Here is a 57,671-nt window from a genome sequence, read left to right as displayed (position 1 = left end):
AAAGGTGCTCTGTGGCTTTGTAAAGGAAGATTCAGGAAAGATCATCTACAAAAACGAGATTTTGAACAATATGACGATAAAAGAGCGAGCTCAGTTCATAGGTTTTGTGATGCAGAATCCTAACCAGATGATAACAAAACCTATCGTGTACGATGAGATAGCGCTCGGGCTGAGGCTCAGAAAAGTTCCGGAGGATGTGATTGAGAGAAAAGTGGACGAAGTTGCCCAAATATGCGGACTTAAGCCGTTTATTAAGTGGCCCATTTCTGCACTCAGCTATGGACAAAAGAAGAGAGTTACAATCGCTTCGATTCTTGCGTTAGATCCGAAGATAATCATTTTGGACGAGCCAACTGCTGGGCAAGATTTCAGCCACTATTCCGAAATTATGGAGTTCCTCGCCGAGCTCAATTCGAACGGGATAACAATCATACTTATAACCCACGACATGCACTTGATAATGGAATACACGCACAGAGCTGTCGTTTTTGCAGATGGTGAAATCGTGGCAAACGATGAACCGTCGAAGATACTTACGAATTTTGAAGTTATCGAAAAGGCGAATTTGAAAGAGACTTCGCTGTACTCTTTAGCAAACATCGTCGGAATAAACGAGACTTCAGAGTTCGTCCAGCACTTCATAGATTACGACAGGACGGTGAGAAAGAGCCATGCAAGAAAAGCTGATAATGTACACATCTGAAGAAACTTTTATACACAGGCTATCTGGATTGACGAAACTCATATCCTTTTTGGTTCTCACCTCGGCAGTTATGTACACGTACGATATTAGAGTAATCGTCGGCATACTGATATTCTCGTTTGCACTGATGAAGGTAGCAAAGATAAAGTTCTCAAAGGTAAAGACAATGTTCTTGTATGTTTTCATCTTCTTGCTCTTGAACGAATTTATAACTTTTCTTTTCGCACCTACTGAAGGAGTTAAGATATTCGGAACGAGCCATGTTCTTTTTGAGCTATCTTCAAGATACGTCGTCACGCTCGAGCAGATATTCTACCAGACAACGAAGTTTCTGAAATACATTTCGGTCATACCGCTCGGTATGATATTCCTTTTCACAACAAACCCGAGCGAGCTTGCTTCATCGCTTAACCGGATAGGCGTTCACTATAAGGTAGCGTACGCATTCGCACTAACTTTGAGGTATTTCCCAGATGTTCAGAGGGTATACACAGATATAAGCCTTTCACAGCAAGCCCGAGGCGTTGACCTATCATATAAAGCGAAGTTCAAGGATAGATTTAAGCATTCTCTCTTGATTTTGATACCTCTCATATTTTCAAGCCTCGAAAGAGTTGAAAAAATAAGCAATGCAATGGATTTGAGAGGTTTTGGAAAGCACAAAAAAAGAACATGGTATACGACGAAGAAATTAAGAAAGGAAGATTACGTAGCCCTCGTCATATCTGGAATGGTATTATTGATTTCGGTACTTATCGGCATGTTCGTAAACCATGGTAGGTTCTATAATCCCTTTATTTAAACTGAAAGGAGTAAATTATGAAACTTCAAAAGTTCCTTCAGTCGAAGGGTTATTCGCGAAGAATGGCTGATAAGCTTGTATTTAATGGTGAAGTCTCTGTAAATGAAAAACAAGTTTTTGAGCCTTGGTACGAGGTTAATTTTGGTGATAAAGTGCAAGTGGAAAATAAGAATTACACGTTCGATGATAGAAATCAAGATTACTCGTACTATGTACTCCACAAGCCTAAAGGATACTCAACAACACTTTCCGACCCAAAACAAAAGCACACAGTAGCAACGCTCTTGCAGGAAAAGAATCTACAGCATTTGAACCATCTCAAGCCAGTTGGAAGGTTGGACAAGGATGTAGAAGGAGTGGTTATATTAACTGATGATGGAGATCTAATAAACATACTCACGAGTGCAAGGTACGGCGTGGAAAAGGTTTACGTTGCCAAAGTGCGAGGAAAGGTTAAGAAAGAAGATTTGGAAAAGTTGAGGAATGGGATTGAAGACAACGGAGACTTCTTAAAGTGTGAAAATGCTGTTGTAATTGAGATGCATAAAGATTATTCGATTGTAAAGGTAACAATGATAAAGGGCAGAAAACATGAAGTCAAAAGATTGTTCTCATCAATTGGTAATCCTGTGGTCAATCTGATACGGATAAGTCATGGACCTGTTGATATCACCCTTGTTCCAAACCCTGGCGATATAGTGGAGATTCGAGCGAATGTTTTAGACAAGCTCTTAGAGATTAAAAAGAAGAATCAAAACAAAGTCCGTTCATGATATAATTCAAAAGTGAACATCAAACATTAGAAGAAGGAGGTTGAGAGTGAGATGAAAAGGATAAACCGCGTTGTTAAGTTGGTACTCTTTGTGGCGCTCTTCGTGTTGGTGGTTTTTGTTTTAAACGCGTGCAACAGACAGTCGACACTTCGCATATACAACTGGGCAGATTATATTCCTCAAGAAGTTATTGAGCAGTTTGAAAAAGAGTACAACTGTAAAGTCATATACGATACCTACGCATCAAACGAAGAGATGTTTGCAAAAATAAAATCCGGTGGTTCTGGATACGATATAGTTTTCCCGTCCGGAGACCACGTTAAGATGATGATAAATGAAGGATTGCTCGAAAAGCTCGATTTGAACAAAATCCCGAACTTCAAAAATTTGTCCGAAGTTGTCCTTTCAAAGACAACGTACGATCCTAACCACGAATACTCTGTTCCTTACATGATGGGAACGACGGGTTTAATTGTTAATAAGAATTACTTAAAAGAATACGAAAAATCTTGGAGTATATACGAAAGGGAAGATTTAAAAGACAAAATTACACTCCTCGACGACATGCGCGAAGTTTTCGGTGCTGCGTTGAAATACTTAGGATATTCTGTAAACACAACAAATCCTGAAGAGATAGAAAAAGCTAAGGAAGTAATATTGAACTGGAAGAAGAATATCGTGAAATTCGACGCTACAACTTACGCACAAGGCGTTGTGAACGGTGAGTTCTGGGTTGTACACGGTTATCCTGAAAATGTCTTCCAGCTAATTCCGGAAGAAGGAATGGAGAATTTTGAGTTCTTCGTTCCAAAAGAAGGTGGAACGCTCTGGATAGACAGTATGGTTATATTAAAGGATGCCAAGAACAAAGAGCTTGCGTATAAGTTCATCGACTTCATACTGAGACCTGAGGTAGCTGCAAAAATCGCCGACTTCCTCATGATTCCATCACCTGTTGCTGATGCTGTAAATTACCAAGAGGTTGAACCACTTTACACAGTCGAAGAACTGGCAAATTGCGAGATTATAGACTACATAGGTGAAGCAATCGACCTTTACAACAAAGCTTGGGAAGAGATAATTAAGTGAGTATTCTAAAATGATTTATGGCAAAGCGGGGTATTTCGCCCCGCTTTTTATTTGTATATTCATCTAAAATTTTTGGCACTAATTGAACGTTTTTGGTATAAAATTGCATTAGAAACTTCAAGAGGTGATAAGTGTGGTTCAGGTGCTGAAAGAACAAGTTGAATCGGCAGTGAAGTTGTATGAAAGTGTTGAGGATTTCCAAAACATTGATAAAGCTCTGAAGAAAATTCGAAACACATTTCCAGATTTCTCATTGCAGTCAAGTTTGGTAAAAGTGGCTGTTGTAAATTCTTTGTACAACACGAATATCTTTCGAACGCTCGATGTCGCTAAGCACATTTCAGAAGTCGTCGCAAGCGATGGCATAAATTTGGAACCTGATTTTGTTGATAAATTATCTTTAATAGTCCTAAAAAGCAATGGAGACGATGGCAAATCAAAACACTACATCAGCTTCACATCTATATTCGCACACAACTTCTTGAGCGAGAAGTTTCCAATATATAATTCCTTTGTGACTAAAATGGTAGCGTACCATCTTCATGAAGAAGCAAAGAAATACGGTTCGTATGCAGATTTTTATCACGATTTCTACATGCTCCTTCATTCACTGGACTTCAAAACTACCGTTTCTGATATGCACAAGTACTTGTGGATATCCGGCGAGTACAGAAAATTCTGTGGCCTGAAGCCTTGGGAAAATCCGAGCCAAGAAATAAATCCGGATCTGAAAAGGATTTTCCTCAAGAAAGATGATTCTACCAAAAATCTCTTAGATGATACAGTTAAAGATTTGTACGGTCCTCTCTTTAGAGAATAAACCTAATAAAGCTCACCAGTTGCAAATGTTCTTATTAGATATCCCACCTCTCTTGGTTTCTCAACCACCACCGCATGTCCTGAGTTTGGAATCGTTATGTGCAAAGATTTCTTTATGTTTTGATATATCTCCTCACTGAATCTTTTTGGCTTTATGCCATCGTATTCAGCCGAAACTATGAGCACGGAAAATTGAAATTCCCTCACCTTTTCAAGCAAATCATACTTGTTCAGCTCAAAGAAAGCTTCGAGTAGCCTAACTGCGCCCCTGTAGTTGAAACCTTGGAGTCTTGATGAGATGATATTAGCTAAGTTTTCAAATGAACTTATGTACGTTTCGCTGTACACATCCGTTAACCAGTTTCTCACAAATATTTGGGGGTCTTCGCTTGCAGCACCATCTTTCCATCTGAGAGCCTTAACTTCCATAACAGAATCTGTTCGAGCGGTGGAGGTTATTATCATCATTGAATCAACGTACTCAGGGAACATATAACCAAATAGCATTCCTACTTCCCCGCCATATGAAGTGCCAACAATCTTCGCTTTCTTTATTCCAAGAAAATCAAGAAGTTCTTTTAAATCTAAAGTGTGTCTTTCAAAAGAACACTTTTTTGTATCGTTGCATCCAGAACCCCACTGGCATCGAAAGTTATGGAAAAGCACCGGAACTTTCTCGTTCATACCTTTAGTCAAAATCTTCCAACTCTCATAATGCATGAATATGCCATTTAAAAACACCAACGGAATTTCTGAGTGCGTATCTTGATTTATTATCCCGGTATATTCGTACTCAATTCTTGTCCCATCGGAAGTCTCAAACAGATTTTTCATGGTTAGTTCCTCCTCCTTGGCACATAACAGCATTGAAATAGCTTTGAAAGAAAAAGGGGGATTTTCATCCCCCTGATATAAATCTTTGCGTGCGTATCAGTGCTTTGCCTTCCTTGCCCTCCATCCGTGCATTGCAAGTGCGAATGCGATAACTGCATATGCCACGAATTCTCTGAAGAATTCTCCAATCTGAGGCTGACCGAAGAGCTTGTTTCCAGCGCTCGGTGCGACAACGAAGAGTGCGTGGAAAAGTATAACACCGATTATTGCGTTCCATATGCTCGCTTTTCTCACCGAAGCACCGCCAACTAACAGCGCTGCAATTGAGAACAGTCCTATCTGCTCATGACTGTTGTACGTGTTTATCGTTCCTATGTCCTGAAGATAGATAACCTGCCCGATAGCTGCTAATACGGTTGAAATGATTACCGCTATTATACGCGTCTTATCAACGTCTATACCAGATGTCCTCGCAATGTGCATGTCCTGTCCAACTGCTTTGAAATCCTGACCGAGCTTTGTTTTTAGCAAGAATGTTATAAACAAACACAGACCAACGACTATGAGCAGTGGAACCATGTAGAAATTGATAAATTTGATGTTAACAACCCATATGTTGTTAAGCGCCCCATCTAATACACCATACAAATCAACTGTGTTGCGCAACCCAACGCCTTGCGGAAGGAGTATATCTGTCTTTGAGAATGGAATCAGAGAGCCGATGAAGAACAAGAATATGAGCTGGTAAACACCATTTGCAAAAAAGCCGAGAATCATCGATGTTATCATTTCTCTTCCCTTGGCTCTGTTAAGTGTTTTACCCACGAGCCAACCTAAGAATACCGATAGAACACCTGCTATGAGCATTGAAAGGAGAACACCTTTTAGGCCCGTGATGTTCCAGTCCACGACAAAGAACATAGCAGCTTGCGCAGCCATCGCTCCGAGCACGATTGCGAAGTTGAGACCAAGACCAGCTACGACGGGTATAATCAGCGCAAGGACCAAGAATGTGTTTCTGCTGAGTCGTCTAGCTATCTCAGAAAGTAAAAATAGTGGTGGAATTTTCGCGACAAGCACAGCACCGAGTGTTAGTAAGAAGAAGACTATCGGAACTATATTGCTTATTAAAATTGATTTTACAACTTTTCCTGCGTTCTTTTCCATGTCAGTTCGCCTCCTTTGGAGCTCTTGTCAGCGCGTAGAGTATCATACCATTACTCACTATCAACCTCATTACCTCGGTGATGTCACCTCTGGTAACTTGGCTGAGTACAGGAAGCGAAACGGTAAGCAGTGTTTGGAAGACAATAGTTCCTAAGACAACATTAGTAATTGATGCACGCCTTATAGAAGCTCCACCTATAAGGATTGAGGCAACTGCTGGAAATGTCATGAATAGAGGTGCTTGATACAGCTGGACAAATCCGTAGCTCTGAGCGTAAACTATAATACCTATACCTGCTAAGACTGTTGAAAGTATTACAGCATTTCTCCGAGCCTTTTTCGGTTTTACACCGGAACTAATCGCGTAAAGTTCGTTCTGACCAACCAAATCTATCCCAAGACCGGACTTTGTTTTGAAAAATAGATATACCACAAAACACATAAACGCAAAGAAGAGTATCAAACCGGTTGGAAAGTAGAATTCTCCAAAGACTTTGAAGCGCCAGAAGTTGTTCAAAACTTTGTCAAAGTAGTTCTGCAGGGTAAGCGTATACCTTAAACCCTTTCCTCCTATAGCCCATACCATCTCTGGGCTCGAAAATGGTAGGACTAACCACATGATTGACATAAACGCAACTATTGAGTATCCAACATACGTCTCAACCATCATCTCTTGACCGCGAACCTTATCGAGCAACCATGCGTATATCAAACCAAAACCTAAGTTGAACGCTATAGAAATTGCAATAGCTATGAAGAACCCAGCTGGGCCTGTTATTTGATTTTCCATCACTATAAGCATACCAAGTAATCCACCAATTATCCCAACAGGTAAACCGAAATTCGGACCTATTCCAGCTCTTATAGTTGGCAACATTGCGAGCACTAATACACCATTCATTCCTATCCTCACAAGTGAGTCGTTTAAAAGCGATGATATAGAAACCTTCGTGATGCCAGCCAAAACAAATAAGGACAATAGGAAGATTACGATAACAATTATTGGCAAATCAAGTTTTTTCAAGCTCGTGAATATGTTCTTAATACTTGCTCTTGTATCGCTCATTTTACATTTACCTCCTTTACCTCTCCAGCCATTGCAAGACCGAATTCAACATCGGATGCTGTTGGTGGAAGGATAGCGGAAACTTTTCCTTCTGCCACGATGGCAATTCTGTCACATATCGATTTGAGCTCTGCTAATTCACTCGATGTGAGAACTATTGTAATTCCATGCTCGCGGTTCAATTTGACAAGGTAATCCAAAACGAGTTTCTTCGCACCAACGTCAATACCGCGCGTTGGCTCAGAAACGAAGAGCAATTTCGGATTAAGGGTGAATGCTCTTGCCAGACAGACTTTTTGCTGGTTACCACCGCTCAACCTCCTCACAGGTTGCGTTGGTCCTTTACAGCGTATGTCAAGCTCATGAATGAGTTTTACAGCATGTTCGCGAATAGCCTTTCTATCGTAAATTGTTAATCCGAGAAACTTCTTTGTGAACATATTGAATGCAGAAATTGCCGTCGCAACTATGTTCATCTCCACAGATTCATCTAAGAGCAATCCTACACCCCTTCTGTCTTCTGAAACGTAAACTATTCCATTTCTCAAAGAATACAACGGGGAGTTAAGCTGGAACTCTTTCCCATTGTAAGTTACTTCCCCTTCGGCTGGATACAATCCAAATATTCCGTTTGCAACACCAAGCTTACCTTGACCGGCGAGACCACCTATTCCAAGTATCTCACCTTCGCGAATATCTATTGAAAAGTCGCGGACTTCTTCACCAGGCATATGGACTTTCAGGTGCTTTATTGACATTATGACATTTTTTTCATCTATTTCTTTTTTTCTTGGCGGAAGTTCTACGTTCTCGATTTTCCTTCCAACCATCTTTTCTGCAATTTGATAAATAGTAAATTCTTCCTTCTTCCCTTCTGCTACTAACATACCATCACGCAGTATAACAATTCTGTGCGCTACCTCCAAAATTTCGTGTAATCGGTGCGATATAAATATTATTGCGATTCCCTTCTCAGAAAGCAACCTTATTACATTCAACAAGTTTTCTGCTTCCGATTCAGTCAAAACAGCAGTAGGTTCATCAAGCACGAGTAGCTTCAAACTTTTCTTATCGATTTCACGAGCAATCTCAACGAACTGCTTGTGTGCAACGGGAAGTCTTGCTATTAGCTCAAGTTCGTCAATTGAGTGCATTTTTATAGTATCCAAAGCATTTCGTGCTTCTTGCCTCATTGTGGGCATATCTAACGTCTCTAACCTTTTACCGAACATTTGGCTTACAAAATTCGGTTTTGTTATCTCTCTGTTGAGCTTGATATTCTCTGTTACTGTAAAACCGGGCAAGAGCATGAATTCCTGGTGGACCATACCTATTCCAAGTTCCATCGCTTTCAAGGGAGAATCGATGTTCACCTTCTGACCGTTGAAAATTATCTCCCCTTCGAAACCACCCGTTGAATGTATGACAGGCATCCCGAACAAGATATTCATCAATGTCGACTTACCAGCACCGTTTTCGCCGACTAAGCCGAGCACTTCACCTTCGCCAACTGATATGGAAACGTTTTTAAGAACTTGGTTGCCGTAATAAGACTTAGAAATCCCCTTCATCTCAAGCACATAACTCATCCGGTATCTTACCTCCCCGCTTCGGAATGGTTAAACTAATGCACGGTTATTAATATAAGGTGTCGGCAAAATGCCGACACCTATTTAGGTTTAAATATGGATCACCGAATTAGAATTTGTCAACCCCAAATATTACTGACTTGTGGATGAACATGTAGTAGTTCTTGTATGGGCTGAGTGTTCTTGCCTCAAGTGCTGCTTTTGGATACTTTGTCTTTGCGGCTTCTGTAACGATGAGTTTTATACCATTTAAGTTTGTTGGGCTGACTTTCTTCTGGACCAAGTTCTTAGCAATTTCCACGCCTGCTTCAACAAAGAGCATGTTCATTGGAACTGGCCATGTTGCAAATCTTCCTGCACCGCCCATTTCAACGATCTTTTGGTTGACTACTTTCAATATGTATGTCATATCGCCTTTCTTGTCTTCAGGAATGGATATACCAAGAGTTCCAGGGAATCCGTGCGTTGGTGATGGACAGCATGGTTCGAGGTAGTAACCGCCATGTTTAAGTATAGCTTTCTGGAGAGGTTCTTGCATACCGCAGTTTGTTGAGAAGAAACCTGTCTTTGGACCGTATTTTGCGAGTTGTCTTGGAACGTCTTCAAGAATGAATTGTTGTGCACCTGTTAAACCCTGTTCTCCAAGTGGGTCTGGAGCGGAAACAAATACGAAGTTTATGCCCATTTCCTTAGCTGTCTTTTCCATTATGTCTCTTCTTTCAGCTAAGAGTTTGTAGCTCATGTGTCTTGGGAAAGAATAGTGAATTATCGTTTCGACACCCATCTTCTTTGCAAGCTCGACTATCGTCTTTCCACGACCTGGGGTATCAACCTCAAGAATCACATCTGCTGCTGGTGAGATGACACCTGGATCTTCGTGTGGCACTCCGACAACAAAGACAATATCTTTTCTCATTTCTTTAACTCTTCTTATTGCCGCTGTTGTTCCTGGTACTCCTTGGCATATGACGATAGCCTTTACCTGTGGGTCGTACGCAAGTTCCACAATTCTTGCTATCGTTGTTTCTTGCTCTTGCATGAATTTGTCTGGATATGTCACGTGGATGATCTCTTTACCGTACTTCTTAACTACAGCCTCAGCTCCGCGGTACTCATCTTCACCTTGAGAAACCGTTCCCGTAACAACTCCGATCTTGAATCCAAGAGCTGCGTAAAGCGATGAAACAAGAAGAACAGCTACAAGCAAAACAAGAAGTTTCTTCATATCCTACCCCTCCCTCGGTATAGTGTGGAACACTCAAATTATATCATATCATTGTGGAACGTTCCAAATTCTCTATGTAACATATATTACTGCTCTCGGCCGTTTTAAATGTCAGATTCCAAAGCACTGATAGAATAATGTTTTCAACAACTTTATTTGCTATTTCTCTTCTTGTTATACCCCCACAATCCTTTGTTATTTTCTCTCGCTTCGCGTTGGTATTCTATAAAATAATCCACATATTTAACATTAGGTTGAACTGTCATTACTTGCGCATACCCTTCGAGCAACAATATGGCATTGAACATTTTCTTTCTAATTTCTTCATTTGTTCTATCTTTCGGTTTCTCGAGCCAGACATACGCAAGAAGTCTTCCGTACCTATCCTTTTCTCCAACATCAAATTCAAGATATACAGTTCTGCCCGTTAAGAACTTTTTTGTAAAAGCCTTCGCTTCCGGACCGTAATATTCCACTTTCTTCACCGGGTGTTTCGTTTCAGGTGTGTTAACACCTATAAGCCGGACTTTGTACTCTTCCCCGGCTATACTGACTTTGATTGTATCTCCGTCTATAACTTCTAATACTGTTGCTTTTTTGAATTCACCCTGTTGCTGTAAGAAAAGAACAATCAGCACAATTATCGCTGTAACTAAGCTTCCGAGAGATATGGTTTGCTTTCTCCTTCTTGCCACACGCATTACCCCTTTTCAAATTTTCAGCTCCAAAAGATGTTTTATTCTCTCTTCTGGAGCCGGATGCGAGTAATGCCATGCTTTGTATAGAGGCATAGGGTTCGGGTTGGACAGATTCTCTTTTACAAGCCTTTTCAAAGATGAGATCAAAGGCTCGGATGTTCCTAAGAGCTTTGCGGAATATTCATCCGCTTCGTACTCCATTTTTCGAGAGAAGAAGTTAACCAAAGGCTCAATGAAGAACATCAAAGAAGAGATGAATATGAAAGCGTAGGCAAAGTTTGTGTATGGTTGTGATGCTCCAAAAATTTTGGCACTGTTTATAAAGTTGTACGTCCAGTTTGTGAGATATAAGACGAAAGCTATGAATAAAGCGTTGAGAATTATTAGCTTAGGCAAGTGCCTTCTCACATGATGTCCGAGCTCATGTGCTACAACTGCTAATATTTCGTCATGCGAATAGCTCAGGATTGTATCGAACAACACAAGTCTTCTCGATTTTCCTATGCCTGTAACATATGCATTTTGCTTCTTAGTTCTTCTTGATGCATCCATTTTGAAGATATTTGGAACTTTGATTTTTGCTCTATTGAGTATCTGATTTATCTTCTCTTCAAGCTCTTCATCTTCAAGTTTTGAGAACTTATAGAACAGCGGAGCTATAAGTATGGGCTGTATGAAAGAGAAGAATAAAATGAAAAGAATTGCGAATAGTGATAGCTGCCACCACCACACCGTATATTTGATAACCATCATAATTACAGCAATTATCGGAAAGCCTATTGCAGCTGCCAACAATGTGCTTATTATTTCATCTCTCGCGAATAGTTTCGGCGTAGTGGTGTTGAATCCGTATTTCTGTTCTATCACGAAAGTTGAGTAAACCTTGAATGGCAATTCGACAATTTTCTCGATCAAATAATACAAAGCAAAGAACAATATGGCTTGAAGTATCACTGAACTTTTTGCTGATACAACATTCTCTAACAGCGGGAAAATTTTCAAGATAAGAACCAAATCAACAGCAAGGCTCACAAGTTTGCTAAGAATTCCGAAGTAGGTCCTGTCTTTTAAATAGCTCTTCGCCTTTGCAAAATCTTCCATTGTCAATTTGTCTTTCAAAACTTCAGGAATAATCGAAGCTGGACTTAAAGTATACCTGAGATTTAACCAATCGAGCAAGATATCCCAAACAGCTCTTACTACAATTACGGCTACGAAAATAAGAGCGAAAGTGTTCATAAAACTCCCCCTTAGATGATTTATATATTTTCTTGACCTCTCTCAAGAATTTCAAAAATACTTCTCGGTGTTCTATCTAAAACCCTGCTCAATCTTATTATCCAAGGTGTTTCAAGATGCGACTTTTGGATTATTTCGTCATCGCCCAATACTTTCTCGGTCTCACCATCTGAGACTATAATCCCTTCGTTAAATACTATTGTTCTTTCAAAATTCTCAAGGACAAAATCCATATCGTGCGTGATAGTTATAACACTCTTTCCGTTCTTTATAAGCTCTTGGATAATTTCACCCAATCTCTTTACAGAATACCTATCCTGAGCGATCGTTGGCTCGTCTAAGATCAGAATGTCTGGCTCCATAGCAAGCACCGATGCAAGACAGAGGAGTTTTCTCTCAGATAGTGTCAAATCGTACGGATGGTCATGCTCACGGCCATTTAGCCCGACAATTTCAAGAGCTTTGATAGACTTTTTGTAAGCCTCCTGCTTATCTTTTAAAATGTTTAGTGGTCCAAACATAACTTCATCTATCACTTTGCTTTTGAATATCTGGTCTGATGGATTTTGGAAGACGAGCCCTATGACTTTTGAAAGTTCTGCCACTGTCTTATCCTTTGTGTTCATACCGCAGACAAAAATATCGCCCTTAGAGGGTGTCAGAAGACCTTTTAAAAGCTTGACGAATGTTGTCTTACCCGCTCCGTTTTGCCCTACGATTGCAGTAGGCCTGCTGTCGATTTCAACGGATATATTTTTTAATACATACTCTTCATCTTTGTAGGTGAAGTACAGATTCTGAACGGTTATCAGTGATTTTTCAAATTTAGATTCTAAACTGCTCGTAATGTTCACCTCTTGAAATCTAAGTCTATGCTATACCATTCAGCGACCTTATCAGTTGAACGGTTTCATCAAACTTCACCGGATAATATCCGCTTTGATTTCTAATATTCAGCTTTTTGCAAAAAGACGTGTAAATTGGCATACCTACTCCATAAGTCTCAACCTCTTCCATTGAGAATACCTTCTCCGGCTCATCGTATGCTATTAATTTTCCATCATTTAAGAATAATATTCTGTCTGCATATTCCACGAGTTTTTCCAATTTGTGCTCAACCAAAATGATTGTGAAACCGCTTTTTCTCAGCTCGGTTAATATCTCGAAGACTTCGACAGTTCCCTGTGGGTCGAGTTGAGATGTAGGTTCGTCCAAAATTATCACTTCAGGCTCAAGCACCAACATACTCGCTATTGCCAACCTCTGCAATTGCCCGCCAGAGAGTTCAAATGGATTTTCGAATTTTTTCTCCCAAAGCCCCACTCTTTTCAAAATGGCTTCAACTTTCTCAATCATCTCATCTCTCTCGATCCCAAGGTTTTCAAGACCGAAAGCAACTTCTTCGAACACCGTCATTTTTGCCCCACTTATCTGTGAAAAAGGATTTTGAAGCACTAAACCTACCTTTTTAATAACATCTCGCCTTGACATTTCAAGCACGTCTACACCATCGATAAGAACAGAACCAAGGCGCTTACCACGGAAAAGCTTTGGTGCGAGCCCTGATATAGAGAGGCATAATGTCGATTTTCCAGAACCATTTCGCCCGATGACTCCAACAAATTCACCTTTTGAAACGCTAAACGAGATATTCTCTATGGCAAACCTCTGCGCAGTTGGATAGCGATAGCTCAAGTTATCAACAACTATCTTTGGATTATCCACAACAAGCCCCTCCATGCAATTGCAAATATAACCAATGTCTTTGTAAACATTTTTATCCATCTATCAGCATGGCTCTCAACAACAGGGTTTACAAATGTTCTTGTCCCTTCAATGCTGAAGCCTCTCAGTTCGATAGCTACCGCCCTCTCACGTGCCTCCACAAGCGAACTCAAAACGAGAGGTCCTATGAGTGCGAAGAACGCTCTCAATTTTTTTAAAACACTACCTTCTGTATCGAGTCCCCTTGATTTCTGCGCATCTATTATCGTGTAGGATGTTGAAATCATCTGGGGTATGACTTGAAGAACAGAAGACAAGACGTATCCAAATCTCGGTGAAAGTCCGTTTTGAACAAGATCCGTAACCAAATCAGAAGGTTTGGTTGTGAGAATCAATATTCCAAACGAAACTATCATGTTGAAAACCCTGAGTATCAATAATAAAGCGTGAATCAGACCCTCTTTGTAAAAATGAAACTTCCAAAGCGAAAAAACGAGTGTTTCATTGCCTTGATAGTACATGCCTTGTATGAAGAGCATTGTAAGAGAAACGATAAGCACAGCACCGATTAGCTTTAACATATGTCGAAATACCTTTGCTACTAAAGATAGTAATAAAGATATGGATAGGAGCACTGCTCCTATCCACAATGAACTAAATAAGAATGCTATTATAACTGATGAAAAAGCGTACCAGAGCTTCGTGGAAGGTGCAAGCTTATGAACTGGCGTATCATTTTCAACATAAAGACTCAGTACCTTCAACTTTTAATCTCCCCAAGTTTATGATTATTCTTCTCTGAACGAGCTTACCAACGATTTCGGAAGCGCTTTGAATATTCCAAATGCTATGTAGACGGTGAGTACCTTATCGACAAGGTCAACAACAAGCTCATCGAAGAACGAAGCAGGCCATATACCCACATTCTTTGATCTCAGAAACGCAAAGAGTGCATCTCCCCAAACATTGCCTGTCTGTCCTTCCCAGAATATCACGTTGATTGGAACAGATATAACCGTCGCAACGAGTGCAATAATTAGACCGCTTATGAGCGCCCTGAGAGCGTTCTCAAACATCTTGCCCTTATAGAGCAAACCAGCTGCTACACCTATACCTATGCTCGTGAGCGCGTAGATGAAGGAAACGGGTCCCATCGTCAAGCCGTATATTATGTTGTTGATAGCACCGCTTATTCCGCCGACAACTGGACCGGCAAGCATCGCCGCAAGAACTGTACCTATCGAATCAAGCCAAAGTGGTAACTTGAGCAATTCGGCAAAGAACTTACCCGCATAGTTTATACCCACCGCAACTGGTATAAGTACAAGAACCATCGTGTTGAACTTTGAAGACTTTTCCATACCCTTCCCCTCCTTAAAATCAGGTAGTCTTTTCTATATCAATATTATACCATTTTCTGCTTTCTATTCAAAATTTGTACGTTATCTACTTTACAACTCTGAATGGTGTGGTATAATAAATTAGGAAAACCTAAGTAACTAATAAAATTGAATATACGGAGGTGCTTTTATGCTTCTGCAAGTAAAGGATTTAGTGGCGAAGTTGAGCGAATCGGATAAGGTAATTCTCAAAGGTGTGAATCTTGAAATTAATCCCGGTGAAGTGCACGCAATAATGGGACCGAACGGTTCTGGAAAGTCTACTCTGGCAAATGTGATAATGGGAAATCCGAAATATGAGGTTGTCTCTGGAGACATATTTTTTGAGGGCGAATCAATACTCGAGCTGAGAACGGACGAGCGCGCTCAGAGAGGTATAATGATGACATTCCAGAATCCATACGAAATAGAGGGCGTTAAACTTGACCAGCTCCTGCTCATAGCTTACAGAAAACTCCACGGAGAAGATAAGACTTTCTTCCAGCTCGATAAGGAGATGAAGTCCATATTAAACGATGTTTCTCTTCCTTCTGAGTTCCTTGAAAGGTTCGTAAATCTTGGATTTTCTGGTGGGGAAAGGAAGAAGGGCGAAATTCTCCAAGCAAGGTTCTTAAAACCAAAGCTCTTAATATTGGACGAAATAGATTCTGGACTTGATGTCGATGCGTTGAGAATAGTCGCTTCTCAGATTAACAAGCTAAAAGAAGAGGGAACTTCTCTGCTCATAATAACCCACTACGCGAGGATTCTTAATTACTTAGACGTTGATAAAGTGCACGTTTACGTCGACGGTAAGGTTGCTCTCACGGGCGACAAGTCGTTAGCTTATGAAGTTGAAGAGACTGGCTATGCAATAGTCAACGGCTCTTCGCAAAATGCATAATGAGGGGGCGAAAATATGAGTGACCTCCATGAACTTCTGTACGAATTAAAGAGAAAAGAGAATTTCGAGCTGAAAGTCAATGTACCCGCAGCGTTGAGACTTCCTGCAGGGCTCAACAAGAAGTTGGTGTATGAAATATCCGAGGCTAAAAATGAGCCAAGCTGGATGTTAGAACACAGGCTTAAATCATTCGATATATTCGAAAAGTGGCACGAACCGGACTGGGGCGTTACAAGAGACGAACTCGATCTTTCAAAAATAGTTCCGTACGTTAAACCGAATGCCAATAAGACAACGACGTGGGAGGAAGTTCCTGAAGAAATCAAACAAGCGTTCGATAAACTGGGAATTCCAGAAGCAGAACGCAAGTACTTAGCTGGCGTCGGCGCTCAGTTCGATTCCGAAATGATATACAAGAACATAAAAGAAGAGCTGAAAAAGCTCGGAGTAATATTCATAGATATAGAAACAGCGGTTAAAGAGTATCCTGATCTTCTGAAAGAGTATTTCATGAAGCTTGTTCCACCAACGGATAACAAATACGCTGCACTGCACGGTGCTCTGTGGAGCGGTGGAACGTTCTTGTACGTTCCGAAGGGCGTGAAAGTTCCTCTACCGCTGCAGTCATACTTCCTTTTTGGAAATCCCGGCGGTGGACAATTCGAACATACCGTAATAATAGCCGACGAAGGTAGCGAGGTAACTTACATCGAAGGTTGTACTGCTCCAAAGTACGATGTTGTGAACCTGCACGTCGGAACAGTTGAAGTGTACGTCAAAAAGGGCGCAAAGCTCAAATACCTGACGATGCAAAACTGGAGCAAGAATATGTTCAATTTGGAGATTAAGAGAGCGATAGCTGAAGATGATGCCGTAATGACCTGGGTGTCAGGTTCGTTTGGAAGTTACAAAACGATGGTCTATCCAGCAACGATACTCAAAGGTGACAATTCTGTCTCTGAGAACGTGTCTATATCGTTCGCAGGACCGGGTCAGCATATAGATACTGGCTCAAAGGTTATACACATAGGTAAGAACACCCGCTCTACAGTTGATGCAAGGAGCATAAGCATCGGCGGTGGATGGTCTTTCTACCGAGGACTGTTAAAGATCATGGAGAACGCAAAGCACTCAAAAGCGAGCGTCAGCTGTACAGGTTTAATGATAGATAATAAGTCTAAGAGCGATACAGTACCAATAATCGAGATACACAACACCGACTCAGATGTAGGGCACGAAGCGAAGATCGGCAGGATAAAAGACGAGCAGATATTCTACCTGATGAGCAGAGGATTGAGCGAGCTTGAGGCAAAGGGGCTCATTGTAAAAGGATTCATACAGCCAGTCGTGCAGGAACTTCCATTTGAATATGCAATCGAGTTGAATAGGCTCGTCGATATGGAAATAGAATCGTCCATAGGCTGATGGATCATAAGGATGGTGAAGATAATGGAGAAAGTTGAAAGAATAGAAAAGACATTAAGGTTGAGTCATCAGAATCTCAGAGCAATAGTGCCTCAAAGGAAGACGATGGACATTGCTGATTATCCTGTCGATGATTTTAAACCGAGCGGGAACAACCTCTTGGACGAATGGAGAATAAAAAGGCTATCTGAATATCTGACATACAAGTTTCCTGTATGGAAGAGAACTGGCTTAAAGAATCTTACACTTCCAAATATTCTTCCTTATAAGGGACTTGAGACAATAGACGAAGAAGCTCTTGAATTGCTCGAGAGTATGGATTTCGAAGGTAGCGATAGGAAATTTGTTCTTCTTGCAGATGTTTTCTCTTCAAGCGGAGATTACATTGTAGTCGAAGAAGACACCAAGCTTATCATAAACGACATTAGCCAGTACGATAACACTTTAATCGATGTCAGAAAAGGAAAATTAGAACTCGTTAGACTCGTACAAAATCCGTTCCATATAGGCAATTTAAGGATTAAAATCAGAGAAGGAACAGAAGTAAATCTATATAACTTGTACATTGGACCATCGAATGGAGAATTGATCGTCTCGAACGTTTTCATAGATGTTGAAGATAACTCAAAATTGATAGTGAAAGATTTCTATTTTGGTGGTAAAATAAATGCTGGATACTTCGGTGTCAGGTTGAACGGCGAGAATTCTTACGCAGATGTGAAACCTTACTATCTTGGGAGCACAAAGACGGTCATTGATATTCTCTATCTAATGAGATTTTACAAACCGAACAGTTACGGCAATGTAGATGCGAAAGGTGTCTTGGCTGAGGAATCAAAGGTCGTATTCAGAGGCATAATGGACATACTCAGCGGTGCAAAGGAAGTTGAAGCACACCAAAGCAACCACGCAACTCTTATTTCTGAAAAGGCAAAAGTCGATGCAATACCGAGCCTTATGGTCGACGAAAACGACGTCGTAGCTTCACACGCTGCAAGCAGTTCACCAATAGACGAAAGTATGGTGTTTTACTTGATGACAAGAGGAATACCTATGAAAGATGCGCAGAATTTGATAGTTAGGGGTGTATTTGAAACACTAAAAGAAGAACTAACAGCTTACAATCTGGAAGGGGTTGTTGAGAATGCACTCAACAGTGTGGTCAGATGAAGATTTTTGTAAAATATTGTCTGATTTTCCTTCATTGAGCAGAGAAATAAATGGAAAGAGATTAGTTTATCTTGATAATGCAGCAAGTACTTTGAAAAGTAAATCCGTCATCGAGAAGATGGCGGATTTTTACCTTTACCACTATTCAAATATCCACAGAGCTGTCCACACACTGGCAAGCGAAGCTACCGTCGAATACGAAAACGCTCGAGAAAAGGTTGCCAAGTTTCTGAATGCAGAAAGCACTGAAGTCATCTTCACAAGCGGGACAACTATGGGAATTAATTTTTTGGTGAATTCTCTTGTTAAAAGTGGATTGTTAAGCTCTGGCGATACTGTATTACTTTCACAAGTTGAGCACCACGCAAATCTCGTTCCTTGGGTCAGGCTTTCGAAATTCTATGGCTTCAAGGTTGAATATATCGAAGCTGACGAGAAAGGGGTAATAACAACCGAAGCTATACGAGAGGCAAAGAAGCACAAGCCGAAAATCGTATCTATCACAGGCCAGTCGAACGTAACAGGTCAACAGATGCCTCTGGAACTCATCAGGGAAACTTTTAACGATTCGATTTTAATAATAGACGGGGCACAGTTAGTCCCGCACAAGAAAATCGATGTTAAAAAGTTGAACATAGACTTTCTCGTTTTTTCAGGGCACAAGATGATCGCTCCAACCGGTATTGGTGTGCTCTATGGTAAGAAGGAGCTCCTTGAAAGGCTTGAACCTTTCTTTTATGGCGGAGAGATGATAGATAAAGTAACTTTCAAAGATGTTTCTTTTAACGTCCTGCCTTACAAATTCGAAGCAGGCACTCAACATATAGCTGGAGCTGTTGGGCTTGGCTATACTTTAGATTATCTTGAAAATCTTGGTTTTGAAAAGATTGAAAAACACATTGAAGATCTTTCATCTTATTTGCTCTCTGAGCTTATGAAACTTAATTTTGTGGAAATCTATGGTCCTATTGATAATTCGCACAAATCTTTGGTATCATTTAATATGATTGGTGTGCATCCGCACGATGTTGCACATATCCTCGATGAAAACTTTGGCGTTGCAACAAGGAGCGGACATCATTGTGCACAACCGTTGATGAGTGTGCTTAAAAAAGGTTCAAAAATCGACTTTCCGAATTCGACCGTAAGGGCGAGTGTGTATTTCTACAACACGAAGGAAGATATCGACATTCTAGTTGAAGGATTAAAAAATGTAAAGAGGTGGTTTGAATGATATATTCTGAATTCATCATGGATTACTCAAAGCTTAAGAAGTTCCACGGGAAGATAGAAAATGCACATAAGATTGAGGAAGGTAAGAACCTATCTTGCGGGGATGAAGTAACATTGTACTTTTTGTTTGACGGAGATAAGATAGTCGATGTAAAGTTCGAAGGGCATGGATGTGCAATAAGCCAAGCCTCAACAAATGTTATGATTGAGCAACTCATAGGGAAGACAAAACAACAAGCGATTGAAATAATGAAAAACGCTGAAAACATGATGCTTGGTAAAGAATTCGATGAAAATGTACTCGGTCCTATTGTGAACTTCTACGATGTGAAGAACTATCCAATGCGTGTAAAGTGCTTTTTACTTCCTTGGAAAACGCTTGAACTTGCTTTGAATGAGGAGAAATAGGATATTTTATAGAGAGGGGGATGGAGTATGAAAAAGATCATTAAAGAATTCTCTGACTTTTTGAAGCAGTACAACGTCATAGGTTTAGCTGTTGCGATTATCATCGGTGGAAAGTTGAACCAGCTCGTTACTTCTTTCGTTAACGATCTACTCATGCCTGCGATATTCCAACCAGTTTTAACAAGGGCACGCATTGGGAAAATAGAAGACTTACAGTGGCACGGCATTTTCTGGGGTAAAGTTGTATCGGCTGCGATCGATTTTCTGATCGTTGCATTTCTTGTTTTCATACTTGTGAGAGCGCTTAATAAAGCTGCAGAGAGAGCGAAAATAGCTGCTGAATTAGCCGCAAAAAAGATAGAAGAAAAGGTAAAGAAATAAAACAGACCTGGGGAGTACCCAGGTTTGTTTTTGTCGCATAAAGTCACCAAAGAACGAAAGAGGCATAGCCAACTGTGTACGAATAGTCTTGAGAAAACTCTGCACTTGTTGTATGGTAAACAAGCCTTATATTTTCAAATAAACTCCTCACAACACTCACAGGTCCCGGTCCACACATGGTTATATCGTATTTTTTCAAATCGCTGTAAAGTCCTTCCAAATCGCCATTTAGAATTCTGTTTATAGCGATCTCGTCTTTTTGAATCGTCAAATCGTGGGAGTCATAGTGGTTGAAATCGGAAGAGGCAACCACCAAGGTTTCCGGATATTCTTTAAGTATTTCTCTAATCTTTCCTGCTACAATCTTGACTGTTGAAAGACGCTGTTCCATCATACATATTGGCACCAAAGAAAATTCGCCAAATGCATGCAAAAGTAATGGTAGTTGAACTTCTATGGAATGTTCATACATATGAGCCATTTCATCTGAATATATCACTTCTTCATCCACAAGCTTCTTTGCCATCTCCTCGTTTACCTTGACACTTCCGATGGGTGTATTCCATGAGCCGCTCGTCCAAACGGAGACGGACATACCATAACCAGTGTGATTGGGTCCAAGAATTATAACGTTTTTCGGTCTGCCAAAATTTAAGGCTTCTTTTATACCGAGCCCTGCCGTCTTTCCGCTGTAAACGTAACCCGCGTGTGGCAATATCAATCCGACCGGGTGTTTTAAGAAATCGACGTCTTTCTTTTCCCCTATGAACGCTTGGCACATGCTCAAAAGTTGGTTAGGAGTACCTGGATAAAACTTACCAGCAACAACTGGCTTTCTATCCATAACTCTCCTTCCCTTCATTAAGGAATTCTTGTTAAATTATAGCACAGATAGTATTATAAAACAAAAGTCTCCCACACTTCAGTGGGAGACTTATGACTATTCAGCGAAATATCTTCATTGTTCCACTATCTTTGCCGTCAAGAATATTACAATATTTCTCTGCTCTGTGCTTTCCTTAACACCTCTGAAAAGCCAACCGATTATCGGTAAATCACCCAAAATTGGAATTTTCCATTCTGATTTGCTCATCTCTTCCCTTGCAAGGCCACCGATGATTAAAGTCTGTCCGTCTTTCAGCGTTATCTTCGTTTCCACTTCTCTTTTATTGCTCTTCGGCAAGCCGCCGATTACAACGGAATAGTCAAAATTACCAACAGCTGTTTTCAGGTTGATATCAATGGTGTTATCTGGGTTCACAAACGGTACGATATTTAATTCAATACCGGTTTCGAGGTTCATTATTTCTTCGGTAGTTCCCTGCTCTGTTCTTTTTGTCAATTTTACTGGTATGGAATCACCTATAAATATCCGCGCATTATCACCGCTTTTTGCCATAATGTTGGGGCTTGCCAAAAGTTTTCCCCTGCCAGATGTCGCTTTAGGTGTAACGATTTCGGCACCGGAAGTTTCAAAAGAAATCTCGGCGTTATCCAAAATCTTGTTCCATAGTTCTTGAATATCCATAAAGTCTGTGATTTTGAACTTTAGGCTCAGGCCGCCTGTTCCTATAGATATGTAATCAGCAGATTTTAAGAGGAGTGACATGTCGAAGCCTAAGCTGCTCAAAAGTGACTCGTCCACAACTTTTGCTTCAATTGAAACTGCCTTAACCTTTGAAACTTTGTCTATCACTCTGTTAATGTCGTCAACATTTTTTGGATCAAGATCATACGCGATTATTAAACCTGCATCAGTATTAACAAGAGCCTTTCCGCCGTAAAATTCTATCAGTTCCTTAACCTTATCTGCACCGCGAGTAACGTTGAAAGTGTATGTCGTCCTTACTTTCGTCGCCTCCGGAGTCGTGTCGACAACATAGATATTTCCTGTTCTCTTAATCGATATACCATAATTCAGTATAATCGAGGTGAAAGATTCAAAATCAACATCAGCAATTGACATTGTAGCATTCACATTGATTGGTTTGGAAAATACAACGGAATAACCTAAACTTTCAAAAACGTTTCTTATAACATTGGCAATCGGTTCATTCTCCACTTTCACACTAATTCGTCCATCTTTTACAAATACCTTTTCATCGATAACTTTCTTTACGGGCGACACGTAAATGATATTCCCAAACTCTTTTATATCAGCAAACTCCGAGAATACTCTTTTAAATGTCTCATAGTCTACATCTTTAAGATAAATAGAATAGACCATTGTCTGTACATTCTCCATTTTGTAAGATTTTCCAAGTTTTGATAACACTTGCGATATAATTTCGCCGACGTTCTTATTCGTTGCATTTATGCTTATCAAACCATTGTTCACAGAAACTTCTTCCTGCTGGATTGCTGTTGGAGTACCAGCCTGAGTACCTGCTGGAATAACAGACTGCCTATGAATCGCTACAGAGATTATGTATACTCCATCTTTGAGTTCGTAATCAATCCCATACTCTTTCAATCTTTCAAAAAGCACATCGATGCTCGGTATTAAGATTCTTAATGATACTGATGTTTGGATATCATCTTTAAGCAGTACTTGCTCTGAGAGCAATTTTGAAACTTCTAAAATTAGATCAGACATCTTCTTGGTTTTAACGTCAACAAGCAAATTGTCGCCAACGAAGTTGTACTCTCCATCCTTTTTGAATTGCGTTATCTCTGAGGTTATTTTCTCTAAGCTTTCCTCTTTTCCTACAAGGTACAATTTCTCACCAACTCTGAAATATTTTACATTTGGATCAAAGACCGAAATTACCGTTTCTATATCTTTCGACTCAAGCTGAGTATAAAGACTTCGTAACGCTCTCTTTTCTTCGGAGAATTGAGAAACGAAATTTCTGACATCGTTAATCTGATTTGCAGAGCCTATAACGAAGTATCCGAGAGCAGTTTTCATCGTTTGAACACCGTAAAGTGTCTTTATGAGAGAATCTAACTCATCGGCATAATTCAAAAGTGCGTATCTTTTTTGAGTATCCGCAAAGTTTGAGATGAATGATTTGACAGAGTTAATTTGTTCGTCCGTACCATAAATAACGTATCCCTGTGGAACTTTGTAAGTATCTACTTTATACAGTGTTTTTACAACACTATCTAATTCGTCTGCGTAAGCTAAAACTTCATACCTCAGCGCAGGTGTTATCATAAGCTTCTGAATCTCATTTTTCAATCTCTTAATATCACTTTCTTGACCTTTTAAGTAAACAGTATCGCCTATTTGTTCAGTCTCAATGGTTAAACCTATAATCCTCGCCAATTTTTCTATGTCTTCCTTCTTCATATTATTTTGAACCTTGACTGAATCAACGAAAGTTGTGTAATTGAGGGATTTCAAATACGCAGCTGCGCGAAGAACGTTATCGCTTGAACCAACAACGTAAGCTTTATTTATGTCTCCGAAATATTCAATGTTTACGTTATAAACTTTCTTGATGTAGTCTATGTGAGTTTGAGTAAGTTTTGCAATAGGTTCTACAACTGTGCTGCTAAGTGTCTGAATGTACTGCTGAGCTTTTAGTACATCACTTTCTCTACCTACTACATATGATGTATCGCCAACATTGTAGATTTTGACGTTAAATAGCTCCTCTACCATGCTCTTTGCGTTAGATTCAACCTGAGCAACTCTCACTATCTGTTGCTGACTTGAAAATTTCTCAAGAAAACCCTTTGCAGCACTTGCTTGAGGACCATATAGTACCAGTTGACCATCTATTCCGAACGTTCTTACTCCATATATCTCTTCAACCAATTTTTTCGCATCTGGACTGTACTGATCTTGAACTACGACTATTTCTTTTCCGTATAATTTTCTTATGTTATCAATGCTTTTCTTTACGCTGTCCTCTTCGAATTTGTTCACTGTGACGATCAAATAACCGTCTGATATGGTTGTCGGATAGCCTGTTATCTTTGTTAGTACTTCTGCAGACGGATCTTCTGGAGTTATCTTAATGACAAGGTTAACAATATTCTCAGCAATAGCTTTCTTCAACCTTTGAATCTCATCAATTCTACCGCTCACAAGTTTCGTACCATCAGAGAAGGTTTGAAGAACAGTAACGTTGAATTTTTTCAAAAATTCATTATCTACTCTAACAATATCTCTTGCATCACCAGCAAGATCAACAAATTGCATAAACCTCTTGTAGATCGTTTCGTTAACGAAGATAGTTATGAAAACTCTCCCGTCCGAAGACTGGAGTGAATAATCTTCATCCTTTATCTCGAAGTATGAAATTGCTCTTCTTACTACATCTTCGGGAACATCGTCAAAGACCAGTCTCCAGGGATTCCCTATTGTAGGGTCAGCCGACAGAGTTTGGATGGTTTTTTCATATCCCGCAGGAACATAAACGAAACTTCCCACGACTTTGGGTTCAAACTCAGGATAAAGCATTTTGAATGCGTTTGCAACTCTTATTGGATAATTAACCTGAACGGGTACGTAATTTACCTTTTCCTCTTTCACAACAGGCTTGTATGATCTTACAAGTTCCTCAACTTGTTTAACATCGGCTCCATAAACTGCTACGCTTTTCTGACTTGGTAGAATGACGTATTTTATATCGTATATCTGAGACAGCCTTTTCATATAATCATCTATTTCCTGATCGCTTGCAGTGTATGGAATGTAGTACCAACTTATCTTCGTGGTCGGTATTAAAGCCTCTGTCAATAACCTGTACTCACGCACACCGCCGTATACAAATAGCTTTGACTTGTCTTTTGAATATGCAGCATAAGCACCTGTACCGAGTACAGCTCGCAGTTTCTCAGAATCAACTTGTCCATCGTAAATTTGCCAGAAGGCGGCAAAGTTTTTTGAGATTTCTTCTGAAGAACCGAAATACAGCGTCCCTTCTGACGAATATGCGTAAGATAAACCTGTCGTAGTAAGTATTCCTCTTATAGCATCTTCAACTGTTGAATTATTGAATTTCATATTTAAATCTTTGCCTTTTGCACTATCATAGACAACAGTTTTCAGGCCGAAGAAGTCTGCGAATTCTTTAAAAAAGAGCTCCGTTTTTAACCCGATGAAGCTTCCGCTGATTCTTTTACTTGACATGCTTATAGGAAATCTAATGTAAATTTTTGTGCCAGATGTGTCTACACTCGAGTTTACTGGACTAAGTGTATAAATAAAAAGATTGAGCTTTCCATCAATAGGTATCACATGGACACCTTCAACACTTCCAGAAGAAACTGGGAGATAAGCAGAGGAGTATACAGCTTCATCTATCAAAAAATAATGAACGGTCTTACTCTCGTTCTTTCCAAAATATACAATCTTAGGTGATTTATTAAATGTAAGTGTAACCACAACCTGATTTGCGGTTGTAGTGAAATTAATATCAATTAATGAACCAAATAAAAATTCTGAGATGAAAATTAAGAAAAACACCAAAGCCATAGTGTTCAACTTTTTCACCTTTATCCCCCCATTTTAATAGGCCGTATCACTGGCTACCTATATATTTCAACATCTTTATCTTTCCGTCCTGAGTATCCAAAACAACAAGGATTGTTGGTTTTACAACTATCGATTTGTATCTTTCTTCTATCAACTCATTCTCGTCGTAGCTCTTAATTACACTCCCTGCTCGAATGAATAATTTTTTAATCTCCTTCTTGCCTGTATTGAAACTCATATAACCGTGGTATTGAAATTCTGGCGATGAAATATCTTCGACATAGTTAGTTTCCAGTATTGAGGCATCAATCTTAACTAAGTACGGAGAGAATAAATTCTTTTTCGAATCCTCTTCAATTCTAATGTCTGAAAGCTTAGATAACTGATTTTCGATTTCCATTACCGTGAGACTCAATGACGCAGTTGCGCCTTGCTGCCGTTGAGGAGCAGAAGCTGGTGCAGAGGCTGGCACAGTCTGAGCAGTCTGATTTGAAACAGGACTTACAACGGCTGCCGGTTTTGGTGAATTCATCCTAATTAAAACAAGTATAGCAACCGCCCAGACTACAACAAGTATGATAATTAATATAACCATGCGCTTATTGATTGCCAACGTATTCACCCCCACCCGCAATTATCTTAACTTGATAAACGGTAGGGGTTTCAACAAAAATAAGTGGCGATTGAAGATCAGAACTGACATAAAGATAATCTATTCTCAAAATCTTCCTGTTAAACAATTCGGACAAGATTTTAAGAAGCTCAGAATCTGTAACATACTTTTCAACAATAATCGAAGGAACGTTCTCTACTTCCTTCTTGAAACTCGCAAGAATTTCTGATTCTTTATTCAGCATACTTAACTTCTGATAGACACTATTAGTGCTTTCTATCTCGCCTTTCAAGTTATCTACATAAGATTTAACTGACCTTTGGAAATTCAAAAAGCTTAGTGCGACCGAAACAACAAGTATGAGCAGAACCACAACTTCTGCTATTCTTTTATCTATAACTACTTTATTCATTTCATCCCTCCCAAACTGTAACGATAATATTTGATATTGGAAATGAAATTCCTCTCTTCAACAAGATTTACCGACACATTGTTGTAAAACTTTGAAAGTTCATTATAAATTGTTGATGTAGAAACCTTCGTTTCGATACCATACTCATAAAAATCCACATAAAAAGTCGTGCCGTCGTATATTATTTTGGTTACGTATACTTGGTTTGGATTGTTAATGAGCTGCGTTAGTATGTATTTCACAAAGAAAAAACTCTTGAAACTATCAGTGACATATGTACGTATTGAGTTATTTGCAATCTCTAAATCTGTGGCTTTTTTCTGAAAAGAAAGCTTGAGCATCTGAACTTGGTTTGGGAGGCTTTCATAATCAAAATTGGTAATATTATTAAAAACTATTGGGTTATTCTTCAGTAGCTTCTCGGCTTGCATTACTTTCCACTGATTTGAGAATAGAAAGATAGAAATTGATGGTAAGAGACTAATCATTAATACAATTAAAAAAGTTTCAAGTTTGAGTACCTTTCTCCTACCAGGTGATAGATTTAACCTTTCCAAGCTCTATACCTCCTCTGTAAAGAAGCCCGTATTCCGAAAGTCTAATGGGGCTTTTTGGATGAACATTAAATACCGGTTCAACGTACTTAATTGTTTCGCTCTGTGAATGAACTACCAAACTCTTAACTATTGATGAATCACATAAAATACTAAAACCTGTAATTCTATCCAATGTGATTTTCTCAATCTCGGTTGTATTCACAGATATTGTAATTTCTCTTTCTAAAATTCCCATTATATCGTCACTTATCGCCTCAACTATTTTTCTTGCGCTCTCCAACAATTCTTCGTTTCCGCTACTCTCTATTTCGTACAGTTCAAAACCAGTCTCTTCTTTAACTATATGGCTCACTTCACTCACAGTAATATCTATCATTCTCATATTCAGTATCGAATTACCATTCATCACCACTATCCCCGAAGATGTCTCACCTATAACTATATAAACCCAATAACCAGGTAATTTTTTTATAAGCAGAAGCTCAGCAAGTATATTCGGATATGCTACGTCAGGGACAAAGCCAATGCTGTTTAAATCCAAAAACCTCTTAAAATCAGCGTTCTTAACAAACACAACAAAGCTCTTTGCAAAATAAGGACATACGCAACCGACAGTAATATCTTCTTCTATTCCTGTTGCTCTTCTGACCTCATACTCAGCTGCTCTTATCATATCATTAGTTTTTTTGACAGGTGGCAATTCCAAAAATAGAGTTTGAATTATATCCCATGGAATATTCATTACTATAAGATCTTCAGGATCTGGTGGCACAATTCCTTGGTGATAACCTCTTATTTTGATTTTTCCATAACGTACGAAACCTAAAATTGTTCTTTTCGAATTCTCACTTATGTTGTACGCAACTACTCGTTTTCGGAACAGTCCCACTATTTCACCCCCGAAGAGTTACTTGAGATACTCAAAAATATGGGCTCTACTGCAATAGAGTTGTAAGTATCTGACCTTACCCACTTGAAAGACATAACTATGAGGTTCGAAAGAGTTGGTTCGGTAGGTCGCATAAAAGAAAACATGCTCGTGGAGATAACCAAGCATTCATTAGATTTATATGTTTTCTGCAATTCTCCCTTCCATAATCCAGAGTAGACAGCTGTTTCGACATATTGGTTCGATAAATCAATGTCTGCTGCATTAAGAAATGTTGTTACGAAAAAAGTAAAAAGCATCCCCAATATGAGAATGACCACGCTTAGTTCGACTATATTCACTATGGTCACCCACCACTTGTGTTATTACATCATTGCGAACTATTCTCATCTTCCATTCATCTTCCAAACTGTCCTTGCATTTGGAAAATTGTTGAGTACATAGTAAAGGCGATAAAAGCAATAAAAAGACCAACGAATGCAATCATCATCGGTTCTATAAGGCTGACCAACTTTTTTGTGTCAGATAGTATCTCTTCTTCATAGAAATCGGCAACCTTCTCCATCACAGTGTCGAGCTGACCAGTTTGCTCACCTGTTCCAACCATTTCATAAACTATCTGTGGAAAAATATTAGTCTTCCTTAAAGCTTCTTTAAGGCCACTTCCTGCCTTAACTTCATCAGTAACCTTAGATATTATCGCTATAAACCTCGGGTTATTGGAAGCCTTAGCGGCCATGTCAAGAGCATTTACCATTGCAACACCACTTCCTATTAAGACTCCGAGTGTCCTCGTGAATCTCTCATTTGCCATCTTCTGTCTCAGTTTTCGAATAGGAGGTATCATGTTGCCAACAAAATCTTTAACGTAAGTACCGTATACCGTGTCCATGAAGAATTTCAAACCTATACCCAAAACAATAACTATTGGAAGCAAAATGTACCAGTAATTTGTGAAAATGTGATTCAACTTCACAAGCATCCCAAGAACTCCACCTTGAGGGGTTGTGCCAAAGACTGAGATAAGTCTAGGCAGAATAAATACTGATATAACAATCACAACTGCAACCGCAAATCCAAGAATGAACATCGGGTAAGCCATGGATGATTTCACTTGCTCTCTCAGCCTGTTAACACCTTCGTAGTAGTTTGCAACTTTTTTCATTGTAACATCTAAAACTCCACCTTCTTCACCAGCACGTACCATGTTTATAAATATAGAGTCAAAGATACCTTGACGTTCTAGTGCGTCTGAAAATGACATGCCGCCCTTCATATCCGAAGCTATTTCTCTTAGGGCATTTCTAAATTTTTTAGAAAAGACTTCCTGCTCTGACAGTGTCATTATAGCGTCAACAAGTCTCAAGCCAGCTGACACCATCGTCTCAAGCTGTCTTGCAAAGAGCACAACATCCTTTATTTTGGCTTGAAAAACTCGCTTCTTTCCACCACTTTTGCGCGCGACACTAATTGCTGCTGCTTTTTGACTTTTCTCGACAATGTCAGTAACAAGCACACCTTGTGCTTTTAATCTATCAAGTGCCTCTTTAAAGCTATCTGCCTGAATTACACCTTTGAGCTTTTTACCACTCCTGTCTATTCCTCTATATTCGAATACCAAATGTATACCTCCCTAAAGCTATCTAACAACTCGAAGTTTTAGATTTTGATGCATTATTCTGCCGTTGTCTAACACTATTGTCCTTTCACACAAATCAGTGAAAAGCTCAGGTTCGTGAGTGGTAATTAAAAAACCTCTACCTTGCTTTTTGAACTTCTCGAGAATATCACGAACGGCTAACACTCCAAACAAATCGAGTCCTGCTGTAGGTTCATCGAAGATTAAGAACTCAGGTTCATGTAACAATATAGAAGCTATTGCGACTTTTCTTTGCTCACCGCCTGAGAGTTTGAAGGGTGATTGTTTAAGTATAGATTCTGGTAGACCGACTACGCTTAGTAGTTCTATAATCTTGTGTCTGTCATAAGGAGTGTTAAAGTTCTTCGCTGCAAATGTAATTTCATCTTCGACGGTTTCGCTGAAAAACTGCCTTTCAGGAATTTGAAATGAAACACCGAATTTCTTGCGGTACTTATATGGGTTTTCAAAAGGGTCAGAGCCATCGTAACGCATTATTCCAGTAGTAGGTTTAATAAGCAAATCCAAAAGATATATAAGGGTCGTTTTTCCTGAACCTGTATTTCCAACCAAAAGAATAGTCTCATTTGTGTCAAAGTCTAAATTAATGTCTACCAAAGCTGCCTTTTCAACATCAGTTCCCTTTTCGAATACAACAGATATATTCTTAAGTTCTACATGCACTTAAATCACTCCGCATTTGATCAAAAGAGTTGGTATCTAAAAAAATTACTGATTCCTTTTCGAAATGTATATCCTTATTCCTCCTTCTTTCCAGATGTCTTCAGCATTGCCGAAGATTTCGTTCATGTACTTCTTTATCCGTTCTCCACCTTTATTGTGATAAGCCACAAGTTGGAGAGTCCCGCCTGCATTCAAATGTTCAAACGCACCTTCAATAAGCTTCATCCAAACTTCCTTACCTGCAACTATAGGTGGATTAGAAATAATATGATCAAACTTCATATCATTCCAAGGTTCGTACAAATTACCTTGCCGTATGTCGGCTTCAATATTGTTATCTTTTGCATTTATCTTTGCGAACTCAACTGCTCTCCTATTTATATCGGACATAAACAGTTCTATTTTTGGTTCCTCTTTTTTTATGATTATACCAATGACACCGTACCCGCAACCTATATCTAAAACTTTTCCAAAGACAGGTGCATGGTGATTTATGAGTATTTCAGTTGCTTTATCAAGCGCGCCAAAAGAGTAGACACCAGACGGACTTTTAAATATGTATAGATGCCCATTCCTTAGCTTTACTTGTACTTCTTTAACTTTCAATACGGTGCTTGGCTCTTCTGTGTAATAATGCTCGAAAGAATTATTTCTATTTTCTGATGAACTACTATACATTCTTTACCCCTCCAAGTGTTGAAAACTCAAACAGTATGAGTTGTTTCTTTTATTTCTATAACTTTTTTGTAAGCTCTCTCCTGCGCTTTTGTAAGTAAAGAATCGAAATCTTTTCCATCTATTCCGTACTCGACAATTCCCATCTGCAACTTCAGTTCAACGCCTAACTTTCTTGAAAGCTGAACCAGGTTTTCTTCAATTCTCTTTTGTATGGCAAATGGCGCTTCTTTTGACAAACTCAGCACCGCAAATTCATCTCCACCTACTCGGGCTAAGACATCACTTCGTCGAATACTCTTTGACAAAGTTTTGGAAAGTTTCTTCAGCACCTCATCTCCTACTTCGAAACCATAGACACGATTTATAGTCTCCAAATCTTTTATATCAAAACAAATCATATAGAGTTTGCTCGACAACCTTTTTGAAATTTCACAGTACTTTTCAAAATAATTGACAAGGAACTTCTTGTTCGGAAGATAAGTCAAACTGTCAAACAGTCTCATTCTGTCGATTTCTACGTTCTTCTCTTTCACCGTTCTCACCAATTCAAAGCGCTCTACAGCTATTGAAAGCAAATCACCAATCATTTCAGCAACACTTTCAAAACCGGTCTTTTCAAAAATCTCTTCATCGTTCCAAGTATCAAGATTGAAGAATCCGATTATCCTTCTTTGATACCTGATTGGAATTGATATAAATGCCTTTATATTATTGATAGATTCTATTTTATCTTTGAATTTTTCAATAATTACTTCTTCGTCCTCACCAAGTTTTGCTGCAAGTTTTTTCAGCAAATCAACAATTCTGTGTTTCATAACATAAACCCTCTTAAAACGCCTCATATAGACTTCTTCGGGTGAGTATCTTATTTTATCCAAAATATCGTAACTATGATTATAAGCAGCAACGTAATAAAAATATCCGTCTTCGTCACTCATAAGCACACTACCGCTATCGACAAAACTAAGATTATCTACAGCGATTTTTAACAACTCTTCAAAATCCTTCCTCTTAAGAGAGGTCTCGCGCTCGGTAGCTATTTTTAACAAGTACTCACTAAACATCAGAAACATGTTTTTTATTTCAGCTGAGTATGATTGTTTGATAAGCGTCTTATTTTTCGCTTGAATCACTCTTATCACCCCTTGACGTGAATTTTACAAATAAAGTTACCAATATGAAGAATATGAATAATACAACTATCAGAGATACATAGCCAGTCAAACCTACTTGAAGAGCCTTAATAAAATTATCCAATTTACTCATAATATCACCAACTCCCTGACGCACTCACATTTAGTCATTATAAGTTACTTATCAATGTTATCAAAACTCCTCCCGCTAAAACTGAGCCAATCTGTCCGGCAACATTTGCGCCAACAGCATGCATCAACAAATAGTTTGTAGGATCCTCTTTCCTACCAAGCTGGTGTATAACTCTTGCAGACATTGGGAAGGCTGAAATTCCAGCGGCACCGAGCATTGGATTGATTTTATTCTTGAGAAACAAATTCAAGAACTTTGCAAAGAGAACACCACCAGCCGTGTCAAACACAAATGCAACAAGACCCAACAATAAAATGTAAAGTGTCTGTGGCCTCAAAAACTTGTCGGCAGTCATGGTCGAGCCGATCGATAGACCAAGGAGAATGGTAACTATATTGGCTAATTCATTCTGCGCAGACTTGGCTATTGAATTCAACACTCCACATTCTCTGAGGAGATTGCCAAACATCAAAAATCCAATCAGCGCAGCAGCATTCGGCGCAATTAAACTTGAAATAACCGTCACTGCTATTGGGAAAATGATTTTCGCTCTTTTACTTATCTTCAAGCTCTTAGCCGGCATTTTTATCGCCCTTTCCTGCTTGGTTGTCAACATTTTAATCACCGGTGGTTGAATTATTGGGACTAATGACATATAAGAATAAGCCGCAACAGAGATAGGACCAAGGAGTTCTCTTGCAAACCTTCCTGCAACATATATTGAAGTAGGCCCGTCTGCTGCTCCTATTATTCCTATCGATGCTGCTTGTTTCAAATCAAAGCCGAGCAACGTGGCTACAACCATAGTCGCAAAGATTCCAAATTGTGCAGCGGCTCCAAACAAAATCATTATCGGATGTTCAAGAAGAGGACCGAAATCTATCATGGCACCGACTGCAATAAAAATCAAAAGTGGGAAAATTTCTGTTATAATACCTATGTCAAAGAATATGCTTAGAACCCCACGATGGAGTACACCTTCTATCCATTGATCCAGCACTGAGGAAAGTGGTATGTTAACCAAGACGGTGGAAAATCCTATTGGGAGAAGCAGAGCTGGTTCATATTCCTTAGAAATCGCTAAGTATATTAGAGTGAGACCAACCGCTATCATTACAACATTACCAATTGTGACAGATGTAATACCAAGAAATAAACTTGACAAAAATAACACCCCCATGCAACGTATTCTGTATGCAACCATTAAATATTCTACCATAACATAGTTTGAAAAAAATGACTAAAATATATCGTAACAGATTGTCAATTTCTTCTTATTATTGTCAATATATATGTAAACAGATGAAGTGAAGAGGTGGGGATTGTGATTCAAAACTCAGTTAGCAGTTTAAATATTCCCGTAGTTTTTATCTTCTTGCTGCTATATAACTCAATAATCTCTTTGCAAACAATCTCCGTATTTATGAGATATCGAGGGCAAAATATTTCGAGGAGTGGAAGCATAGCATCGTTGTTGATTGGTTTCTACTCTTTTTCATATGCTATGGAAGCACTTAATATTATTTCAGGTAACGCATCAGTAGCTTTCTTATGGTATAAGGTAGAGTATTTTGCTATACCGTACTTATCTTTGGCTTGGTATGGTTTTGTTTTAGATTTTGCTGGAAAAAAGATCAAGAAAAGGAATTTGGCCTTACTTTTCATAATACCTGTTTTATCGACATTGCTTGTTTGGACAAACGAATTTCATCGCCTCTATTTAGAAGGATACTTGGTTAACGAACATTACATTATTCGTGGACCTTTTTACTATGTACAAATTACATATTCCTACATCATCGCATTTGCAAGCTACTTTATCCTTCTAAAAATGGCAAAGAGATATGCGAGTATTTTTAGAAAAACAACATTCATACACCTTTTGGCGGCAGTTTTGATTCCGATCTTCGCAAGTCTTGCCTATATCGTATTTGACTTAGACATTGATCTTACTCCTTTCGGTTTAATGGTAAGCATAATTATTATACTCTACGAGGCACAAAGATTGCACGGACTGGACATCGAAAGTCAGATCAAAGATGTAGTATACAATGCCTCAAAAGATTTGATTCTCGTCATAGACAAAGATGGATATGTGATAAGTATCAATAGAAATTTTGAAGATACTTTCAGCCAGATTTATAAAACCAAGGATTTTCTTTTCAAACCTGTTGAAAAATTGCTCTCGAAGGACTGTTTAGATGCTATTAAAACAGGGCACGGAGTCATAGAAAAGTTTGGTAGATATTTTGAACTATGGGTTTCTGAATTAAAAAGCAGGGCAGGTAAGGATATAGGTAAAGTTGTGTTCTTCCATGAAATAACAGATTTAAGAAAGGCTGAAGAATTGAGAATGCTCGAAAATAGAACATACAGAACGCTCTTTGATTTCGCGCCAGTTGGCATATTAATTGAAGATGAAAAAGGCAACATTTTAGACGTAAATCCAGAATTCTGCAGAATTCACGGCCGCACGAAAGAGGAACTGATAAATAAAAGTATAACAATGTTGGCACCTGTTGAAGATCGCGATAAAGTTAAGAAAAATATAGAGGAAATATTATCAGGTAAACAATTAGTGCACTTCGTCAGGAGCATTGGGAAGCATGGTGAGCCAAGATTTATAGAGCTATATGAAACAGCAATACCCCTTCCGGACAATAAGAAGGGGATACTGTCGATTCAAAAAGATGTTACAAGGCAAAAGAGCATCCAAGAAGCAATTAAGATGATGGCAAGATATCAAGGCATCATCTTGAATCTCGCTTTAAACCTCATAAACGTCCCCGCCGAAAGATTGGACGAAGAACTTGCAAAAGCAATTAAAAATCTATCAAAGCAGCTTGGTGTTTCACGAGTTAGAGTTTATAGTTTTGATAAACTAAAGGGAAGCTTTTTCTCTGTCGCTTCATGGTTTTACTCAGCTTCTCAGAGTGAAAGTCCGAATTTTCAGTTTAATCTCACAGAGGCAGAAAGCGAAAGAACCAGTAAGTTATTGTCTGGTGAGCAGTATGTAATTACTAAAGAAAACACTAAGCATGAACTCACTTTAAGGCTTCTTGGCGACAATGCTTCGGCACTTATAACCCCCATTAAACTTGAAAATGAAGTCATAGGTTTCATAAGTGCGGTATCAAAAGAGAAAAAAGATTGGAATGCCATTGAAAGAAACATATTTAAGTTGCTATCAACCCTGATAGCAAGCACTGAAGCCAAGAAAAAATATGAACAAGAGTTGATAGATGCAAAACGTCAAGCAGAAGAAGCAAGTAGAGCCAAAACCACTTTCCTGGCAAACATGAGTCACGAGATACGTACACCGCTAAATGGAATTGTTGGGTTTACCAATTTACTTGCCGAAACAAACCTTGATGAAAAGCAAAGAAAGTACGTCACAACTATCCTGAAATCCACAGAGGTACTTTTAGGCGTAATCAACGACATATTAGACTTAGCAAAGATCGAGAGCGGAAGACTACAACTCGAGTATATTGAATCAAATTTGAAGATGGAACTTCAAAGTTCTTTAACGCTCTACGAGGCAAAAGCAAAAGAAAAGAACCTAAGATACAATGTATTTATTGACGAGAATATCCCAGACTGCCTTGTATTAGACAGCGTCAGGCTTCAGCAAGTGCTATTTAATCTTATAAACAACGCCATTAAATTCACGCAAGCAGGTGGTAGTGTTTCTATCAGGGTTGAAAAACTCGAAGAAAACGCCGAAAAGGCAACTATTAGGTTTTTAGTGAAAGATACCGGCATTGGAATACCAAAAGAAAGGCTTGAGAAGATCTTTGAACCATTTGAACAATCAGATGTATCGATAACACGTCGTTACGGTGGTACGGGCCTCGGGTTGTCTATAAGCAAGCAATTGATAGAACTCATGGGTTCGACGATACATGTAGAGAGCGAAGAAGGAAAAGGCAGCACATTTTATTTTGATTTAACACTGCAAAAGTGTATTAGGAAGGAAAAAACTGAGAGAGTGGCAAGAAAGGAGAAAGTAAAATACAACATTAATGTACTCGTTGCTGAAGATTATGAGATTAACAGGCTGTTGGTGACAGAACTATTTAAAAAGTACGGCATTGAGCCAGATTTTGCGTTAAATGGAAAAGAAGCTGTTGAAATGGCGATGAAAAAATCATACGACATAATATTCATGGATATCCTGATGCCTGAAATGGACGGGATTGAGGCAACTAAGAAGATCAGGCAGTTCAATTTGGAAGTCCCAATTGTTGCTCTGACAGCCCATGCTCTGAAAACAATACGAGACGAGGTTCTCTCTGCGGGAATGAACGACTACGTAGTGAAGCCAATAAAGACTGAGGAGATAGAGCGAGTGCTCGAAAGATTCTGTTCACACCTCGCAAAACCATTAGAAGATGAAAGACAGGCAAAACCATCATTAGAAGGTAAAGAACTGCAAGAAACAGGAAAAAAACAAGGCGCTAAAGAACAAACACGAGAACCTTTTGTTGATAAATTGAAAGATGAAATAAGAGGTGCGGAGAGTGAATATGGTTTCACGCAAGAATTTGAGAAAGAGCTCCTCGAGACATTCATTTCTTCTTCTAAAAATGGCATAGAAAAGGCTTTAAAAGCACTTTCAATTGGAGATTTTGAAACTATACGAATAGAAGCACACAGCATAAAAGGAGCTGCACGTTCTCTTGGTTTCTCGGAAATCGGTGAACTGGCTTATGATATTGAATCAGCTGCGAAAGAAAAGAGAACGGATTTTGATTATGTTTCAAATATCGAAAAGTTATCTAACTACATAGAATTCGTACAGAAACTTTATGACGAAAATTTCGGAAATTCTGGGAATTAGAAGTCTCAATAACTTAACAGTGACCAATAAAGTCAATGACATTTTCATCAAAATTTCTGAGAGAATTCGTGAGAATTTCAATTCTTCTAATCGTTTCTTCAACATCCTTTGCAGCAAATCCATTTCCACACGGAACGTTCATATCGTTCATGGATAGTTTTGCTGCGTTGAGTGCCATCTGAGTGCCGATGCTCGCTTTCAAAGCGCAGCTTCTTTTTGCTCCATCACAAGTCATTCCAAATAACGTTGCGAGGACATTGTTGATTGCGTTCTTTATTTGTTCGTGTGAGCCATTTTGAAGATACGTAATCCCCGCCGATGCACCTGCTGAGGCTATAGAACCTGCTCCGCAAATCGGCGTCAGAGCCCCGGTGTAAGCCTTTATATAAATTGTTACCAACATGCTCAGTAGTACAGCCCTTAATTTAATATCACTCAAAACTCCGAGTTCATCAGCATAAAGAGCAACTGGAACTGTACAAGAAATCCCCTGATTTCCGCTTCCTGCGACGGTCATCACAGGAAGAAGTGCACCGTTCATCCGCATATCAACACCAGACGCGACGTATCTTGGCATTCCTTCGAGCACCTTTCCAAACGTAATTTCTTCTTCTAAACCTATCTTTGAAATATTCTGATTGTATTGTATAGCATCTGAAACCATTTTAATAACATCGTTGTCTGGAGCCTCAACATATTCGAATATATCTGAAAGATTTATTGATTTAATAATGTCTTTCTTAAAATTCGCACTCGATTGGTTGTTAATCACTTCTTTGCCATCCACAACTATCCTGCTTACGTTATCGTGTGAGTCTGTAATCTCCACAAGTACATCGTTTTCTCCCAAAAGCCGTGTTCTTATGTGCAAGTACATATCGTTTGTGTATTTGACTACAATCTTATCTTTCAATTCGTAAGCTTTCATAACAGCATCAGAATCCACATATTTGAAAACTTCCAAACCGAGCTCTGCCTTTCCCACAATGTAAGCCAACGCAACTGCTAATTCAAAACCGTGAAGATGTGTTCCAGGGATTCCCACTTCCAAACCATTTTTGTATGTGTTTCTATCCATTAAAACCTCTATCTTCTGAACATCTCCTTTAAGGTACTTCTTACCAACAGCAACCGAAAGCCCAACAGCAACAGGTTCAGTGCATCCATATGACAGCTTTACGTTGTCGAAGAGTATTGTTCGTACTATTTCCCGAAGATCATTTCTCATCGCGACTCCCCCTGATTTTCAAAAATAAGAAGCTAAAAATGCATCTGATGGATATATTTTAATTCGTAGACAAAAGAATCTCAAAATTCATATGCCAAAAAAACTCAATGAAAATTGTTATTTTTTCCACTCGCTACAACACATTCTCAATTTCTTTCATTATCTCGCATATTTCATCTCCACGCCCCATTGTAAACAAGTGAACTCCCGGAGCCCCACTTTCAAACAAAGCTTCAATTAACTTCAAAGAAAATTTGATTCCTACGTTATATTCTTCCTCTTTACTTCTTGCGTTTTCTAAAGCCTCGACAAAGCTTTGCGGAATACTGACGAAAAATCTCTTAGGTACCATGTATAGAGATTTCTTGTTGACCAATGGTTTAACACCGGGTATGATTGGAACATTTATACCTTCACTCCTGCAACGTTCTACAAAACTTTTGTAAACTTCCGCACTGAAGACCATCTGAGTTATTACAAAATCTGCCCCATTTCCCACTTTCTGCTTCAAAAACCTCAAATCGGTTTCAAAGTTTGGAGCTTCATAGTGTTTTTCAGGATATCCTGCAACTCCAATGCAAAAGTCTGTAGGTTTCGCCTGCGTATATAGGTACCTTCCGCTATTCATTTCGTTAATCTGACTAACAAGTTGGTAGGCATATTTATAATCAGATTTCGTATTTATAAATCGCTCGTCAACATCGCCTCTGATTACAAATACATTATCCACACCCATTATCGAAAGGTCAATCAACAGGTCCTCTATTTCGTATTTGTTCATACCTATGCAGACTATGTGTGGGACCACGTCCACGTCGTATCGTTTCATAATCGCTGCTGTAAGACCTATCGTTCCTGGTCTCTTCACTTTCGGCACTTTGATTATTTGATTGTCGTGCTCTATATACTCTATCTCAACAGGATGGCGAGTAATATTTACAAATGAAATGTTATATTTCATCAGTTTATCGAGTGCTCTGTATATATTCTCAACATCTTCTCCTCTTTTTGGTGGAACTATTTCAATAGATATTACTTTGCCTTCTTTGAGTTTTTCTGGAATCTTCACAAAAATACCTCCTCATGCTCAAATATTTCATAATTTATACGGAAAATTGTATATTCCCAATAGCAAACAATTTTGAGTTAACTATTGAAATCGCTCCTAAAATATTCTCCTTTTCAATATCCTCTTTTACCATCATCTCCAATTTTTCAAAATCGAGTGAACTGTGCACGATGTTCCCATATCTTGTTGCAAATGCATCTGCGATTACCGAAGTCTTTGCGATAACGCACGTCGCATCGGTACTGCCGAAACTTCTGGAATGTCCAATCTTTCCCGAAGAAGTGCACACACCCCAACTTCCAGATGGCAAAACTATCAAAAGTTTGTTAAATTCGCTATTGAAATTCGCAAATATCCCGATTTTGACAGGTTTTTTAGACCTGATGTATATATCTCCGCCGTTCTCTACCACAACCTCCTCACATCTATAATTTTCGACCAAGTGATTCCCAACTATATCCGCAAACGCACCGGCAACACTTGCCATGGGACCAACATCGGCTAATTTCGAAGCATTATCCATCATTAACACAATATCTGGCACTCTTTCCAAACATTCAACAGGTACCAAGGAAGCATAAAATTCTTTGTGAATATTTATATACGATTCCAAGGCTTCATAATTTGTCTTCACCAAATCGTATACTGTTCCAAGCATACTCTTCTCAAATTTATCAACCCTGATACATAAGTCGGTGAATTTGTATTTAACATAGAACATTTCTAACCTATCTGAATAAAAATCTCTGTAGAATCTCTTCGTAACTGGGATTTTTTTACCACTTTCCAAAAGTCTCACCACCCGCAACCAATCAATTCAGCAATACGTAGTTCAGCTAATATGGCATATCAAAGGTCTCTTTTCCAGCCTTGTCATACGGAAGTCTTAATCCAACAGGGCACACGTCTGCACAAACTAAACATTCCGTGCATTTATCTTTAGCAAGAAACACATTTCCATTAGAAAATTGAAAAGCGGAATACTGACATACAGAGACACAAGCGCCGCAGTGCACACAAGATTTATCTCTTTCCAAAGTTGCTCTGAGCTCAAGATAATTCTCTTCCATCTCTAAGTCAAGTTCTTTTGCATTGTAAAGATTCTTCAAGCTTCTTTCTTCATGCAAATTATAAGCAGGATTTGTGAGCAAGAACTCGCCATTCAGCATCCACGTTTTCAATTCTTCCGCAATCTCTCTTGCAACTTTCAAGCTCGAAAGAGAAGATGTTTTGACCTCTTTTCCAAGTAGCTCCACTTCTCCAGATTTCAATTGCGCATATGAAACAACACCGAGTGTCGGTCTTTCCGGCACGGAATAGTCTTTTATCTCGGTGTGTATCTGTTCATCTGAAAGGCTCACATAGTAGGCTATCTCTTCACTGAGAATTGGGATTGGAATTCCAACTCCAACAAAAAGCGTGGTACCGTAGTTCTTGAAATATGCTCCCTTGATATATTTCGCACTCATCTTCTTCGCATCGCCTATGAGTGCAAGAGTTCGAGCAGGTGAGATGGGGATACCGTTCTCATTTTCCTTGATTGTATTCCTGAATTGCGTTCCGTACCAACTCACGTAACCTACTCCACCCCCAAGGAAGATTTTCGTACCGATGCCTATCGTCAGGAGCTTCGGGTCTTTGAGCAATGGACTGAGTTCCCCGGAAGTCGAGTATGTTATGTTACCATAGTTTGGAAGCAGTTTCCCCATGTAAGTATAAATCACTTTATCTGAGCCGTTTGTTGCAGCAGCGTAGTTCTGATAAGCATTCCTCGGATTGAACAAGAAAAAGTCATTAATCGAATGTTTATCGACGTATCCTTTAAAATGCTTCCGAGGATAACAATCCGTTCCCTTTCCAAAAGCTTCAAGGAGCACCTTTTCCCCTCGTATCAACAACTCGATGACATGTCCACCGCCGAATGTTTTGTCGTATGCAGACTCTTGCGTTGCACCAATATACCCATCAACTGCCGCTATCCCACCGTACACCTCCACACCACCGAGTGTTATTTTTTCCATCCGCATGGGTGGAAAGGTGTGACCGAAATTTATAAAAGCGCCGCTTGAACACATCGGTGCAAACGTCCCTGTCGTAACCACATCAACCTTTCTTGCAATTTCTTTAACTCCTTCCTCTTTCGCGAGTTTCACCACTTCCTCTGCAGTTAGGACAACAGCGTTCCCTTCCAATATCTTTTTGTTTATTTCCTCAATTGTTCTGTTCATAAAGCTTTTCCCCCTTTTTGAACTATATTATCAACCAATATTGGAGAAAACACGATTTTCAAAAAGACTTCTGTGAATCGCACGCAAAGATACTTCAAGATCTTTGCGATCTATTATCAGATAAAACGAAACCTCGTTTGAACCTGCCGAGATCATCTCTACATTAATACCGTTGTCTGCAAGAACGCTGAACACTTTCGCGGCGATGCCATGTTTATCGAGCATCCCATGACCTACAAGTGCTATGAGAGCTTTATCTATCTTGTATGAAATTTCATCTATATCGTCTAATCGAATTGTCTCAGCAATTCTTAAGACATCGCTTAATGCGCTTTTAGACACTATTAAGTTAATCGATGTTTGAGACGTGATGACAAACTTTATATTCACCCCTCCGTGTGCTATTTTAGATGAAATTTCCCCCAAGACTCCTGGCACACGTCCAAGGTTTCTTCCTTTGAATTGAACGACTGCAACGTCGTCTGTGTAGGAAATACTCTTAACACAACTTTCGGTAACGTGTTTATCATCCGAAATTCTCGTACACCTATTCAAATCAAAAACACCATCAAAGCTACAGACATAAAGCGGAATCGAGCTTTTTCTTAATGGCTCTATGGAATTGTATTGCAAAACTTTAGCGCCAAAGTACGACAGCTCGTCAGCTTCATCGTAGCTCATAGACTTAACAATGTATGGTGATTCGGCGACTTTTGGATCACATGACAAAAACCCATTAACGTCTTTGAACAAGAACACAGCTTCGGCATCAAGAGAGTAACCTAAAGTAGTAGCGGTGTAATCGCTCCCGCCTCGTCCAAGTAACGTAACATCACCCTCCACGGAACGGCCGTAAAAGCCAGGGACTATTGAATGAACACCATTCCATCTATTTATTTCTGATTGAATTTTTTCTTTTGTCTTCTCAAGAAGAACTGTCGAATTTCCGAATTTTCCATCTGTAATTATCCATTCGCCAGCGTCTTTTAACTCAAATCTACTATCTTCATCTTCAATAAATTTCAACAGCGTGTAGGCATTAATCTGTTCACCATGGCTCAGAAATTCATCCTTCAAGAAAGGAGGCACTTTGTTGAGAATTCTTACAACCGTTAACAATTCACGAATGCGTTCGAATAAAGACTCGAAATAACCGTCAGTACGATTATTCAAAACTTGTAAATGGAATTCATAAATCTCGTCGATAATGCTATCAACCTTCTGATCACGAAAATTGTAGAGTGCGTGGAGAAGTTTGTCCGTAGTGCCAAAAGCCGCACTAACGACAATTACGAGGTGCTTATCTTTAAAAACTTCTTCTACCTCACCTATCTTTCTCTTCACCTCTGAATAGCATTCAAAATCTTTAAAATTTGAACCTCCGAATTTTAATACGAGAAATCTTTTCTCCAATTTTCTAACCCCCTTTTCGTATTGCATAAATATATAAAAAAACGGTCGGGTGATTTTCTCACCCGACCGTTGGTTTAACGTTCCAAAACATCAGAGGCATACCCAACGGTCGGTACGCCACATCATCATAGCCATCATGAATACATTATTGTTTAGTGTGATATCACTCAGAAAAGACCCTCTTTTCACAGTTTCGAAAAGCTCAGTCTTCACTAAGAATTCCCCCGTTTGAAATTTTTTAGAATTATACTAAAAAAATCCCAAAAACGCAAGATTGAATTTTGGGAAAATTGTGCTATAAAAAAATCGTGACTTTCTCTGTGAATTTATGTAACTCGATCCACGGAAGGTGGTTGTATGGAAACAATCTGGAAAAGGTGGAATGTGAGAGGCATAGTCCAAGGAGTTGGATTCAGGCACTTTGTCAAAAACGTTGCAAGAGCGATAGGCGTGAAAGGGTATGTCAAAAACGAAGACGATGGTAGCGTGACGATAGTAGCAGGCGGTAACGCTGAGCAGCTGAACGAACTTTACAGAAGAATCATGGAAGGAAATGGTTGGAGTTACATCTCAGATTTCGATGAAAAAGAACTACCTGAACAGGATTACAAAGATTTCCACGTCGAATTTTAAGTCTATGGTTACCGAAAGAACTTTTTAAAAAAGGAGATGGAAAGCATGAAAAGCATAGTTTATGGACTGCATTGGGGGGACGAAGGTAAGGGAAAGGTAACGACTTATCTTTCCCGTGAATACGATTACGTAGTGCGCTACAGCGGTGGTAGCAACGCAGGACACACCGTCGAGTATGGGAATTTTAAATTAGTACATCATTTAGTACCATCGTTTGATGTGAGAACAGATACAATCGGTTATATATCCAACGGTGTCGTCGTGGACCTTGGAGTGCTTAATAGCGAAATCGAAGAACTGAAAAGGCTTGGATTCGATGTGTCAAGAAGAATAAAAGTATCGAACCTTGCACACGTTGTTTTGCCAGTCCACAAAATGCTCGATGAAAAGTTTGAAATGGCAAAGGGAGACAAAGCAGTTGGAACGACAAAACGAGGAATAGGACCCGCATATGCCGATAAAGTTCACAGAATAGGTTTGAGGCTTGTAGATTTTGAAAACCAAGAAAATGCACTCGAAAAATTGAAGTTCATATCCGAGTTATACAAAAATCTCTATTCGATAGATTGGACAGACTACGATAAGATCTTTGAAGAATACGAAAAAATAAGAAGTTTTGTTGTATCACCTATCGAAATACGTAAAGAATTACAAAATTCAAACGTACTCTTTGAGGGTACACAAGGTGTATTGCTCGACATAGACATGGGAAGTTATCCGTACGTCACAGGTACGTACTGTAACACAACAGGCGTTGAACCGGGGCTCGGCTATCCGATGAACATCGATAAAAGAATAGGCGTTTTCAAAGCTTACCTCACAAGAGTTGGCGAAGGTCCGTTCCCAACTGAGTTGTTCGGAGAAGACGCAGAAAAACTCAGAAAAGCAGGAAAAGAATACGGAGCAACAACTGGAAGACCAAGAAGATGCGGCTGGCTCGACTTACCACTTCTGAAATACGCCATAGAAATATCTGACTGTACCGAGATGATAATGACAAAGGCAGACGTACTCTCTGGGATGGATAAAGTTCTTGTCGGTGTTAGGTATGCGATAGATGGGAAGAAGATAGATATACCCACGGATTTAGAAATGCTCAGTAAGACCGATGTAGAATATGTCGAATTCCAAGGTTGGAAAGATTTAAACGACAGAAACTTTGCTAAATTTGTAGAATTCTTGGAAAGAGAAACCGGACGAAAAATTACTTACATATCAACAGGCGCAAATGTAGAAGATATAGTGAGCTTTGAAGATGGAAAAGAAAATTAGAATATCGATAACGTTTTTTGGAAGTCTCACAGACCTTTCCAAAGCAAGAATGATTGAATTGGAGCCTGGAGTAAACCAGACGATAAAAGATTGCATAGAACGCCTCGGTGTTCCGCACACCGAGGTGTATTTTATTACTCTCAACGGTAAATTTGTGAAGTTCGACAAGATAGTTGAAAATGGTGAGATGTATTTCGTTTATCCCGATAGCGATTTGGAGATTCCGGAAGAATACATTCTGACACCGAAATACGAAGGAGAACCAAAGTTCATCTTAGACATACACTTAGGTGGGCTTGCAAGATACCTAAGAATGCTTGGAATATACGCAGATTTTGGGATTATAGAGGATGAAAAGATTATTGAAAAGGCAAGAAACGAAGACTTGATAATACTTACCAAAGACAGGATGATGCTCAAGAATAGTGAGGTTAAATATGGATACATTGTTAGGTCCGACGAGCCAAAACAACAATTGATTGAAGTATCCAGAAGATACAAGTTAAAAAATTGGTTTAACCCATTTAAAAGGTGCATATTATGCAACGGTAAGCTCTTGCCTATTGAAAAGTCTAAGATACTCGACAAAATTCCTGAGAAAGTTAAAGAAATGTACGACGAATTTTCGATATGCAGCGGATGCGAAAAGATATACTGGGGTGGGACTCACTACGAGAAAATGAATAGATTCATCGAAGAAATTAGAAAATACGTGTGATATTCCTCTATAAATTCCTGCTCTTAATCTTTTTCGCACTCTCTTTTTCAAAGAATAATTCATTTATCAAAAGTCTTCAAATAAATTTTCAAGAGAGAGATTTTATCAAAGAGATTTACGAGATTTGGGGAGGTGTTTCTATGGCAGGTACCATTTGGTCAATTTTGCCACCTTTAGTTGCTATTGTCCTCTGTTTCATTACAAAGAACGTCCTTCTTTCACTCTTCTTAGGTATCTTCACTGGCGGATTACTTTTGAATTCCTTTAACCCGCTGTCAGCATTTGGTTATTCTCTTGATAAGATAGTTGGCTCAGTTGCTGATGAGTGGAATGCAAAATTACTGCTTTTCAACCTCATCATGGGTGCTGGAATTGCATTCATCTGGAAACTTGGCGGAAGCAAAGCATTGGCAGACTGGGCGAAAACTAAAATTAAAACGAGGCGTTCAGCTACGGTTTGGGCTTGGCTTCTCGGTGTGATTGTTTTCTTTAACGATTACATAAATGCAGCGATTGTCGGTAACGTGACCCGCGACATATTTGAAGAACACAAGATCTCTAAAGAGAAGCTTTCATACATCTTAGACTCGACATCGGCTCCTGTTGCGACGTTCTTCATATCTGACTGGATCGCATACCAGCTTGGTATGATTCAGAAAGGTATGGAAAGTGCAAATATAACCGGAATTTCACCACTCTCAGCTTTTCTTGGTAGCATTCCGTTTAACCTGTACTGTCTGTTTACCGTCCTATTCGTTGGTATTATAGCTATCACTTCCTGGGACTTTGGTCCGATGCTAAAAGCAGAGCTAAGGGCTCAGAAAGAAGGAAAGACGAAGCGTGACGGTGCAGTACCAATGTTGGATGTTGACTTTGAACTCGGAAAGCCGATAGAGACTAAGCCGATGATTTTAACTTTCGTTCTACCGATAGTTGCTTTGATAGGTGTTACGATATGGGGATTTTATTACACGGGTGCTAAGGCAGGTGGAGCGACGCTTATTGAGAAGCTCGGTAATGCAGATGCTGCGACGGCACTTCTATGGGGAGCGTTCGCTATGATGCTTACCGGCATAGCCATAGCTATTGGATTTAAGCTCATGACTATCTCAGAGACTATGAAAACTGTTCTCGATGGGTTCAAGCTCATGCTGTTAGCTTGTGCGATATTGGTACTTGCTTGGTCGATTGGTAGTGTCACTAAGGACGTTGATCTTTCAGGTTACGTTGTTTCTTTAGTTAAAGAGGATTCATCGTTCTTCTTGATACCGCCTATAATTTTCATAATAGGTGCTCTTGTTTCATTTGCTACCGGTACTTCTTGGGGAACGATGGCAATTCTCACGCCGATAGCAATACCGATAGCATACAAAGTTACTGGAGATGCGTGGTTGTCAGTAACAAGCATGGCTGGTGTTGTCTTTGCTGGTTCTATATTTGGAGATCACTGCTCACCAATATCAGACACCACAGTTTTGTCATCAATATTCTCTGGAAGTGACCATATGGACCATGTCAATACACAGATACCATATGCATTGCTTACCGCATTCGTTGCTTTGTTAATGTATTTCGTCTACGGTGCTTTCAGGACTTCTCCATTCATTCTAATCACTGTTGGTTTGGTATTAGTTATTCTACTTGCAAGAGTTTTGAATAGATATTCAATAAAACGTATCGATTCTTAAATTCGTTTCTGCTTTATACGAATAGTTCTTAAATCAGCTTTTGTTAATGTGTTTTTAGCCCGTCTGCATAGGACGGGCTTTTATGTTTTTTGTTTATTGCGCATACAATATGATATGAAATTCTTCCAGAATGGCTTCATTTCATATTTTCTTAAAAGCTAACTCTTCTTTTTACCTCCCTATACCTTAACGATAGTATATATACTATCTATAAGATAGTAGTAGTATTATATATAGTGGTGGTAAGTTTGGTAAGTTTACTCAAATGTAACCAAAAACCTCACACCAAATCTTGACTATAGACTCATATTACAACTTACCACCTTTTTGTTACAACTTACCACCTTGGTAAGTTTTTAGTAGAAATCAAGTATTTAAGCGGTATTTTCGGTGGTAAGTTTTTTAAATGCGCATGAATAAACGATTTGAGTGCAATTAGGCGTGCCTAAAATTAGAGAAATTTTTCACTATTGGTAAGTTTGGTAAGTTTTCTTATTGAGAACAATTTGCAATTTCGTATATATAGTATGTTAAAATTGTTAGCCACAATTTGTTGTATTTAAAAACTTACCAAAGCTGGTAAAAACTTACCACTTACTTACCAGAAACTTACCACTAACTTACCACATCACAATTTGTTGTTATTATAAACCATGTCATGTACTATATCTTGAGTTGTTTTTCTAACGCTATCAAAGTTAATTCAAGACTAAAATTGTTATTTTTCATTTTTGCGTTTATTCAAAACATTTTTGGCTTGTTAATAGTATAACCATCGAAGATGTTCATTTTTTCGTTTTTTGTTGTATAATATCCATGTGTATTGGTAATTTTGGAAATTTGTGACTTTGATATGGAATTTGTTTTAATGCAGAATTAGGCAGAAATGGAAAGGTGGTAAGATGTCGAAAAACTTAATACGCGTTCTTTTTTATGGCATGACACTTGTAAGTGTTTTATTGTTGTTATTCTCTTTCAGTTATATGAGACACGTTAAGAATGCTCCGCTGGTAACGATTGAAGGGTTGAGAGGCGTTTATTTTTTGAATGGAAAGCAATACAGCGGAGTCACAAACATGAATCTGGGTACATACCACATAGTCGGGGAAGCTATCTTAAGACTGTACGGTAACAGAGTTAAGATCGTTAGGATTCCACAATTCGAGGTGGAAGTTATATGGGAAAAGTGAGGATTGTAGAGCCTGTTAATTTGGTAATTTTTATGTTCTCTTCACATATTGACTATTGGTTTAACGAGGTTAAAGACGAGCTTGTTTCACTTTTCGGACCGATGGATTATGTTAGCGATGCTTTGGATTTTGAAAAGTACACGCTCTACTACAATGAAGAGATGGGTTCAGGAATAATTGGAAGGCTTATAAGTTTTGAAAGGCTTATCCATCCGTCTTTGCTTTCGATGATTAAAGTGAAGACAAACGAAATAGAGCTTAAGTATGCCGTCGACGGAAAGCGAAGGTTTAATCTCGACCCGGGGTATATGCACCATATGCAATTTGTCTTGGCAACCACAAAGATGTGGCCTCACAGAATTTACATAGGACACGGGATATATGCCGAACCGACGTTGATGTACATAAATGGTAGGTGGAAAGATTACGATTTTACTTATCCAAATTACAAAGAAGAGGTGTATAAAGAGGAATTGTCGAAGATTAGGGAATTGTACCTTGAGAAACGTAAGAATTACTTGAGACAAGTTTTCGAGAAAAAAGGAAGGTGAAGTTTTTGAAGTTGTATATTGTTGTTCTCGGATGTCCTAAAAACGAGGCTGATTTTTCTTTATTTAAGCATCACATAAAACAGCTTGGTCATGAAATTGTTGATGATTTAGAAGAGGCAGATGGAGTTGTCGTAGATACTTGTGGATTTATTGTAGATGCAAAACAAGAGTCAATTGACACTATTTTAGAGTTTGTTGAACATAAGAAGGTAAAGAAAGATTTTAAAGTTTTTGTGACTGGCTGTTTAGTGCAGCGTTATCCAAAGGACTTACCGCATGAAATTCCAGAGGTTGATGGTTGGTTTGGTGTAATACCACCGAAAGTACTTGCAGAGAATATTCAAAAGGTGAGCAAGTATATCACGGATCCTATTGCCGTGTACGATTTCGAAGGTAGAGTCGACGATGATTTACCATACGCATACGTGAAAATTGCCGATGGTTGCGACAGAGCTTGTACTTTCTGTACGATACCGAAATTTAAAGGGGGGTTTGTAAGTAGAAAGCTTGAAGATATTGAAAATGAGGTCAGAACATTAGTTTCATCCGGGAAGAGAGAAGTTATTTTGGTTGCTCAAGATACCACAGGATATGGTATAGATATTTACGGCAAACAGATGTTACCAGAACTCTTGAAAAGGTTAAATAAAATTGATGGAGATTTTTGGATTAGAGTTATGTACATGCATCCTGATCATGTGACAGATGAAATCTTGGAAGGTTTCTCGTACGAAAAGGTGGTAAAATATTTTGACATTCCAGTCCAGCATGGGAGCACCAAAATTTTGAAACTGATGAACAGAACGAGAACACCGAGTGAGCTCGAAAAGCTTTTTGAAAAGATCAGAACTATGTATCCAGACGCTGTTTTGAGGACTTCTATCATTCTCGGATTTCCTGGTGAGACTTCCGAAGATTTCGAAGAGTTGCTCGATTTTGTTAGAGCCGTTGAATTCGACAAACTCGGAGCGTTCATATATTCAGATGAAGAAGACGCTGCATCTTACAAATTACCCCACAAAGTAAGGTCATCAACAGCTCAAAAGAGGCTTGACAGGTTGATGGAGACACAAGCAGAGATTTCCGCAATGCGAAATCAGAGATTTATCGAACGTGTTATTGATGTATTGGTTGATGAAGAGGCGAATGGGGTTTTGATTGGGCGTGGTTATATGGACGCACCTGAAATTGATGGAAATGTCTTTGTGAAAGGCAGTGGTATTAAAGGTTTTGTAAAAGTCCGGATTACTGAAGCCGATACATATGATCTGGAAGGTGAAATAGTTTGAGCTTGGGAGCTGGGGAAAAGAAAACCAAAGAGAGCGTAGTCTTCAATCTACCAAATGCCATAAGTTGGCTTAGGATTTTTTCGACAGCCATAATAGTTTTGTTGATGTACCTTGGTAACTATGGCTCTGCGTTTGTTATTTTCGTCGCTGCGGCAATCAGTGATTATTTTGATGGATATTTTGCAAGGAAGTACGGCCTTGTGACAAAGTTGGGCAAGGTTCTTGACCAAATGAGCGACAAGATTCTCATTACTTCCATTTTGATAGTTTTCGTGGAATTCGGAATGGCGCCGGGCTGGTTAGTGATCGTGATGGTGTTTCGCGATACGCTTGTGAGTATCGTTCGCATGGTCGCTTCAGACGCCGGAAATGTTATAGCAGCAAACATCTTCGGAAAGTTCAAAACAGTTTCACAGATGATACTCTCAGTTGGTTTATTCTTGGAGCTAACTCTGTCTTCTTCGGAAAGGTTATTGAGGGTTCTATCCGGATTGAACGCGGTACTCATTTATGTAGTTGCGATATCAACGGTGCTATCTGGTCTTATATATGTCTATCAAAACAGGGAGTATCTCAACAGGTAAATTGCGAAAATGCGAAAAGCAGAAATTAATATGGAGGGGTTCGCGTGAGAACGTTTATTGCCGTTGATGTTAATCAGGAAATTAGAGAAATAGCCACAGATGTTATCGACAGATTGGTGGGGCTTGGTTTCAAAGCTGCATGGACTAAACCAGAAAATTTGCATTTAACTCTTTTTTTCCTCGGAGAAATGGATGAAAAGGCAGTCGAGTCGATGGCTCTCTCTTTAAACAAAAGGCTGCAAGGTTTCCCATCTTTTAGCACAAACTTGGTGGATTTTGGTTATTTTAAATTCAAGCAATCACCACGCGTTCTCTTTTTAAAGCTTGAACCAACTAAGTCTTTGCAGAGGATGTATCTTGAGATGAAGTCTGAGTTGACTAAGTGCAAGGTGAAGTACGATGACCAAGGTAATTTTGTTCCGCATGTTACGCTTGGTAGGGTCAAAGAGTATCCTAATAATTGGGAAGAACTTGTTAAGGAGATTCAAGTTCCAAAAGTATCGCTTGTTATAGATGGTATTACCATCTACAGCTCAACGTTAACGCCGCAAGGTCCGATTTATAAATGGATGTACAAATTGAAATTTGAAGGAGGTTTGGTTAGAAATGCCAGATGAAATGAAGAAAGATGTTTTAAAAAAGGCTATCAGCAAGATCGAAAAGCAGTATGGTAAAGGTTCAATAATGGTCCTTGGTGAAGATAACCTGCTCCAGGGTGTTGAAGTTATTCCGAGCGGGTCACTTGCGATCGATATAGCCTCTGGAGTCGGTGGATACCCGAGAGGAAGGGTTATCGAAATATACGGTCCAGAGTCAAGTGGTAAAACGACCATAGCTCTCCACGCGATAGCATCTGTACAGAAGATGGGCGGTATTGCAGCCTTTGTTGATGCTGAACACGCACTCGATTTGAACTATGCAAGGAACCTCGGAATTAATCTTTCTGAACTCTTGGTCTCACAACCTGACTATGGTGAGCAAGCACTCGACATTGTTGACGAGCTCGTTAGGAGCAATGCAGTGGACCTTATAGTTGTCGACTCTGTTGCAGCACTTGTTCCAAGAGCCGAGATAGAAGGAGCGATGGGAGAAGCCCAGATAGGACTTCAAGCAAGATTGATGTCACAAGCTTTAAGGAAGCTTGCAGGTAACGTGAATAAATCAAAGGCGGTAGTAATCTTTATAAACCAAACGCGTATGAAGATCGGTGTTATGTACGGAAACCCAGAAACAACAACCGGTGGTGTCGCTCTGAAATTCTATGCAACGATGAGAATGGAAGTAAGGTCTTCTGGAAAGATTGTCGAGGGCAACGAACATGTTGGAAACGAAGTCACCATAAAATTTGTCAAGAACAAAGTCGCACCGCCATTTAGGACAACGACAGTGGATATAATTTACGGAAAAGGAATAGTAAGAGAAAATGAACTTTTCAACATGGCAGTGAATGAAGGACTCATAGACAGGCGAGGAAGTTGGTTTACATACGAGGATTTGACAGGAAAAGAACATTCACTCGGTCAAGGTAAGTCTAATGCCGTGAGTTATCTCTTTGAGCATCCAGAGATTGCAACTGAGATAGAGAACAGAATCAGGGAAAAGTACTTCCACAACATAGGAACGCAGAATACGCAGGATGAAGAAAAAGTATCGAAGTAACAAATATTACAATGACCAGAGCGATAATTTCTCGCACAAGTTCGAAAAAGACGTTCGTAAAGAAAAGGGAAAAAAATCCCCCATTGATGTTGCACTGAGATTTATAAAATTCAGGGCACGTTCTCAATGGGAAGTTGAAAATAGGCTAAAACGTGACGGATTTGACGAAGGGACAATTCAAGAAACTATCCAAAAGCTCAAAGAACGAGGGTTTATAGACGATGAAAAGTTTGCATATCTGTATGCGTACGATTCCCTTGTGATACACTACAAAGGACCGTACAGAATTCGATACGAACTTCGACAGCTGCACGTTGATGAGTACATAATCGAAGATGCAATCAAAAAAGTACTCGAAGAAGTTGATGTTAACGAAATTATTGAGAAAATAACGCAGAATTTGGATGAACAGAAGAAAAGAGAAAAACTATACAGGCAAGGTTTCGGAGGTGATTGGAAATGATGGATTTGATATACATCGTTATAGGTTTAGTTATAGGCATTGCAGCAGGGTATTTCTTTGGTTCAACAATAGGTAGGAAAAAAGCGGAAGAAAGCATCGAGAAGAAATTGAAAGCCGCCAAAGAAGATGCTGAGACTATTGTAAAGAACGCTGAAAAAGAAGCTTCTGAGATTAAGAAGAAGATGATCATCGAGGCACGAGAAGAAGCACACCAGATACGCGAAGAGATAGAAAAAGAACGAAAGCGCAGAGAAGAAGAAATTAAGGCACTTGAGGAAAGAATTCTAAAGCGTGAAGAAATGCTCAGTAAGCGTGAAGAAATGCTCGACAAGCGCGAGTTATTTGTAGATAACATGAAGATTGAACTTGAAACTAAAGCTAAGGAACTTGATGAAAAAGAAAAAGAAATCGAGCAGAGATTTATACAACTTGCAGGTATTACTCACGAACAAGCAAGGGAAATTGTTCTCCAAGAAGCACGCGAAAAGTACGAACACGAAGTTGCAAAGATTTTTGTACAGATAAAGTCAAGATACGAAGATGAAGCTGAAAAACATGCAAAGAAAGTTATTGCAGATGCGATTCAAAGATATGCGCCCGAGTACACTGGCGAGGTCACGATCAGCACCGTTATGCTTCCTAACGATGATATGAAAGGTAGATTGATCGGTAGAGAAGGAAGGAACATAAGAACGTTTGAGAAAATCACTGGTGTTGATTTGATCATTGATGACACACCGGAAGTTGTTACTCTCAGCTCATTCAATCCACTTAGGAGAGAAATAGCGAGAAGAACCATAGAGAAATTAGTACAAGATGGTAGGATACATCCTGCGAGAATAGAAGAGATGTACGAAAAGGCAAAAGTGGAAGTAGAAAAAGAGATTAAAGAAGCAGGTCAAGAAGCGATAATAACTGTTGGTGTTGGTGGACTGCATCCGGAAATTGTTAAATTACTTGGTAGGTTGAAATTCAGGACAAGCTACGGTCAGAACGTCCTCTATCATTCTATGGAAGTTGCTCAGATCGCAGGACTGCTCGCTTCCGAGCTTGGTTTGAACGTTGACAAAGCAAAGCGCGGTGGTTTATTGCACGATATCGGTAAGGCGTTAGACCACGAAGTTGAGGGCTCGCACACGACAATAGGTGCAGAGATTTTAAAGAGATACGGCGAGTCTGATGAAATAATCAACATGATAATGGCACACCACGGAGAAGAAGAGCCTATTACACCGGAAGCAGCGATAGTCACTGCCGCTGATGCTATATCGGCAGCAAGACCTGGAGCGCGAAGAGAAGATGTTGAAAACTACATAAAGAGGCTCATGAAACTTGAAGAGATAGCGAAGAGCTACAAGTACGTTGAGAATGCGTATGCTATCCAAGCTGGTAGGGAGATCAGAGTAATCGTTCAGCCAGACAAAACAGACGATGCAACTATAGAAAAAATGGCGCACGATATATCTGTCAGGATAGAAAACGAGTTGCAGTACCCAGGTGTTTTGAAAGTCGTAGTTATAAGAGAAAAGAGATCAGTCTCTTACGCAAAATAATGCGAATATTGATTCTTAGCAGAAATCGGAGGGTAATAAGTGAGTGTAATAATAAGTAGCTTAGCATTTGCTGTAGCAACGTTTCTTTCCAGAATACTCGGCCTTGTTCGAGACATGCTCATGGCTTCGAAGTTCGGAACTTCGTGGCAAGCTGATGCTTATTTTGTCGCCATACTCTTTCCGTTTTTTCTGCGCAGGGTCTTTGGTGAAGGTGCGATGACGTCAGCTTTTGTACCACTCTATGCCGAAGCAGAAGAGAAAGATGAATTCTTGTCTTCCGTTTTGACAAGTTTCACACTCGTTCTTTTGGTAATTGTTGCATTAGTAATGATATTTCCTGATATAGTTGTTTACCTTTTCAGTTCCGGAGCAGCTGAACAGACAAAAGAACTGATAAGACTCTTGACAAGAATCACAGCACCATCGATACTCTTCATTTTTTGGTGGGCGATAACATATTCGATAGAAAACACGCGAGGAAAGTTTTTTTATCCGGCACTTACACCTATAATTCCGAACATCGTGATCATACTCTTTATGCTCATCCCGGGTATTGGCATCTTTGGTCCTACCTGGGGTTTTTTAATAGGCGAAGCAGCTGCGTTTTTGGCTCTTGCATATCCTTTGAGAAGGCACAGGCTCAAATTGAGCTTTAAATACACGAAGACCTTTTTAAAATTGTTCTGGCCCAGCTTTTTAGCGATGTCCATTTCGCAAATTAACAGCATTGTGGATACTAACGTCGTCTCGTACTACAGCAAAGGTTATGGCGGTGGCGTGTCGTATTTACAATACGCTTCGAGGTTTTACATGCTCCCTTATGGTTTGTTTGGTGTAGCTGTGGCAACTGTTATCCTCTCGACTATAAGCAACGACAGGACTAACTACAGCAAACATCTGAAGAGCGGGTTAACATCAACACTTTTCTTCACCGTACCTGCAACCGTTGGTTTAATAGTCCTTGACGAGCCTATTCTGAGGCTATTTTACGAATACGGTCAGTTCACGGCAAACGATACGAGAATTACTGCGCAAGTTCTGAATGCATACGTCGTTGGACTGCCTTTTTATGGCATGTATTCAACGATGGCACGTGCAAGACATGCGATGAAGGATATGAAAACACCTCTCAAAGCTACTACAATCGTAGCGATTTCTAATGTAGTTATGGACTTGTTAGTTGGTTTGAAGTACGGACCTGTAGGCGTCGCGCTTGCCACGAGCGTTGCGGGAATTATCGGATTTCTGTACTTACTTTCAAAAGAGCAAGACAAAAGGCTTTTTGAGAAAGACGACTTGTATATTCTTCTTTCAGCTGTTTTGATGGGAATTCTGACTTACTACTTCATCAGTATATCAACCCGTCGCATTTGGGTTATACCGGCAACCGTATTTGGAGCGCTCGTGTATTTACTTCTCTCAGCTGTTTTCCTGAGAGGTAGAGTGAAGGAATTCTTAAAGAGGAGAAGATAATACAGTCTTTTAAATCAAAATCAAGGGGAGCTGACGAATGATAGGCGAAGAGATAGAAGTTTTGTATGAAATCGATAGTACGAACGAATTTTTGAAGAGAAATTACAAATCCTTCCACGATGGTGCTATTGTAGTTGCGATTAAGCAGACTGCTGGTAAGGGGCGCATGGGGCGTTCTTGGTACTCACCTGAAGGTGGACTGTGGTACTCTGTGTTGTTTAAACCGAAGATACACATAAACCTTCACGTGTACACGAAGATATTCTCTATCGCTATTGTGGAAGTTTTGAGGAAGCTGAAGATTAAAGCTTACATTAAATGGCCAAACGATATATATTACAACGGAAAGAAACTTTGCGGAATACTTTCCGAAGCCGTTTCGGTAAACGATAGAGTTGTGGCGATAATCGTAGGCATAGGTTTGAATGTCAACAACGACATACCTGAGGAACTAAAGAACGTTGCTGTATCGATTAAGGACATTTTGCGAAAAAAAGTAAAGATTACATACCTTTTAGACTCAATCAATAAGCATGCTTGGAATATCTTGGTTAACTACAGGAATGAGACTGAAAACATTACTAAGTTGTGGAAAAAGTATCTTGTTCCAAGGGAAGGGGATGTTTTAAAAGTAAAAGTAGACGATGAAATTGTGGAGGGAAAAGTATTAAAGATATCTGACGACATACTTTACGTTGACGTAGGAGGTAAAGTGATCGGTGTTCAAAGCATTCATCAGCTTGTTGAATAGGAATAAAAGAATACTTTTTTCGGTTTCCATTTTCGTATTTTTTATTCTTTCTAACCGTGCGAATGGACAGGATGTTTATTCAATAATCACATCTAAAATGCCCCAGGGTGGATACGCAGGGGCATATTTTGTGGATATTGATAGCGGTAGTATGCTTGTAAAGTACAACGAGCATAATCTGTTCATACCGGCGTCGCTAACTAAGATATTCTCGACACTCGTTGCTTGGGATGTGCTTGGACCGGAGTTCAGATATACGACAACCGTT

The 57,671-nt window shown here is 39.3% G+C and carries 56 protein-coding genes (2 of these 56 cut by a window edge); 27 read left to right on the top strand and 29 right to left on the bottom strand.

Annotation, left to right across the window (positions count from 1 at the left end; translation table 11 throughout):
• The 5 genes from BUA11_RS05990 to BUA11_RS05970 all read left to right on the top strand — a co-directional run.
• On the top strand, positions 1–703 hold the final stretch of the coding sequence (locus BUA11_RS05990) for an ABC transporter ATP-binding protein (RefSeq protein ID WP_218587314.1). The gene continues 1,040 nt to the left of window position 1, outside the view; only the last 703 of its 1,743 coding nucleotides appear in the window; the start codon falls outside the window, past its left edge; the stop codon is at positions 701–703.
• Positions 672–1,505, top strand: a complete 834-nt coding sequence (locus BUA11_RS05985) for an energy-coupling factor transporter transmembrane component T family protein (RefSeq protein ID WP_072759408.1) — start codon at positions 672–674, stop codon at positions 1,503–1,505. Before BUA11_RS05990 ends, BUA11_RS05985 begins: the two co-directional genes overlap by 32 nt.
• Before the next feature lie 17 nt (positions 1,506–1,522).
• The gene (locus tag BUA11_RS05980; RefSeq protein WP_072759406.1) at positions 1,523–2,278 is read left to right on the top strand and encodes a pseudouridine synthase; all 756 of its coding nucleotides are present in this window, start codon (positions 1,523–1,525) and stop codon (positions 2,276–2,278) included.
• Between the two features lie 51 nt (positions 2,279–2,329).
• A complete protein-coding gene (locus BUA11_RS05975) occupies positions 2,330–3,367 on the top strand; it encodes an extracellular solute-binding protein (RefSeq protein ID WP_072759404.1) in 1,038 nt (345 codons plus the stop codon).
• Positions 3,368–3,500: 133 nt separating this feature from the next.
• Positions 3,501–4,187 carry a hypothetical protein gene (locus BUA11_RS05970; protein ID WP_072759402.1) on the top strand — a complete coding sequence of 229 codons (687 nt, stop codon included), beginning with the start codon at positions 3,501–3,503 and terminating at the stop codon, positions 4,185–4,187.
• 2 nt (positions 4,188–4,189) lie between these two features.
• On the opposite strand, the gene BUA11_RS05965 is transcribed toward BUA11_RS05970, so the two are convergent.
• The 11 genes from BUA11_RS05965 to BUA11_RS05915 all read right to left on the bottom strand — a co-directional run bounded on the left by BUA11_RS05965 (position 4,190) and on the right by BUA11_RS05915 (position 15,090).
• Positions 4,190–5,020, bottom strand: a complete 831-nt coding sequence (locus tag BUA11_RS05965) for an alpha/beta fold hydrolase (RefSeq protein WP_072759400.1) — start codon at positions 5,018–5,020, stop codon at positions 4,190–4,192.
• Positions 5,021–5,116: 96 nt separating this feature from the next.
• Positions 5,117–6,187, bottom strand: coding sequence for an ABC transporter permease subunit (locus BUA11_RS05960; protein WP_072759398.1), 1,071 nt, complete (start codon positions 6,185–6,187; stop codon positions 5,117–5,119).
• 1 nt (position 6,188) lies between these two features.
• On the bottom strand, positions 6,189–7,253 hold the full coding sequence (locus tag BUA11_RS05955; protein ID WP_072759396.1) for an ABC transporter permease subunit: 1,065 nt from the start codon (positions 7,251–7,253) through the stop codon (positions 6,189–6,191).
• Positions 7,250–8,842, bottom strand: a complete 1,593-nt coding sequence (locus BUA11_RS05950; RefSeq protein WP_072759394.1) for a sugar ABC transporter ATP-binding protein — start codon at positions 8,840–8,842, stop codon at positions 7,250–7,252. Before BUA11_RS05950 ends, BUA11_RS05955 begins: the two co-directional genes overlap by 4 nt.
• A 109-nt stretch (positions 8,843–8,951) precedes the next feature.
• Positions 8,952–10,067, bottom strand: coding sequence for a DUF3798 domain-containing protein (locus BUA11_RS05945; protein WP_072759392.1), 1,116 nt, complete (start codon positions 10,065–10,067; stop codon positions 8,952–8,954).
• Positions 10,068–10,219: 152 nt separating this feature from the next.
• The gene (locus tag BUA11_RS05940; RefSeq protein WP_245789567.1) at positions 10,220–10,762 is read right to left on the bottom strand and encodes a thermonuclease family protein; all 543 of its coding nucleotides are present in this window, start codon (positions 10,760–10,762) and stop codon (positions 10,220–10,222) included.
• A gap of 15 nt (positions 10,763–10,777) precedes the next feature.
• Positions 10,778–12,004 (bottom strand): M48 family metallopeptidase, encoded by a 1,227-nt coding sequence (locus tag BUA11_RS05935; RefSeq protein ID WP_072759387.1) that lies wholly within the window; start codon positions 12,002–12,004, stop codon positions 10,778–10,780.
• Positions 12,005–12,024: 20 nt separating this feature from the next.
• Positions 12,025–12,858 carry an energy-coupling factor ABC transporter ATP-binding protein gene (locus BUA11_RS05930; RefSeq protein ID WP_245789565.1) on the bottom strand — a complete coding sequence of 278 codons (834 nt, stop codon included), beginning with the start codon at positions 12,856–12,858 and terminating at the stop codon, positions 12,025–12,027.
• Between the two features lie 16 nt (positions 12,859–12,874).
• Positions 12,875–13,729: an energy-coupling factor ABC transporter ATP-binding protein gene (locus BUA11_RS05925; RefSeq protein WP_245789563.1), complete on the bottom strand. Its 855-nt coding sequence runs from the start codon at positions 13,727–13,729 to the stop codon at positions 12,875–12,877.
• Positions 13,711–14,493, bottom strand: coding sequence for an energy-coupling factor transporter transmembrane component T family protein (locus BUA11_RS05920; protein WP_072759385.1), 783 nt, complete (start codon positions 14,491–14,493; stop codon positions 13,711–13,713). Before BUA11_RS05920 ends, BUA11_RS05925 begins: the two co-directional genes overlap by 19 nt.
• Positions 14,494–14,517: 24 nt before the next feature.
• Positions 14,518–15,090, bottom strand: coding sequence for an ECF transporter S component (locus tag BUA11_RS05915; protein WP_072759383.1), 573 nt, complete (start codon positions 15,088–15,090; stop codon positions 14,518–14,520).
• A 169-nt stretch (positions 15,091–15,259) separates the two neighbouring features.
• On the opposite strand from BUA11_RS05915, the gene sufC reads away from it, so the two are divergent.
• From sufC to mscL, 6 genes are read left to right on the top strand one after another with little or no spacing between them, the layout of a single operon-like run.
• On the top strand, positions 15,260–16,012 hold the full coding sequence (gene sufC / locus BUA11_RS05910; protein ID WP_072759380.1) for a Fe-S cluster assembly ATPase SufC: 753 nt from the start codon (positions 15,260–15,262) through the stop codon (positions 16,010–16,012).
• Positions 16,013–16,027: 15 nt separating this feature from the next.
• Entirely contained in the window at positions 16,028–17,437 is a 1,410-nt protein-coding gene (sufB, locus tag BUA11_RS05905) for a Fe-S cluster assembly protein SufB (RefSeq protein WP_072759378.1), read from the top strand.
• Positions 17,438–17,461: 24 nt separating this feature from the next.
• The gene (locus BUA11_RS05900; protein WP_178137753.1) at positions 17,462–18,607 is read left to right on the top strand and encodes a SufD family Fe-S cluster assembly protein; all 1,146 of its coding nucleotides are present in this window, start codon (positions 17,462–17,464) and stop codon (positions 18,605–18,607) included.
• Entirely contained in the window at positions 18,582–19,841 is a 1,260-nt protein-coding gene (locus tag BUA11_RS05895; protein ID WP_072759376.1) for a SufS family cysteine desulfurase, read from the top strand. The genes BUA11_RS05900 and BUA11_RS05895 overlap by 26 nt, the downstream gene beginning before the upstream one ends.
• A complete protein-coding gene (gene sufU / locus BUA11_RS05890; protein ID WP_072759374.1) occupies positions 19,838–20,248 on the top strand; it encodes a Fe-S cluster assembly sulfur transfer protein SufU in 411 nt (136 codons plus the stop codon). Before BUA11_RS05895 ends, sufU begins: the two co-directional genes overlap by 4 nt.
• Positions 20,249–20,275: 27 nt before the next feature.
• Positions 20,276–20,629 (top strand): large conductance mechanosensitive channel protein MscL, encoded by a 354-nt coding sequence (gene mscL / locus BUA11_RS05885; protein WP_072759372.1) that lies wholly within the window; start codon positions 20,276–20,278, stop codon positions 20,627–20,629.
• 43 nt (positions 20,630–20,672) lie between these two features.
• On the opposite strand, the gene amrB is transcribed toward mscL, so the two are convergent.
• From amrB to BUA11_RS05825, 13 genes are all read right to left on the bottom strand, one after another.
• Positions 20,673–21,473, bottom strand: coding sequence for an AmmeMemoRadiSam system protein B (gene amrB, locus BUA11_RS05880; protein ID WP_072759370.1), 801 nt, complete (start codon positions 21,471–21,473; stop codon positions 20,673–20,675).
• 114 nt (positions 21,474–21,587) lie between these two features.
• A complete protein-coding gene (locus BUA11_RS05875; RefSeq protein WP_072759368.1) occupies positions 21,588–26,078 on the bottom strand; it encodes a type II secretion system protein GspD in 4,491 nt (1,496 codons plus the stop codon).
• 28 nt (positions 26,079–26,106) lie between these two features.
• Positions 26,107–26,673 (bottom strand): hypothetical protein, encoded by a 567-nt coding sequence (locus BUA11_RS05870; RefSeq protein ID WP_072759366.1) that lies wholly within the window; start codon positions 26,671–26,673, stop codon positions 26,107–26,109.
• Complete coding sequence (locus BUA11_RS05865) at positions 26,660–27,085, bottom strand: hypothetical protein (RefSeq protein WP_072759365.1); 426 nt, start codon at positions 27,083–27,085, stop codon at positions 26,660–26,662. The genes BUA11_RS05870 and BUA11_RS05865 overlap by 14 nt, the downstream gene beginning before the upstream one ends.
• Complete coding sequence (locus BUA11_RS05860; RefSeq protein WP_072759363.1) at positions 27,082–27,642, bottom strand: hypothetical protein; 561 nt, start codon at positions 27,640–27,642, stop codon at positions 27,082–27,084. Before BUA11_RS05860 ends, BUA11_RS05865 begins: the two co-directional genes overlap by 4 nt.
• Entirely contained in the window at positions 27,614–28,531 is a 918-nt protein-coding gene (locus tag BUA11_RS05855) for a hypothetical protein (RefSeq protein WP_072759361.1), read from the bottom strand. The genes BUA11_RS05860 and BUA11_RS05855 overlap by 29 nt, the downstream gene beginning before the upstream one ends.
• On the bottom strand, positions 28,531–28,872 hold the full coding sequence (locus tag BUA11_RS05850; RefSeq protein WP_072759359.1) for a hypothetical protein: 342 nt from the start codon (positions 28,870–28,872) through the stop codon (positions 28,531–28,533). The genes BUA11_RS05855 and BUA11_RS05850 overlap by 1 nt, the downstream gene beginning before the upstream one ends.
• Before the next feature lie 56 nt (positions 28,873–28,928).
• Positions 28,929–30,152, bottom strand: coding sequence for a type II secretion system F family protein (locus tag BUA11_RS05845; protein WP_072759357.1), 1,224 nt, complete (start codon positions 30,150–30,152; stop codon positions 28,929–28,931).
• Between the two features lie 18 nt (positions 30,153–30,170).
• Complete coding sequence (locus BUA11_RS05840; RefSeq protein ID WP_072759355.1) at positions 30,171–30,854, bottom strand: energy-coupling factor ABC transporter ATP-binding protein; 684 nt, start codon at positions 30,852–30,854, stop codon at positions 30,171–30,173.
• Between the two features lie 45 nt (positions 30,855–30,899).
• Positions 30,900–31,532, bottom strand: coding sequence for a class I SAM-dependent methyltransferase (locus BUA11_RS05835; RefSeq protein WP_072759353.1), 633 nt, complete (start codon positions 31,530–31,532; stop codon positions 30,900–30,902).
• A gap of 26 nt (positions 31,533–31,558) precedes the next feature.
• Positions 31,559–32,665, bottom strand: coding sequence for a sensor domain-containing diguanylate cyclase (locus BUA11_RS05830; protein ID WP_245789561.1), 1,107 nt, complete (start codon positions 32,663–32,665; stop codon positions 31,559–31,561).
• Entirely contained in the window at positions 32,646–32,798 is a 153-nt protein-coding gene (locus BUA11_RS10335) for a hypothetical protein (RefSeq protein WP_178137752.1), read from the bottom strand. The genes BUA11_RS05830 and BUA11_RS10335 overlap by 20 nt, the downstream gene beginning before the upstream one ends.
• 37 nt (positions 32,799–32,835) lie before the next feature.
• On the bottom strand, positions 32,836–33,972 hold the full coding sequence (locus tag BUA11_RS05825; protein WP_425432318.1) for a sodium ion-translocating decarboxylase subunit beta: 1,137 nt from the start codon (positions 33,970–33,972) through the stop codon (positions 32,836–32,838).
• 141 nt (positions 33,973–34,113) lie between these two features.
• On the opposite strand from BUA11_RS05825, the gene BUA11_RS05820 reads away from it, so the two are divergent.
• Complete coding sequence (locus BUA11_RS05820; RefSeq protein WP_342742943.1) at positions 34,114–37,641, top strand: histidine kinase N-terminal 7TM domain-containing protein; 3,528 nt, start codon at positions 34,114–34,116, stop codon at positions 37,639–37,641.
• A gap of 13 nt (positions 37,642–37,654) precedes the next feature.
• Here BUA11_RS05820 and BUA11_RS05815 read toward each other — a convergent pair whose 3' ends face one another.
• From BUA11_RS05815 to BUA11_RS05795, 5 genes are all read right to left on the bottom strand, one after another.
• A complete protein-coding gene (locus BUA11_RS05815; protein WP_072759460.1) occupies positions 37,655–38,848 on the bottom strand; it encodes an L-cysteine desulfidase family protein in 1,194 nt (397 codons plus the stop codon).
• Positions 38,849–39,002: 154 nt separating this feature from the next.
• The gene (locus BUA11_RS05810) at positions 39,003–39,938 is read right to left on the bottom strand and encodes a methylenetetrahydrofolate reductase (protein ID WP_072759351.1); all 936 of its coding nucleotides are present in this window, start codon (positions 39,936–39,938) and stop codon (positions 39,003–39,005) included.
• 34 nt (positions 39,939–39,972) lie between these two features.
• On the bottom strand, positions 39,973–40,728 hold the full coding sequence (locus BUA11_RS05805) for a UPF0280 family protein (protein WP_372589801.1): 756 nt from the start codon (positions 40,726–40,728) through the stop codon (positions 39,973–39,975).
• A gap of 46 nt (positions 40,729–40,774) precedes the next feature.
• The gene (locus BUA11_RS05800) at positions 40,775–42,166 is read right to left on the bottom strand and encodes a homocysteine biosynthesis protein (RefSeq protein ID WP_072759349.1); all 1,392 of its coding nucleotides are present in this window, start codon (positions 42,164–42,166) and stop codon (positions 40,775–40,777) included.
• A 30-nt stretch (positions 42,167–42,196) separates the two neighbouring features.
• Entirely contained in the window at positions 42,197–43,579 is a 1,383-nt protein-coding gene (locus BUA11_RS05795) for an aspartate kinase (RefSeq protein WP_178137751.1), read from the bottom strand.
• A 357-nt stretch (positions 43,580–43,936) separates the two neighbouring features.
• On the opposite strand from BUA11_RS05795, the gene BUA11_RS05790 reads away from it, so the two are divergent.
• The 15 genes from BUA11_RS05790 to BUA11_RS05720 all read left to right on the top strand — a co-directional run.
• Positions 43,937–44,212 (top strand): acylphosphatase, encoded by a 276-nt coding sequence (locus BUA11_RS05790; protein ID WP_072759345.1) that lies wholly within the window; start codon positions 43,937–43,939, stop codon positions 44,210–44,212.
• A gap of 45 nt (positions 44,213–44,257) precedes the next feature.
• Positions 44,258–45,484, top strand: coding sequence for an adenylosuccinate synthase (locus BUA11_RS05785; RefSeq protein WP_072759343.1), 1,227 nt, complete (start codon positions 44,258–44,260; stop codon positions 45,482–45,484).
• Complete coding sequence (locus BUA11_RS05780; protein WP_072759341.1) at positions 45,468–46,202, top strand: Mut7-C RNAse domain-containing protein; 735 nt, start codon at positions 45,468–45,470, stop codon at positions 46,200–46,202. Before BUA11_RS05785 ends, BUA11_RS05780 begins: the two co-directional genes overlap by 17 nt.
• A gap of 140 nt (positions 46,203–46,342) precedes the next feature.
• Entirely contained in the window at positions 46,343–47,890 is a 1,548-nt protein-coding gene (locus BUA11_RS05775; protein ID WP_072759339.1) for a Na+/H+ antiporter NhaC family protein, read from the top strand.
• Between the two features lie 902 nt (positions 47,891–48,792).
• The gene (locus BUA11_RS05770) at positions 48,793–49,080 is read left to right on the top strand and encodes a hypothetical protein (RefSeq protein WP_072759337.1); all 288 of its coding nucleotides are present in this window, start codon (positions 48,793–48,795) and stop codon (positions 49,078–49,080) included.
• On the top strand, positions 49,068–49,631 hold the full coding sequence (locus tag BUA11_RS05765) for a DUF4416 family protein (protein ID WP_072759336.1): 564 nt from the start codon (positions 49,068–49,070) through the stop codon (positions 49,629–49,631). Before BUA11_RS05770 ends, BUA11_RS05765 begins: the two co-directional genes overlap by 13 nt.
• 5 nt (positions 49,632–49,636) lie before the next feature.
• Positions 49,637–50,920, top strand: a complete 1,284-nt coding sequence (gene rimO, locus BUA11_RS05760) for a 30S ribosomal protein S12 methylthiotransferase RimO (protein ID WP_072759334.1) — start codon at positions 49,637–49,639, stop codon at positions 50,918–50,920.
• The gene (gene pgsA, locus BUA11_RS05755; RefSeq protein WP_245789553.1) at positions 50,917–51,504 is read left to right on the top strand and encodes a CDP-diacylglycerol--glycerol-3-phosphate 3-phosphatidyltransferase; all 588 of its coding nucleotides are present in this window, start codon (positions 50,917–50,919) and stop codon (positions 51,502–51,504) included. The genes rimO and pgsA overlap by 4 nt, the downstream gene beginning before the upstream one ends.
• 44 nt (positions 51,505–51,548) lie before the next feature.
• The gene (gene thpR / locus BUA11_RS05750; protein WP_072759332.1) at positions 51,549–52,121 is read left to right on the top strand and encodes an RNA 2',3'-cyclic phosphodiesterase; all 573 of its coding nucleotides are present in this window, start codon (positions 51,549–51,551) and stop codon (positions 52,119–52,121) included.
• Positions 52,111–53,163, top strand: coding sequence for a recombinase RecA (gene recA / locus BUA11_RS05745; protein ID WP_072759329.1), 1,053 nt, complete (start codon positions 52,111–52,113; stop codon positions 53,161–53,163). The genes thpR and recA overlap by 11 nt, the downstream gene beginning before the upstream one ends.
• Positions 53,141–53,626, top strand: coding sequence for a regulatory protein RecX (locus BUA11_RS05740; RefSeq protein WP_084634378.1), 486 nt, complete (start codon positions 53,141–53,143; stop codon positions 53,624–53,626). The genes recA and BUA11_RS05740 overlap by 23 nt, the downstream gene beginning before the upstream one ends.
• The gene (gene rny, locus BUA11_RS05735) at positions 53,626–55,179 is read left to right on the top strand and encodes a ribonuclease Y (protein ID WP_072759453.1); all 1,554 of its coding nucleotides are present in this window, start codon (positions 53,626–53,628) and stop codon (positions 55,177–55,179) included. Before BUA11_RS05740 ends, rny begins: the two co-directional genes overlap by 1 nt.
• Before the next feature lie 39 nt (positions 55,180–55,218).
• Positions 55,219–56,652 (top strand): murein biosynthesis integral membrane protein MurJ, encoded by a 1,434-nt coding sequence (gene murJ, locus BUA11_RS05730; protein WP_072759327.1) that lies wholly within the window; start codon positions 55,219–55,221, stop codon positions 56,650–56,652.
• A 37-nt stretch (positions 56,653–56,689) separates the two neighbouring features.
• Complete coding sequence (locus BUA11_RS05725) at positions 56,690–57,403, top strand: biotin--[acetyl-CoA-carboxylase] ligase (protein ID WP_072759325.1); 714 nt, start codon at positions 56,690–56,692, stop codon at positions 57,401–57,403.
• Positions 57,372–57,671, top strand: partial view of a D-alanyl-D-alanine carboxypeptidase/D-alanyl-D-alanine-endopeptidase gene (locus tag BUA11_RS05720; protein WP_072759323.1) — the start only. 918 nt of this gene lie beyond the right edge of the window; the window shows 300 of its 1,218 coding nt (coding positions 1–300); the start codon lies at positions 57,372–57,374; its stop codon lies off the right edge, out of view. The genes BUA11_RS05725 and BUA11_RS05720 overlap by 32 nt, the downstream gene beginning before the upstream one ends.

The organism is Fervidobacterium gondwanense DSM 13020 (assembly GCF_900143265.1).
In the GTDB taxonomy this organism is placed as follows: Bacteria; Thermotogota; Thermotogae; order Thermotogales; family Fervidobacteriaceae; genus Fervidobacterium; species Fervidobacterium gondwanense.
The sequence above is the reverse complement of the archived record's forward strand: the minus strand, read 5'-3'. Positions and strand labels throughout refer to the sequence as shown.

What these genes read in the sequence shown, in the direction of transcription:
- mscL (WP_072759372.1), top strand. Translation starts at nt 20,276, where the DNA reads ATGAAAAAGATCATTAAAGAATTCTCTGACTTTTTGAAGCAGTACAAC.
- BUA11_RS05725 (WP_072759325.1), top strand. Translation starts at nt 56,690, where the DNA reads ATGATAGGCGAAGAGATAGAAGTTTTGTATGAAATCGATAGTACGAAC.
- sufC (WP_072759380.1), top strand. Translation starts at nt 15,260, where the DNA reads ATGCTTCTGCAAGTAAAGGATTTAGTGGCGAAGTTGAGCGAATCGGAT.
- BUA11_RS05770 (WP_072759337.1), top strand. Translation starts at nt 48,793, where the DNA reads ATGTCGAAAAACTTAATACGCGTTCTTTTTTATGGCATGACACTTGTA.
- BUA11_RS05985 (WP_072759408.1), top strand. Translation starts at nt 672, where the DNA reads ATGCAAGAAAAGCTGATAATGTACACATCTGAAGAAACTTTTATACAC.
- sufU (WP_072759374.1), top strand. Translation starts at nt 19,838, where the DNA reads ATGATATATTCTGAATTCATCATGGATTACTCAAAGCTTAAGAAGTTC.
- BUA11_RS05955 (WP_072759396.1), bottom strand. Translation starts at nt 7,253, where the DNA reads ATGAGCGATACAAGAGCAAGTATTAAGAACATATTCACGAGCTTGAAA.
- recA (WP_072759329.1), top strand. Translation starts at nt 52,111, where the DNA reads ATGCCAGATGAAATGAAGAAAGATGTTTTAAAAAAGGCTATCAGCAAG.
- BUA11_RS05780 (WP_072759341.1), top strand. Translation starts at nt 45,468, where the DNA reads ATGGAAAAGAAAATTAGAATATCGATAACGTTTTTTGGAAGTCTCACA.
- BUA11_RS05895 (WP_072759376.1), top strand. Translation starts at nt 18,582, where the DNA reads ATGCACTCAACAGTGTGGTCAGATGAAGATTTTTGTAAAATATTGTCT.
- BUA11_RS05900 (WP_178137753.1), top strand. Translation starts at nt 17,462, where the DNA reads ATGGAGAAAGTTGAAAGAATAGAAAAGACATTAAGGTTGAGTCATCAG.
- BUA11_RS05775 (WP_072759339.1), top strand. Translation starts at nt 46,343, where the DNA reads ATGGCAGGTACCATTTGGTCAATTTTGCCACCTTTAGTTGCTATTGTC.
- BUA11_RS05950 (WP_072759394.1), bottom strand. Translation starts at nt 8,842, where the DNA reads ATGAGTTATGTGCTTGAGATGAAGGGGATTTCTAAGTCTTATTACGGC.
- BUA11_RS05765 (WP_072759336.1), top strand. Translation starts at nt 49,068, where the DNA reads ATGGGAAAAGTGAGGATTGTAGAGCCTGTTAATTTGGTAATTTTTATG.
- BUA11_RS05915 (WP_072759383.1), bottom strand. Translation starts at nt 15,090, where the DNA reads ATGGAAAAGTCTTCAAAGTTCAACACGATGGTTCTTGTACTTATACCA.
- BUA11_RS05945 (WP_072759392.1), bottom strand. Translation starts at nt 10,067, where the DNA reads ATGAAGAAACTTCTTGTTTTGCTTGTAGCTGTTCTTCTTGTTTCATCG.
- BUA11_RS05740 (WP_084634378.1), top strand. Translation starts at nt 53,141, where the DNA reads ATGAAGAAAAAGTATCGAAGTAACAAATATTACAATGACCAGAGCGAT.
- BUA11_RS05785 (WP_072759343.1), top strand. Translation starts at nt 44,258, where the DNA reads ATGAAAAGCATAGTTTATGGACTGCATTGGGGGGACGAAGGTAAGGGA.
- sufB (WP_072759378.1), top strand. Translation starts at nt 16,028, where the DNA reads ATGAGTGACCTCCATGAACTTCTGTACGAATTAAAGAGAAAAGAGAAT.
- amrB (WP_072759370.1), bottom strand. Translation starts at nt 21,473, where the DNA reads ATGGATAGAAAGCCAGTTGTTGCTGGTAAGTTTTATCCAGGTACTCCT.
- BUA11_RS10335 (WP_178137752.1), bottom strand. Translation starts at nt 32,798, where the DNA reads ATGAGTAAATTGGATAATTTTATTAAGGCTCTTCAAGTAGGTTTGACT.
- BUA11_RS05790 (WP_072759345.1), top strand. Translation starts at nt 43,937, where the DNA reads ATGGAAACAATCTGGAAAAGGTGGAATGTGAGAGGCATAGTCCAAGGA.
- BUA11_RS05975 (WP_072759404.1), top strand. Translation starts at nt 2,330, where the DNA reads ATGAAAAGGATAAACCGCGTTGTTAAGTTGGTACTCTTTGTGGCGCTC.
- BUA11_RS05980 (WP_072759406.1), top strand. Translation starts at nt 1,523, where the DNA reads ATGAAACTTCAAAAGTTCCTTCAGTCGAAGGGTTATTCGCGAAGAATG.
- rny (WP_072759453.1), top strand. Translation starts at nt 53,626, where the DNA reads ATGGATTTGATATACATCGTTATAGGTTTAGTTATAGGCATTGCAGCA.
- BUA11_RS05865 (WP_072759365.1), bottom strand. Translation starts at nt 27,085, where the DNA reads ATGAATAAAGTAGTTATAGATAAAAGAATAGCAGAAGTTGTGGTTCTG.
- BUA11_RS05835 (WP_072759353.1), bottom strand. Translation starts at nt 31,532, where the DNA reads ATGTATAGTAGTTCATCAGAAAATAGAAATAATTCTTTCGAGCATTAT.
- BUA11_RS05800 (WP_072759349.1), bottom strand. Translation starts at nt 42,166, where the DNA reads ATGAACAGAACAATTGAGGAAATAAACAAAAAGATATTGGAAGGGAAC.
- BUA11_RS05960 (WP_072759398.1), bottom strand. Translation starts at nt 6,187, where the DNA reads ATGGAAAAGAACGCAGGAAAAGTTGTAAAATCAATTTTAATAAGCAAT.
- BUA11_RS05965 (WP_072759400.1), bottom strand. Translation starts at nt 5,020, where the DNA reads ATGAAAAATCTGTTTGAGACTTCCGATGGGACAAGAATTGAGTACGAA.
- BUA11_RS05935 (WP_072759387.1), bottom strand. Translation starts at nt 12,004, where the DNA reads ATGAACACTTTCGCTCTTATTTTCGTAGCCGTAATTGTAGTAAGAGCT.